This window comes from Shewanella japonica, assembly GCF_002075795.1.
In the GTDB taxonomy this organism is placed as follows: domain Bacteria; phylum Pseudomonadota; class Gammaproteobacteria; order Enterobacterales; family Shewanellaceae; genus Shewanella; species Shewanella japonica.
Window position 1 is genome coordinate 218,015 of record NZ_CP020472.1, and the last position, 57,671, is coordinate 275,685.

The 57,671-nt window shown below is 42.1% G+C and carries 54 protein-coding genes; 21 read left to right on the plus strand and 33 right to left on the minus strand.

The window, feature by feature from the left end:
• Positions 1–580: 580 nt before the first annotated feature.
• The 10 genes from SJ2017_RS00915 to SJ2017_RS00960 all read right to left on the minus strand — a co-directional run bounded on the left by SJ2017_RS00915 (position 581) and on the right by SJ2017_RS00960 (position 8,278).
• The gene (locus tag SJ2017_RS00915) at positions 581–979 is read right to left on the minus strand and encodes a hypothetical protein (RefSeq protein ID WP_167692872.1); all 399 of its coding nucleotides are present in this window, start codon (positions 977–979) and stop codon (positions 581–583) included.
• A gap of 25 nt (positions 980–1,004) precedes the next feature.
• The gene (locus tag SJ2017_RS00920) at positions 1,005–1,367 is read right to left on the minus strand and encodes a YgiW/YdeI family stress tolerance OB fold protein (protein WP_080914597.1); all 363 of its coding nucleotides are present in this window, start codon (positions 1,365–1,367) and stop codon (positions 1,005–1,007) included.
• A 248-nt stretch (positions 1,368–1,615) separates the two neighbouring features.
• Complete coding sequence (locus SJ2017_RS00925) at positions 1,616–2,857, minus strand: sensor histidine kinase (protein ID WP_080914598.1); 1,242 nt, start codon at positions 2,855–2,857, stop codon at positions 1,616–1,618.
• Positions 2,826–3,497, minus strand: coding sequence for a response regulator transcription factor (locus tag SJ2017_RS00930; RefSeq protein WP_080914599.1), 672 nt, complete (start codon positions 3,495–3,497; stop codon positions 2,826–2,828). Before SJ2017_RS00930 ends, SJ2017_RS00925 begins: the two co-directional genes overlap by 32 nt.
• Before the next feature lie 81 nt (positions 3,498–3,578).
• Complete coding sequence (locus tag SJ2017_RS00935; protein ID WP_028771546.1) at positions 3,579–3,941, minus strand: YgiW/YdeI family stress tolerance OB fold protein; 363 nt, start codon at positions 3,939–3,941, stop codon at positions 3,579–3,581.
• Positions 3,942–4,302: 361 nt separating this feature from the next.
• Positions 4,303–4,923, minus strand: a complete 621-nt coding sequence (locus tag SJ2017_RS00940) for an SCO family protein (RefSeq protein WP_080917335.1) — start codon at positions 4,921–4,923, stop codon at positions 4,303–4,305.
• Positions 4,924–5,019: 96 nt separating this feature from the next.
• On the minus strand, positions 5,020–5,940 hold the full coding sequence (cyoE, locus tag SJ2017_RS00945; RefSeq protein WP_080914600.1) for a heme o synthase: 921 nt from the start codon (positions 5,938–5,940) through the stop codon (positions 5,020–5,022).
• 14 nt (positions 5,941–5,954) lie between these two features.
• The gene (locus SJ2017_RS00950) at positions 5,955–6,935 is read right to left on the minus strand and encodes a COX15/CtaA family protein (RefSeq protein ID WP_080914601.1); all 981 of its coding nucleotides are present in this window, start codon (positions 6,933–6,935) and stop codon (positions 5,955–5,957) included.
• Positions 6,935–7,489, minus strand: coding sequence for a hypothetical protein (locus SJ2017_RS00955; protein WP_080914602.1), 555 nt, complete (start codon positions 7,487–7,489; stop codon positions 6,935–6,937). Before SJ2017_RS00955 ends, SJ2017_RS00950 begins: the two co-directional genes overlap by 1 nt.
• A gap of 21 nt (positions 7,490–7,510) precedes the next feature.
• Positions 7,511–8,278 carry an SURF1 family protein gene (locus tag SJ2017_RS00960; RefSeq protein WP_080914603.1) on the minus strand — a complete coding sequence of 256 codons (768 nt, stop codon included), beginning with the start codon at positions 8,276–8,278 and terminating at the stop codon, positions 7,511–7,513.
• On the opposite strand from SJ2017_RS00960, the gene SJ2017_RS00965 reads away from it, so the two are divergent.
• Positions 8,277–8,504 (plus strand): DUF2909 family protein, encoded by a 228-nt coding sequence (locus SJ2017_RS00965; protein WP_055025401.1) that lies wholly within the window; start codon positions 8,277–8,279, stop codon positions 8,502–8,504. The genes SJ2017_RS00960 and SJ2017_RS00965 overlap by 2 nt on opposite strands.
• Before the next feature lie 28 nt (positions 8,505–8,532).
• On the opposite strand, the gene SJ2017_RS00970 is transcribed toward SJ2017_RS00965, so the two are convergent.
• The 6 genes from SJ2017_RS00970 to lexA all read right to left on the minus strand — a co-directional run bounded on the left by SJ2017_RS00970 (position 8,533) and on the right by lexA (position 14,725).
• Positions 8,533–9,408, minus strand: coding sequence for a cytochrome c oxidase subunit 3 (locus SJ2017_RS00970; RefSeq protein WP_055025400.1), 876 nt, complete (start codon positions 9,406–9,408; stop codon positions 8,533–8,535).
• Positions 9,405–9,968: a cytochrome c oxidase assembly protein gene (locus tag SJ2017_RS00975; protein WP_065110194.1), complete on the minus strand. Its 564-nt coding sequence runs from the start codon at positions 9,966–9,968 to the stop codon at positions 9,405–9,407. Before SJ2017_RS00975 ends, SJ2017_RS00970 begins: the two co-directional genes overlap by 4 nt.
• 1 nt (position 9,969) lies before the next feature.
• A complete protein-coding gene (gene ctaD, locus SJ2017_RS00980; RefSeq protein ID WP_080914604.1) occupies positions 9,970–11,586 on the minus strand; it encodes a cytochrome c oxidase subunit I in 1,617 nt (538 codons plus the stop codon).
• 9 nt (positions 11,587–11,595) lie between these two features.
• A complete protein-coding gene (gene coxB / locus SJ2017_RS00985; protein WP_065110193.1) occupies positions 11,596–13,164 on the minus strand; it encodes a cytochrome c oxidase subunit II in 1,569 nt (522 codons plus the stop codon).
• Positions 13,165–13,604: 440 nt separating this feature from the next.
• On the minus strand, positions 13,605–14,111 hold the full coding sequence (locus SJ2017_RS00990) for a cell division inhibitor SulA (RefSeq protein ID WP_080914605.1): 507 nt from the start codon (positions 14,109–14,111) through the stop codon (positions 13,605–13,607).
• A complete protein-coding gene (gene lexA, locus SJ2017_RS00995) occupies positions 14,108–14,725 on the minus strand; it encodes a transcriptional repressor LexA (protein WP_055025395.1) in 618 nt (205 codons plus the stop codon). The genes SJ2017_RS00990 and lexA overlap by 4 nt, the downstream gene beginning before the upstream one ends.
• A gap of 409 nt (positions 14,726–15,134) precedes the next feature.
• Here lexA and plsB point away from each other — a divergent pair, with 409 nt between their 5' ends.
• A complete protein-coding gene (gene plsB, locus SJ2017_RS01000) occupies positions 15,135–17,555 on the plus strand; it encodes a glycerol-3-phosphate 1-O-acyltransferase PlsB (protein ID WP_065110192.1) in 2,421 nt (806 codons plus the stop codon).
• An 11-nt stretch (positions 17,556–17,566) separates the two neighbouring features.
• Positions 17,567–18,811, plus strand: coding sequence for a tryptophan permease (gene mtr, locus SJ2017_RS01005; RefSeq protein WP_055025393.1), 1,245 nt, complete (start codon positions 17,567–17,569; stop codon positions 18,809–18,811).
• A gap of 34 nt (positions 18,812–18,845) precedes the next feature.
• On the opposite strand, the gene SJ2017_RS01010 is transcribed toward mtr, so the two are convergent.
• Positions 18,846–19,889: a helix-turn-helix domain-containing protein gene (locus SJ2017_RS01010; protein ID WP_080914606.1), complete on the minus strand. Its 1,044-nt coding sequence runs from the start codon at positions 19,887–19,889 to the stop codon at positions 18,846–18,848.
• Between the two features lie 160 nt (positions 19,890–20,049).
• On the opposite strand from SJ2017_RS01010, the gene SJ2017_RS01015 reads away from it, so the two are divergent.
• The 4 genes from SJ2017_RS01015 (at position 20,050) to SJ2017_RS01030 (ending at position 23,012) form a co-directional block, all read left to right on the plus strand.
• A complete protein-coding gene (locus tag SJ2017_RS01015) occupies positions 20,050–20,394 on the plus strand; it encodes a hypothetical protein (protein ID WP_055025415.1) in 345 nt (114 codons plus the stop codon).
• Positions 20,391–21,614, plus strand: coding sequence for an HlyD family secretion protein (locus SJ2017_RS01020; protein ID WP_080914607.1), 1,224 nt, complete (start codon positions 20,391–20,393; stop codon positions 21,612–21,614). Before SJ2017_RS01015 ends, SJ2017_RS01020 begins: the two co-directional genes overlap by 4 nt.
• A 238-nt stretch (positions 21,615–21,852) precedes the next feature.
• Entirely contained in the window at positions 21,853–22,647 is a 795-nt protein-coding gene (locus SJ2017_RS01025; RefSeq protein WP_065110189.1) for a VOC family protein, read from the plus strand.
• Positions 22,648–22,745: 98 nt separating this feature from the next.
• Complete coding sequence (locus SJ2017_RS01030; RefSeq protein ID WP_080914608.1) at positions 22,746–23,012, plus strand: tetraspanin family protein; 267 nt, start codon at positions 22,746–22,748, stop codon at positions 23,010–23,012.
• 76 nt (positions 23,013–23,088) lie between these two features.
• Here the strand turns inward: SJ2017_RS01030 and SJ2017_RS01035 are convergent, their stop codons facing one another.
• The 3 genes from SJ2017_RS01035 to SJ2017_RS01045 all read right to left on the minus strand — a co-directional run bounded on the left by SJ2017_RS01035 (position 23,089) and on the right by SJ2017_RS01045 (position 28,541).
• Positions 23,089–26,232 carry an efflux RND transporter permease subunit gene (locus SJ2017_RS01035; RefSeq protein WP_080914609.1) on the minus strand — a complete coding sequence of 1,048 codons (3,144 nt, stop codon included), beginning with the start codon at positions 26,230–26,232 and terminating at the stop codon, positions 23,089–23,091.
• A 12-nt stretch (positions 26,233–26,244) separates the two neighbouring features.
• On the minus strand, positions 26,245–27,891 hold the full coding sequence (locus tag SJ2017_RS01040) for an efflux RND transporter periplasmic adaptor subunit (RefSeq protein ID WP_080914610.1): 1,647 nt from the start codon (positions 27,889–27,891) through the stop codon (positions 26,245–26,247).
• A 221-nt stretch (positions 27,892–28,112) separates the two neighbouring features.
• The gene (locus tag SJ2017_RS01045; RefSeq protein WP_156003102.1) at positions 28,113–28,541 is read right to left on the minus strand and encodes a hypothetical protein; all 429 of its coding nucleotides are present in this window, start codon (positions 28,539–28,541) and stop codon (positions 28,113–28,115) included.
• Positions 28,542–28,994: 453 nt separating this feature from the next.
• Between SJ2017_RS01045 and SJ2017_RS01050 the strand changes: the two genes are divergently transcribed.
• Entirely contained in the window at positions 28,995–29,558 is a 564-nt protein-coding gene (locus tag SJ2017_RS01050) for a NapC/NirT family cytochrome c (protein WP_055025386.1), read from the plus strand.
• A 368-nt stretch (positions 29,559–29,926) separates the two neighbouring features.
• On the opposite strand, the gene SJ2017_RS01055 is transcribed toward SJ2017_RS01050, so the two are convergent.
• Both SJ2017_RS01055 and rsmD read right to left on the minus strand, forming a co-directional pair.
• Positions 29,927–30,211, minus strand: coding sequence for a DUF1145 domain-containing protein (locus tag SJ2017_RS01055; RefSeq protein WP_055025385.1), 285 nt, complete (start codon positions 30,209–30,211; stop codon positions 29,927–29,929).
• Positions 30,212–30,220: 9 nt separating this feature from the next.
• Entirely contained in the window at positions 30,221–30,805 is a 585-nt protein-coding gene (gene rsmD / locus SJ2017_RS01060) for a 16S rRNA (guanine(966)-N(2))-methyltransferase RsmD (protein WP_055025384.1), read from the minus strand.
• Between the two features lie 178 nt (positions 30,806–30,983).
• Here rsmD and ftsY point away from each other — a divergent pair, with 178 nt between their 5' ends.
• The 4 genes from ftsY to rpoH all read left to right on the plus strand — a co-directional run bounded on the left by ftsY (position 30,984) and on the right by rpoH (position 35,433).
• Positions 30,984–32,678: a signal recognition particle-docking protein FtsY gene (ftsY, locus tag SJ2017_RS01065; protein WP_080914612.1), complete on the plus strand. Its 1,695-nt coding sequence runs from the start codon at positions 30,984–30,986 to the stop codon at positions 32,676–32,678.
• A 6-nt stretch (positions 32,679–32,684) separates the two neighbouring features.
• Positions 32,685–33,377, plus strand: a complete 693-nt coding sequence (gene ftsE, locus SJ2017_RS01070) for a cell division ATP-binding protein FtsE (RefSeq protein WP_055025382.1) — start codon at positions 32,685–32,687, stop codon at positions 33,375–33,377.
• The gene (gene ftsX / locus SJ2017_RS01075; RefSeq protein WP_080914613.1) at positions 33,377–34,342 is read left to right on the plus strand and encodes a permease-like cell division protein FtsX; all 966 of its coding nucleotides are present in this window, start codon (positions 33,377–33,379) and stop codon (positions 34,340–34,342) included. The genes ftsE and ftsX overlap by 1 nt, the downstream gene beginning before the upstream one ends.
• A 227-nt stretch (positions 34,343–34,569) precedes the next feature.
• Positions 34,570–35,433, plus strand: a complete 864-nt coding sequence (rpoH, locus tag SJ2017_RS01080; protein WP_055025380.1) for an RNA polymerase sigma factor RpoH — start codon at positions 34,570–34,572, stop codon at positions 35,431–35,433.
• Positions 35,434–35,512: 79 nt separating this feature from the next.
• Here rpoH and menE read toward each other — a convergent pair whose 3' ends face one another.
• From menE to SJ2017_RS01105, 5 genes are all read right to left on the minus strand, one after another.
• On the minus strand, positions 35,513–37,012 hold the full coding sequence (gene menE, locus SJ2017_RS01085) for an o-succinylbenzoate--CoA ligase (protein ID WP_244899750.1): 1,500 nt from the start codon (positions 37,010–37,012) through the stop codon (positions 35,513–35,515).
• A gap of 48 nt (positions 37,013–37,060) precedes the next feature.
• Positions 37,061–38,167, minus strand: a complete 1,107-nt coding sequence (menC, locus tag SJ2017_RS01090) for an o-succinylbenzoate synthase (protein ID WP_080914615.1) — start codon at positions 38,165–38,167, stop codon at positions 37,061–37,063.
• 72 nt (positions 38,168–38,239) lie between these two features.
• A complete protein-coding gene (menH, locus tag SJ2017_RS01095; RefSeq protein ID WP_167692873.1) occupies positions 38,240–39,010 on the minus strand; it encodes a 2-succinyl-6-hydroxy-2,4-cyclohexadiene-1-carboxylate synthase in 771 nt (256 codons plus the stop codon).
• Complete coding sequence (gene menD, locus SJ2017_RS01100; RefSeq protein ID WP_080914617.1) at positions 39,010–40,737, minus strand: 2-succinyl-5-enolpyruvyl-6-hydroxy-3-cyclohexene-1-carboxylic-acid synthase; 1,728 nt, start codon at positions 40,735–40,737, stop codon at positions 39,010–39,012. Before menD ends, menH begins: the two co-directional genes overlap by 1 nt.
• A gap of 159 nt (positions 40,738–40,896) precedes the next feature.
• A complete protein-coding gene (locus SJ2017_RS01105) occupies positions 40,897–41,325 on the minus strand; it encodes an Lrp/AsnC family transcriptional regulator (RefSeq protein WP_080914618.1) in 429 nt (142 codons plus the stop codon).
• 178 nt (positions 41,326–41,503) lie between these two features.
• Here SJ2017_RS01105 and yjeH point away from each other — a divergent pair, with 178 nt between their 5' ends.
• Entirely contained in the window at positions 41,504–42,772 is a 1,269-nt protein-coding gene (gene yjeH, locus SJ2017_RS01110) for an L-methionine/branched-chain amino acid transporter (RefSeq protein WP_080914619.1), read from the plus strand.
• 76 nt (positions 42,773–42,848) lie between these two features.
• Here the strand turns inward: yjeH and SJ2017_RS01115 are convergent, their stop codons facing one another.
• Both SJ2017_RS01115 and SJ2017_RS01120 read right to left on the minus strand, forming a co-directional pair.
• Positions 42,849–43,298 carry a tellurite resistance TerB family protein gene (locus tag SJ2017_RS01115; protein ID WP_055025375.1) on the minus strand — a complete coding sequence of 150 codons (450 nt, stop codon included), beginning with the start codon at positions 43,296–43,298 and terminating at the stop codon, positions 42,849–42,851.
• 128 nt (positions 43,299–43,426) lie between these two features.
• Complete coding sequence (locus SJ2017_RS01120; protein WP_055025374.1) at positions 43,427–43,954, minus strand: DUF2780 domain-containing protein; 528 nt, start codon at positions 43,952–43,954, stop codon at positions 43,427–43,429.
• A gap of 195 nt (positions 43,955–44,149) precedes the next feature.
• On the opposite strand from SJ2017_RS01120, the gene SJ2017_RS01125 reads away from it, so the two are divergent.
• Positions 44,150–44,881, plus strand: coding sequence for a hypothetical protein (locus SJ2017_RS01125; protein WP_055025373.1), 732 nt, complete (start codon positions 44,150–44,152; stop codon positions 44,879–44,881).
• 31 nt (positions 44,882–44,912) lie between these two features.
• Entirely contained in the window at positions 44,913–46,316 is a 1,404-nt protein-coding gene (locus SJ2017_RS01130) for a tetratricopeptide repeat protein (RefSeq protein ID WP_055025372.1), read from the plus strand.
• 168 nt (positions 46,317–46,484) lie between these two features.
• Here SJ2017_RS01130 and SJ2017_RS01135 read toward each other — a convergent pair whose 3' ends face one another.
• Both SJ2017_RS01135 and SJ2017_RS01140 read right to left on the minus strand, forming a co-directional pair.
• Positions 46,485–46,832, minus strand: coding sequence for an NfeD family protein (locus tag SJ2017_RS01135; RefSeq protein ID WP_055025371.1), 348 nt, complete (start codon positions 46,830–46,832; stop codon positions 46,485–46,487).
• A 229-nt stretch (positions 46,833–47,061) separates the two neighbouring features.
• The gene (locus SJ2017_RS01140) at positions 47,062–48,030 is read right to left on the minus strand and encodes a LysR family transcriptional regulator (protein WP_080914620.1); all 969 of its coding nucleotides are present in this window, start codon (positions 48,028–48,030) and stop codon (positions 47,062–47,064) included.
• A gap of 116 nt (positions 48,031–48,146) precedes the next feature.
• Between SJ2017_RS01140 and SJ2017_RS01145 the strand changes: the two genes are divergently transcribed.
• Positions 48,147–49,355 carry a multidrug effflux MFS transporter gene (locus SJ2017_RS01145; RefSeq protein WP_080914621.1) on the plus strand — a complete coding sequence of 403 codons (1,209 nt, stop codon included), beginning with the start codon at positions 48,147–48,149 and terminating at the stop codon, positions 49,353–49,355.
• Between the two features lie 65 nt (positions 49,356–49,420).
• On the opposite strand, the gene SJ2017_RS01150 is transcribed toward SJ2017_RS01145, so the two are convergent.
• Positions 49,421–50,443 carry a putative porin gene (locus tag SJ2017_RS01150; RefSeq protein ID WP_080914622.1) on the minus strand — a complete coding sequence of 341 codons (1,023 nt, stop codon included), beginning with the start codon at positions 50,441–50,443 and terminating at the stop codon, positions 49,421–49,423.
• Between the two features lie 106 nt (positions 50,444–50,549).
• Here SJ2017_RS01150 and SJ2017_RS01155 point away from each other — a divergent pair, with 106 nt between their 5' ends.
• Entirely contained in the window at positions 50,550–51,152 is a 603-nt protein-coding gene (locus SJ2017_RS01155) for a tRNA-uridine aminocarboxypropyltransferase (protein WP_080914623.1), read from the plus strand.
• 68 nt (positions 51,153–51,220) lie between these two features.
• Positions 51,221–51,541: a hypothetical protein gene (locus SJ2017_RS01160; RefSeq protein ID WP_174567616.1), complete on the plus strand. Its 321-nt coding sequence runs from the start codon at positions 51,221–51,223 to the stop codon at positions 51,539–51,541.
• A gap of 27 nt (positions 51,542–51,568) precedes the next feature.
• On the opposite strand, the gene SJ2017_RS01165 is transcribed toward SJ2017_RS01160, so the two are convergent.
• A complete protein-coding gene (locus SJ2017_RS01165) occupies positions 51,569–53,080 on the minus strand; it encodes an ATP-binding cassette domain-containing protein (protein ID WP_080914624.1) in 1,512 nt (503 codons plus the stop codon).
• Positions 53,081–53,271: 191 nt separating this feature from the next.
• Here SJ2017_RS01165 and SJ2017_RS01170 point away from each other — a divergent pair, with 191 nt between their 5' ends.
• The 3 genes from SJ2017_RS01170 to SJ2017_RS01180 all read left to right on the plus strand — a co-directional run bounded on the left by SJ2017_RS01170 (position 53,272) and on the right by SJ2017_RS01180 (position 57,430).
• Positions 53,272–54,570, plus strand: coding sequence for an amidohydrolase (locus SJ2017_RS01170; protein ID WP_174567599.1), 1,299 nt, complete (start codon positions 53,272–53,274; stop codon positions 54,568–54,570).
• A gap of 95 nt (positions 54,571–54,665) precedes the next feature.
• Complete coding sequence (locus SJ2017_RS01175; RefSeq protein WP_080914626.1) at positions 54,666–55,991, plus strand: M16 family metallopeptidase; 1,326 nt, start codon at positions 54,666–54,668, stop codon at positions 55,989–55,991.
• Entirely contained in the window at positions 55,988–57,430 is a 1,443-nt protein-coding gene (locus tag SJ2017_RS01180) for a M16 family metallopeptidase (RefSeq protein WP_080914627.1), read from the plus strand. The genes SJ2017_RS01175 and SJ2017_RS01180 overlap by 4 nt, the downstream gene beginning before the upstream one ends.
• The last annotated feature ends 241 nt before the right edge of the window (positions 57,431–57,671 follow it).

The window sequence follows — 57,671 nt, forward strand, 5'->3', positions numbered from 1 at the left end:
TTCCAATGGGGCGTCCCTTCCCCTCGAAAGCTAGCCAGACATCCATGTCTGGACTCACGTGATTTTCTTGCTTGCCTCAATTCAATTGAAGCGTTCAAGCCTTTTAAGACTTTTATTCGTGCTTAACTAGGGCAAACGAATCTGCGGATACAACAGTTCCCCATTGAAACTTCTGAAATGCGTTAGCTATTTTTGAATAAGCATGAAGCTTGCTCGCTTTTAAGAGCAATTTCGTAGAGGCGGCAAGGCTCTTATGAAAATCAGCGAAAAGGGAATGCTGTTGTTTCCCTTTCGTCTGGTGTGGGCGAAGCGCCACGACCTTGAACCTAATTCAATCGAAGTTTGGAAATGAATTTAGGAGTTGACGATCATAATCAAGAATACGTTTTACAAATTGAAGAGCTAGCTCATCTTTGCCCCAAAGTGAGTTAGGTACGTTTTGAAATTGTGACCCATTTTCTATTGACCGACACATTGAAATGTTGGACTTTCATTTCTCGTTGAGATGAAAGAGATAAAAATGGAAAATATTTAGCAAAGCATATTTTCCATTTTATGTAGAAGGATGCTTATTCTACTTTTACTCAGTACTCTCACCTTCTTCAGCATCAATTTCATTAATGCTTTTAATACTATCTTGAATTTGTAAATCTGTACTCTCAACCGCGGACTTAACATTACTTTTAAATTGCTCTGCGTGGCCTTGAATTGTCTCGTTAGTTTTACTCATTGCCGATACAACATCGCCTTGAATTTCAATGATGTTGCCTTGAATAGTTTTTTCCGTATTTTCTACAACTGATTCAATGTTGGTATGTACATTCTCGATTTGGGTCTGAATTTTTATTAAAGAGTCATCCTCTAATGCGTTATAAATATCACTACTATAAGTAACTAGTGCATATATAGTCAGACCGATAAGCCCAGCTAAACTTACAATTACGGATGCTAAAGTCTTAATTATCATCTTCTTATCCATAATTTTTTATTCGTTTAGCTAGCATTTATTGATTGATTAATAACGAGTCAGCATCAATCGAAATCTGTTTCCATTCTTTATCTACTTCACCAACGATGGTAATTATTGTTTCTGGGGTCACTGTTTGGCCCTGAAATAAATGATTGTCAATTTCAACTTGAATCTCACCTGTTTCATCTTTAAATAGGTAATTTTCATCTCCTTGCGTCGAAACAATATGGCCTGTAATTGAAACCAAGGTTTCGTCTTGTGCATCTTGAACTTGTAAAACTGTTAATTGGGGAGCAGAACTAGGGCCTTTAAATCCACCTTGTTGAATAGGTGTAATGGCTGCAAAGCTAATGCTAGAAAACATAACAAGTGGTAATACACATAATTTCTTAAACATAATTTTTCCTCACAAAATAAGTCGCTCAATAATGGCAGGTTGTTAACTTACTTATTACGACCAAGTAAATTAATATGTGGGCATTATGCAGGTAAAGGTGTGAAGAGAACGTGAAGGTATTTTTTATATTCAAATTAAGTTTAAAATAATTCAGCAGAGTAGATTTACTCAATTTAAGGAAGGTTAAATGTTTGAAGAACAGGATACTAACAATAAAATATTAGCTAATATTTTATTGTAGGAACAACTTAAAATTGTACAAAGGCTATAAACTCTTCTCCCGTATCTTTACTAGTAAATATCCATCCCATTCGTTCGCACACGCGCTCAACAATCACCAAACCACAACCATAGCCTGCTTGATAAGTTTCGTTTCCTTGATGACGATTCGTGATGGTCAATTGTCGCTGTTGTAGGCTGACTTGAATATCTGCAACACTGTAACTAAATGCATTTTTAATGAGGTTATTAATCACAATAGAAACAAAGGAAGGTGGACACTTTATTGTGGCTGGTTGATGTAGATGTAAGGAGTAATCTAATCCTTGTTTTAAAAATAAAACCTGCAATTCATCGAGCTGTTTTCTAACAGCATCTTCAAGCTGAACCTCTTTAAAGTGTGCTTCTTCAATTGATTCCTTACCTAATAATAAAAAGGCTTCAGATAATATCTCCATGTCTTCGCAGGCCTGTTGTACGCGTTTAATTGCTTTTTGTGCAACTGGTAGTTGGTTGGGGATTTTTGCTAATAATTCAGTAGAGCCTTTGATCACCATGATTGGTGTGCGTAACTCATGAGATGAAAAGCGACTAAACTCGGTTTCGCGTTGGAAAAAGCCTTCAATATCCTTTTTATTATTAATAAAGGTTTGTTCTATATGGCGTGTTTCACGATATTTTGTTTGTAGTTTAGACATTTGTTGGTTAGGTTTCATTAGCGTGATCTTTTGCTCTATGGCGAGTAATGGCGAAGATATTAAACGCATAAAATAGAAACTATAAATCACCACGCCCAATCCAATAAATAAACCGAGGAATATAATATAGGTATGCAGACTTTCTTCATATATATCTAAAAAATCATCGGCATCTTTTTTAAAGACAATATACATCAACCCCTTACCTGAAGGGTGGTTTGCGATAATAAAGTGTTTGTCCTCTGAGCCTAATAAGTGCTCATTAAAACCAATCTGCTGGAATGGAGCTAACCAATCAGGTACTTCACGTTCTGTCCAATAAGTATCAAATTCAGCGGTGTTGGGCAACTTTGTAGCTAAACCATAAATGGCATATTCTTTCTCGTAACGATCTAATTCAGTATCTAGCCAATGATGCAAACTAATCACTTCAAGTTTGCTTTCAGCAAGATAAACAGTTGAGCCGAAAAAACAAAAAATAACCAACAATGAGATGCTTAAATGGCGTCTTATGTGGCGATAAATGCTCGGATATTGTTTGTTATTCTGATTTAAGTCGGAAGCCTTGCCCATGAATAGTCTCTAGTCGGGATTCATTTTGCCCTTCAGCAAGTTTAGTGCGCAAGCTATATACATGACTTCGCAGTGCATCACTAGAAGGACTTTCATCTCCCCATATTGCTTGTATGACTTCTTGTCTACTCGCAATATTGGGAGCTTTTTTAAGTAACACTTTAAGAATGGTTAATTGAATTGGACTCACTTTAATCATTTTACCAGCGCAATTCACTTCTCCACTTTTAACATCAACACTGATATCCGCAAAGCTTAATTGGCCAATGTTTTGACGTACACCGCGATGGGAAAGAGCATGTAAACGTAAACTCAATTCTTCTAATGCAAAGGGCTTTACTAAATAGTCATCACCTCCAGCTTTGAAAGAAGCTATTTTATCTTCAAGCTGATCCTTAGCGGTTAAGAACAAAATAGGTGTATCACAAAATAACTCTTCTCTTAACTTTTTGACCGCAGTAATGCCATCCATTTTGGGCATCATAATGTCCATGATAATGGCGTCATAGTGATTATCTTGCACTAATTGTAAGGCTGCTTCCCCATGATAAGCAAAATCAATGGTCATGCCTTCAAGTTCAAGATAATCAGCAATTGTTTCTGCGACACTATGGGTATCATCCACAATTAATATATGCATTTTAGCACCTTCGTAATACAAACTTATAAAGTTGAATGATAAATAGTTACCTTACGAAAGATGCATGCTTGAATCAATCTATTATAAATTGATTGTTAATGCATCTACATCCACTGAACTATCGCTCCAATCATTATCGACTTCACCAACAATTGTCACTAACATTTCAGGTGTTACAGTCTGGTTTTTAAATACATGGTTATCAATTTCAACTAGGATACGGCCAGTTTTATCTTCAAACCAGTAATCTTCTCCACCATTTGAAAGTACAATATGACCAGTTAAAGAAACAGTCGTATCATCTTTTACTTCTAACGCTTGTTTAACTGACAATTCAACATCTGTATTTGGTCCTGAAAACCCACCTTGTTGTGTAGGTTCATAATTAGCAAAACTAAGGCTTGAAAATAAAACAAGAGGTAACACGATTAATTTTTTAAACATGGTTTTTCCTTAATAAATAAAGTGGGTAGTACAAAAATTTATATTAAGTAACAGAGTTTTTAAGTCTCGTGCTGCTCAATGTGTAGCTACTATATCGATTAAGGTGTGAAGAGAGTGTGAAGGAAAATCTGATATTTTTATGCTGATTTAAATAGCTTAAATTAAAGGAACATAATATGTGGGGTCGTGTAAACTTTAATTTATTACCGTACTTCCTATAATCTCATAACTCATTTTTAACCCTTTTGTACTAACTCACTTCTGTCCAAATATAAGTTAGCTCTCAGTATCAACCTTCTAAAAAAGCCTCAATATTTTCTTATTGAGGCTTTGTCATAATTCAATTTCTAATCAAAAAACACTATGCACTTTCAATAATCAATTTCAAATCAGCAACCAGTTCTTTATTCAAAATCTGTGGAATTTTCCCTGGTTGTTGTTTGGGTTTAAATACCGCAAACTTTTCCCCTTTAGGCGACACTAAAACATAGCTGGCACTGTGGTCTACTTGATAATCAGCGCCGTCACCCACCATGGCATAGGCGAAACCTAAATCACGGGTGAACGGGAACAGTTGAGTGTGGTCAGCTGTGACAGCTTTAAAGTCTCGATTAAAAAAATTGATGTAATCTAAGCGCTTTGTTTGCGTATCTCTGTCTGGATCAACTGATACAAACACCACCTGAATATCTTCTGATACTGATTGCAGTTCAGCATAAGCGGCATTGAGTTTATTCAACGTTGTTGGGCACACATCTGGGCAAGAGGTAAAACCGACAAACAGTAAACTCCACTTACCGAGTAATTGTTGATTGCCAAACTCATTGCCCAACTGATCATGCAGGGTAAACGGTGCCAGTGGTCTTGGGTTATCAAAAAGATAACTACTTTGAAGGGCTAAGTCTGGCACCTGAGTCATCAAGGCCGTATTTGCTGATTGGCGAGGGAATAGCGCTGCAACCGCAACGCCTAAGCCCAACATGATGACGGCTAATAAAAGGATTTTTTTCAATCGGTCACTCCCCGTTTATTCATTGCAGCATTGGTTATTGCTATGCGCATAACTTAAGCCCATAACTTAGACCCACAAGTAGTGATCAACTAATAGCACTAAGAATAAAATCATTAAGTGGTAAATAGAGAACTTGAATACATCCATTGCCAGACCTGGTTTGTCATGGAACTTTAATTGCCAAGCTTTATAGATAAACCCACAACTTAATAAAGTTGAACCGACTAAATAAACAGGTCCACACATGCCCACTAACACAGGTAATAAACAAGCGATAGCCAGTAATAAGGTGTAGAGCAATATGCAAGTTTTAGTGAACTCTACACCATGGGTGACGGGCAACATCGGCACGTCGACTTTGGCGTATTCTTTTTTACGGTGAATCGCTAACGCCCAGAAGTGTGGTGGTGTCCAAGTGAAGATGATGATCACTAAAAGTAGGGCATTACCATGTAACTCGTTGGTGACCGCTGTCCAGCCTAGTAATGGTGGCATGGCGCCAGCTAATCCGCCAATGACGATATTTTGCGGTGTGGCACGCTTTAAATATGCGGTGTAGACCACTGCGTAACCAATTAAACTGGCGAACGTTAGCCATGCGGTTAGCGGGTTAACCAACGCATACAGAATAATGAACCCACCTAAGCCGATTGAAGTGGCGAAGGTCATGGCTTTGATCGCTGATACTTTGCCTTTAGGTAAAGGGCGGTTGTAGGTACGCGCCATTAAGCCATCAATACGGCGATCGATAAGGTGGTTATAGGCCGCTGCAGCACCTGCCATCATGGCGATGCCAATCATGCCAAAAATAAGTGGTTGAAGTGGAACAGCGCCGGGGAGCGCAAGACACATACCGACCAGCACTGTTAGCAGCATCAGTGCGACCACCTTGGGTTTGGTCATTTCAAAATAAGCACGCCACTGTAGCGGGCTAGTGCTAGTGTTGGTTTTCGTTGCGCTTGCGGACAGTGAAAGTGATTTAGCCATAATAGAATCCTTGCTTAAGCTTTACGCCACAGCGCATAGTTAATGAAAATAACGGTTAGCAGTAATAATGCTGCGCCGCCATTATGTGAAACCGCAATACCAAGCGGCAGGTGCATAACAATATTGCTAATGCCTAATCCCACTTGGATTACGACGAGTGCGAACAACAACCAAGCACTTTTACGCATCACTGATGACTGTGCTTTTAGTAATTTAAAGGCCAGCCAACATAAACAAGCGGCAGTGATAATGCCCCAAATTCGATGGGTTACATGAATAGTCATGCGGGCTGGGTATTCTAATACGCCAAATTCAAAGCTAGGGTGATCGCCTTGAAATGGCGAAAATGCTTTGGCAAACGCTAAGTTATCCATCCAATTGCCTTCACATATCGGTAAGGTTGTGCAGGCTAATGCGGCGTAGTTTGATGAGGTCCAGCCGCCCAGTATGATTTGTAATATCAGAACTAGCATGCTGACCATAGCAAGCGGTGCAAGCTTTCTGGCGTAGGCATCACCATCTGGGATCCGCAAAGGTTTGGTTCTAAGATAGAGTAATAGCAGTAACGAAAATAAACTGAATCCACCAATTAAATGACCCATTACGATAATGGGCATTAGCTTCATGGTAACAGTCCACATCCCGAGTGCGGCTTGAAATAGTATTAAGGCTGAAATAAATATCGGCAGTTTTTTAGGTGCATCTGCACGCTTCAAGCACACAATTAAAATGGTTAATACTAAAAGTCCTAGGGCTCCTGCAATATAGCGGTGAATCATTTCGAGCCATGCTTTTTTAGGCTCGACAGTTTGGTTAGGGAAATTTTCTTCGACTTTGGCTAATGCGGCGGAGTCACTTGGTACGCCAATATGGCCATAACAGCCGGGCCAGTCAGGGCAACCTAAGCCGGCATCAGATAAACGGGTATAAGCGCCCATTAAGATCACGGCAAAGGTAAACACCAAAGTGAATTTGAGTAAGGTTTTGATGTTCATTAACCGACCCTCGACAATTTGAGCATTTTGCGCAAGTCGCTGATCATGGATTTACCTTGCGCAATATTCTCTTCTTCGCCAGCAATACCTGGATATTGCATGACTAAGCTACCGAGGGGATCAACAATAATAAGCTGTTGCTTTTCCATCATTGAAGTTAGCTGTGGGCTGGCTTGAGCGGTTGCAAAAGGCACATTTAAACTGGCTAAAATTTGGGTGTCACTGCCGTCTTGTAACAAAACAATAGGGCTGACACGATCTTGATGTTTACCCAATGCCACATGACTTTGATGTAAAACGTATAAACGTTGTTGGCATTGCTCAAGGCATTGTTTTGGCAGTAGATAAAGTAACTGCCACGACTGAGGCTGAGGGTTGTCCATTGATAAGCTCTGATAGCTTATTGAAGGCGAAATCAGTTGGCCTTTATTGGTCGCTGCACCATTATAAAGATCCATACTGAGCACGAGTTTGGCCATGGCTACGGGTAGAATAAATACCAACAGCAGTAAATAAAGCGTCTTGTTGCTCTTTGGTTTTGCTGGGGAGTTCATACTTGCTCCTCTTGTTACGACTTATTTTGTTATAGGGTGTGTTGATTTCTTCAACGTTTTAAAACCAATCCATAGCATGAGCCCTAAAAAAACCGCTGCCATGGTGAACCATTGCAATGCATACCCTTGGTGTTTCTGTGCTGATAAGGGAATGGGTGTCCAAGGTTTTGCTAATGTCATTGTTGGAGTCACATCTGGCTGCAATACTGCCGGTGCCAGTTCGTGGCCTACTTTCTCTGCTAAGGCCACAAGGTTTAAATTTTGAAACCGAATCACTTCATGGTTATTCATTGAAAATGTTTCGGCATATAGCGCTTCGCTTAATGGGTTTGTTTGTTTTTGATAGACCCGCCCTGTTAACTCATATGGCTGATTAGGCATGGGAGTCAGTGCTGGCAGAATACGTCTGTCTTTATTGGCGCCAACAAACCCTAGTTCAACCATTAACCAAGGTTGTGACTCAGACACCTTGACCAATTGATATGCGAGATAACCCACTTGACCGTTATGAACTTGATTATCAAGTAATAAAATTTGTTCGCTGACTGCGATGGTATCGACAGTTAATCGGTAACCTGTCACAGGGTCATTGTTAGCTAAATTAAGTAAACTTTGGTAATCCAATGCGCTGGCGGCTTGTCGTTCAGCTAGCGTGGTTTGCCATGCTTGTTTGTACTCCGCTCTATCGAGTTGCCATAAACCTAACTTGACCAAAATAGAAAACACACTCACAGTAACAAGCAGCAATAACCCAGTAGATAGTCGCCAGACTCGCAAAGGAGAGCCCATGGCAGCGTTAGATACCTTAGTTATTTTCAAGCTTGTATTAGTACTACTGCTTGTATTCATATTATTTAATTTAGCTAGAGCCTTGTTTATTATGGTTAAAGCTGAAAACAAACAGCCAATGAGTCAATATTTGGGGCGACGCGTTATCTTTTCAGCTGTGGTGATGTTGTTATTGTTGCTGGCCCTAGGATTAGGCTGGGTAACACCTAACCCTAGGCCGTATTAGCTCGCCTCTGTAGAGGTGAGCCATACTCTTAAATGACGTAGACAAAAATAAATAAGCATAACCAGACTACGTCGACAAAATGCCAGTACCAACTACCAGACTGGAAGGCAAAATGACTCTCAGGGGTAAAGTGGCCTTTGAGCACCCTAAAGAACAGAATAATCAAGAACACAGTCCCCAATGTGACGTGCATACCGTGAAAACCCGTCAGTAAGAAGAAAGTGTTGCCGTAGATCCCTGATGATAGTGTCAGTCCCATTTCTTGATAGGCATGAATATATTCTTCAACTTGTAAAAATAAGAAGCCAATACCCAATAAGATGGTTAGTCCTAACCAGACTTTTAATGCCCCACGCTTAGACTTTTCAAGAGACACATGGGCAAAGTGTAAAGTGACTGACGATGCAAGTAATATCAGGGTGTTGTATAGGGGTAACCCTGTCCAAGGCATCGCTTCAGTCGTGGTGCCATCAGGTGTTTTAGTGAGTGGCCACATGGCCTCAAAAGTCGGCCAAAGCACTTCATGGGTCATGGCATTGTTTGAAGCACCACCTAACCACGGAATAGCGACCATTCGTGCGTAAAATAGTGCGCCAAAGAAGGCGCCGAAGAACATAATTTCAGAGAAAATAAACCAGCTCATTCCTTGTCTAAAAGAACGATCCATCTGCGCTGAATATAAGCCAGACATTGATTCATCAATGACGTTTTTAAACCAACCAAACAGCATAAAAATGATGACTGCGATACCAGCCACGAGGATATAGCCGCCCGATGTTTCTTCGGTGGCGAGTTGTTGTACGTACGAACCTGCGCCAAAAGCAATCAGGAATAACCCAATAGCGCCAATGATGGGCCAGGCACTTTGCGCTGGCACGTAATAAGTTTCATGTTTTGTTGTCATCTTGCTGCTCCTTGCTCTATGGCCGCAGTTTGTTTGTCTGTGATGTCATAGAGGGTATAAGAGAGAGTCAAAGTTTTAATGGAATCGGGTAAGTCAGGATCCACATAAAAGATTAATGGCAGTTCAGCATCAGCCTTTGCAGCTAGGGGCTGTTGATTAAAACAGAAGCATTCCGTTTTATTGAAATATGCAGCGCCTTGGCCAGGCGATACCGAGGGTATCGCTTGGCCTACAAGAGGTTTAGCAGAAAGGTTTTTTGCTAAAAATGCAGTGCGAGTTAGCTCACCTGGATGAACCTGTATTCGGTTCACTTTGGGGCCAAACTCCCATGGCATACTGCCTTGCACTTGGGCGATAAATTCAATAGTAATGGTGCGTTCTTTATCAACGACCACCGCTTCATAACGACTTGCTGTACCTTGAGGCTTTCCGTTAATGCCTAAGGTTTCGCAAAGCACGTCATAAAGCGGTACCAGCGCAAAACCAAAGCCGAACATACCTATTGATCCTAATACCAGACCTATAAGTAAGTTACGGTTTGATTTTGTTGGCTGGCTCATATCACTTCACCTCTGGTGGTGTGGTGAATGAATGGTAAGGTGCTGGGCTGGCAATGGTCCACTCCAGTCCTTCAGCGCCTTCCCAAGGTTTATCAGCCGCTTTCTCGCCACCTTTGACACATTTAATCACTACGGCTAAGAAAATTAGCTGTGATAAGCCAAATGCGAACCCGCCGATTGAGACAATTTGATTAATATCAGCAAATTGAATGGCGTAATCTGGAATTCGGCGAGGCATGCCTGCTAATCCTAAAAAGTGCATCGGGAAAAACAGCACATTGACTGAAATCACGCTACACCAAAAATGCCAGCGCCCTAGGGTTTCGCTATACATATGGCCAGTCCATTTTGGTAACCAATAATAGGCAGCAGCCATAATAGAGAACACCGCTCCAGTCACCAGTACATAGTGGAAATGCGCCACCACGAAATAAGTATCATGGTATTGGAAATCAGCAGGTGTTATCGCCAGCATCAATCCTGAAAAACCACCAATGGTAAAGAGAATAATAAAGGCAATCGCAAATAACATAGGGGTTTCGAACGTGATTGAACCACGCCACATCGTTGCTACCCAGTTAAATACTTTTACTCCTGTCGGCACCGCAATTAACATGGTGCAGTACATGAAAAACAGTTCAGCAAATACTGGCATCCCTGTGGTAAACATGTGATGCGCCCAAACCAAGAAGGATAAAATCGCAATACTGGACGTGGCGTAAACCATCGAAGCGTAGCCAAACAACTTTTTACGACTAAAGGTTGGAATAATGGCCGAGATAATCCCGAACGAAGGCAAAATCATGATGTAGACTTCAGGGTGACCGAAGAACCAGAAAATATGCTGGAACATGACGGGATCACCGCCACCTGCGGCATCAAAGAAACTGGTACCAAAGTATTTATCGGTTAATACCATGGTAACCGCACCTGCAAGTACGGGCATCACCGCAATCAGCAAGAATGCAGTAATGAGCCATGTCCATACAAATAATGGCAACTTCATCCAAGTCATGCCTGGTGCACGCATATTAACAATGGTCACGACCACGTTAATTGCGCCCATAATCGAACTGATCCCCATGATATGCACCGAGAAAACAAATAGTGCAGTGCTATCAGGGCTATAGGTAGTTGATAGCGGTGCATAGAAAGTCCAGCCAAAGTTAGGGCCGCCGCCTTCCATAAACAGCGAACTCAACAGAATCGCGAAGGCAAATGGTAAGATCCAAAAGCTCCAGTTATTCATTCGAGGCAGTGCCATATCAGGTGCACCAATCATCATTGGGATCAGCCAGTTGGCTAACCCTGTGAAGGCAGGCATGACGGCACCAAATACCATAATAAGACCGTGTACTGTGGTCATTTGGTTAAAGAAGTTAGGGTCAACTAACTGTAAGCCTGGCTGAAATAGTTCTGCGCGAATGACCATTGCCATCGCACCACCAGTGAGGAACATAATAAAACTGAACCATAAATACATAGAACCAATGTCTTTATGGTTAGTGGTTAATATCCAGCGCATGATGCCTTTTGGCGCGCCATGATGGTGTTCATCATGGCCGTCATGAGAATGTTCATCATGAGCTGGGGTAGTATCTTGTGTAATTGTGCTCATCTGTATCCCTTACTTTCCATGACCAACAACATCGGTGGCTTGAACAGCATCACCAGTATTATTTCCCCAAGCATTTCGCTCATACGTCACAACAGCTGCGAGTTGCTGTGGTGAGAGTATGGAGCTAAATCCTTGCATTGCTGTACCAGGTTGGCCATTGATAACCACTTCAAGGTGTCCTTCAACAGGGCCCATGACTAACGGACTGCCCACTAACGCAGGGAATGCGCCAGGTAAACCTGTACCAGCGGCTTGGTGACATGCAGCACAGCTGCTGAGGTAAACTTGCTCACCCATTGCCATCAGTTCATCCATAGATAAGTCATCCATAACAACGTCAGGTGTTGCTTCTTCAACGACGTCAGCAACCACTTGTTCTACCTCAGGTTGTGTCGCTGGTAATTCAGCAGGCAAAGTGACAGGCGTTGGCTTATCACTTGCTGAGCTTGCATCGCTAGGTGCCCCACCTGAGTTCACATCTGCAGCTTGAACCACATCACCAGAATCATTACCCCAAGCGTTTCGCTCGTAGGTCACAACAGCTGCAATTTCTGTTGCAGTAAGCTGTTTCGCGAAGGCTTGCATAGCAGTACCAGGCTGGCCGTTGACGACAATATCAATGTGGCCAGCAACTGACCCTTTAATGATTGGACTGCCGATAAGAGACGGGAATACACCAGGTAGTCCTGCACCATTTGGTTGGTGACAAGCGGCGCATCGGCCCATGTAAACTTGTTCACCTTGAGCCATCAACTCATCAAAGGTCAAGGTTTGCGACAGTGACGCTTCGGCCGCGGCTTTTGCATCAGCAGTTAGTTGTTTTTGATCTTTTAGCCATTGCTCAAAGTCTGCTTCAGAAACGGCTTCAACTACCACCGGCATGAATCCGTGGTCTTTACCACACAACTCAGCACATTGACCTCGGTAGGTACCAACCTTATCAATCTTGGTCCAAGCTTCATTAATAAAACCTGGGTTAGCATCTTTTTTCACCGCAAATGCAGGAACCCACCAAGAGTGAATCACATCATCTGAAGTCATTAAAAAGCGTACTTTACGATTGATTGGCAGAACGAGGGGCTTATCGACTTCTAGTAGGTAAGTTTCAGTTTTCGTTTCTGTCCCAGTAATTTGATCGGCAGGGGTGGAAAGTAAACTGTAAAACTCGACGTCTTCATTAAAATAGCTGTAATGCCATTTCCATTGAGAGCCGGTTACTTTGATAGTTAACTCCGCATCACTTGGGTCTTCCATAGCAATGAGGGTTTTTGTGGCAGGAATTGCCATACCAATGAGGATAAGAAACGGCACGACAGTCCATGCTATTTCCACTTTGGTACTATCATGGAAATCAGCAGGTACTGCACCCTTTGATTTTCTATGATAAATCATGGAGTAAATCATGATTCCAAATACCACAACACCAATAGCACAACAGATATAAAGAATGATCATATGGAGGTCGTAAACCTTACCACTGATCTCTGTTACCCCTTGGGTCATGTTAAGCGGCATATCAGCCGCTGCAAGTGGCACTGCAAAAAACAGCACCATTAATCCATACAACAATCGCTTCACAAGACTACTCCTCTGCCAATTGCGATTTGCAATAACAACAAGGAAAAGTCACACAGTAATACTCTGCTCTATGCAAACTTTTCTATTCCCGAAAAAGTTTGATCACTTCAAAGTACACGGTGGCAGTGAGTATTAATACTCGATTATTCTATTGGGTTTTGGTGGCCACACTTGTACCTAATACTGAACTTTTCAATTCTTAAATTGACGCTTTTTATTCAAGGCTTTCTATACCGCATGGTACCAGCACAATCTTTACAGCGTTTTATCACTTATGTTCATTTTTACCACTAAGAGAGGTCAATAAATGTTACTCCCTTGTTAACTACATTACTTGGAGATTAAATATTGATCAAGATCACTTTATCATCTAATTTGCTGAAAAAAGGCGCAAAAAAAAGCCCGTCACCGAAATGAAGGGCTTTTTTAGCAAATAGACTTTAGTGAAATGCAGATAAATTCAATTGGGTTGCAGCCACAGGATTACTGGCGTTTAATTGGTCATCACGTAAGTGAGTATTTACATCTTCAATAATGACACCTTGCGCTAAGGCGCTTTTAGCGACTAATTGAATGCGACGATTATCACGAGCATCTAATGGGGTTGTCCATGTAATCACTGCGCTGGATGTACCACTTGTGAGTGCTTTTTCCATTGCCCAAAGTGTTTCGACTTCATCTTTAGTGTGAACCAGTAATACACGGTCCATTCTGACATTGGCGTTCGCTAGAATTTGTTTGTAACCAATGTGAGGCGGATTAATCAGTACAATCCATCGCCCTTGTTGACTTAATACGGCTAACTGGCCGCATAGCTGAGTTAATTCAGTTAACCCTTGGTTAGCTGTTTGTTTGGTTTCGATACCTTGCTTTACTGGCGCAGCTGCTGATGCCATGTCCATCCATAAACCTGGGTGACGTGGTGCATTACCTATTAATGTGTTCATAACCAACCTCCATTACGGATAACGCCAACAGCGAGCCCTTCAATCGTAAGGCTTTGGCATGTTAAATCGACTTTTATCGGCGAGTACTGCTCGTTTTCTGCATGCAGATAAACAACGTTGCCTTTCTTTTCAAAACGCTTCACGGTGACATCATCATCAACACGGGCAACAACGACTTGACCATTTTTAGCTTGCTGCATTTTGTGAACCGCTAATAAGTCGCCTTCAATAATGCCAATATCCTTCATACTGTCGCCACGAACACGTAGTAAGAAATTAGCATTGGGTTTAAACATTTCAGGATCAACTTGAAAGTATTGTTCAACATGTTCTAACGCCAAAATTGGTTCACCAGCCGCAACCTGACCAATCAGTGGTAAGCCTTCTTCGACTTCCTCTTCTTCTTGGACCATACGGATACCGCGAGAGGTACCTGGAATAATTTCAATGCAACCTTTTTTAGCGAGTGCTTTTAAATGTTCTTCTGCAGCATTAGCACTTTTAAAGCCTAATCTAGTGGCAATTTCTGCACGAGTTGGTGGCATACCTGTCTCGGCAATATTGCATTTAATTAATTCTAGAATTTCAGCTTGTCGTGGCGTTAAAGGTCTCATGTTGATTCCTGTTTTTTTATACAGTGACTGTCATTATATACAGTATCTTTGGTCGCGCAAGTATTAACCAACATTTTTTGATGATAAAGCAATAGATATGAATTTTTATCGAAGTTTTTAGTTATTTAAAGATAATTAAATCAGTGGTTTATTTTTTTTGTGGGGCGTCGGTAAATTAGTGTGTTTTATTATTGATGACTCAAGTGAATAAGCCAAAAAGTACTGGATACCGTCTATTTATACAGTACTGTACCTAAATGTTTTGCTACTTACTAAGTGATTGATACTTGATGTTAGAACCAACAAAACTTGCTACTTAAATGTTAACTAGATTTACCGAGGTTAGTGTAACTGAATGATATTCTGGTATCCTATGCGCAATAAATCGTTGTTGATAATGCGAAGACCCATGCTAAAACCAGATTCTATCATTGCTAAATCATTACGTTGGATTCAGAAATTAATGGTACACAGTGTTGTTGTGCCTGAAGATCCGTTCGCTGACCTTAACTTAGATCCTGACAAGCCAGTGGTCTATGTGATGAAAACGGAGTCGCTGAGTGATATTGCTGCCTTACATGAAATGACAGCTAAATATAACTTGCCAAGTCCGTATGAACGGTTAGATGTTGATGGTTTCAATACCCCTAGAATTGTGTGTGTGGAAGGGCGTAAACCCTTGTTTGGTAAGCGCCATAGTAGCGATAAATTTGTAGCAAACTTTACTAAGTTGCTCGAATTACACCAAAAGAACAAAGAACTCGACATCCAGCTTGTTCCTGTAAGCCTATATTGGGGTCGTATCCCTGGTAAAGAAGACGACACCATGACCGCTGCGGTTTTTGAGCGTGAAAACCCAACATGGTTACGTAAATGGTTAATGATTCTATTTTTAGGTCGCCATAACTTCATTCAATTTTCTAATGCCATGTCGCTGCGTTATATGGCTGATGAACACGGCACAGATGTCAGTATTGCGCACAAGCTTATCCGTGTGGCTCGTGTGCATTTTCGCCGTCAACGTAAAGTGATGACGGGGCCTCAGCTTCCTAATCGTCAAGCGATGTTCAATTCGCTGTTAAAGTCAGAATCCATCAAGCGTGCCATTCAAGAAGAAGCCGTTAACAAAAAAATTCCCGAAGAAAAGGCACGTGAAAAAGCCATTGAGTACCTTGATGAAATCGCAGCAGACTATTCGGATAACTTGATTCGTATTGCTGAGCGTTTCTTAACTTGGCTTTGGAACAAGTTATACAGTGGTATTAGCATCAAGAGTGCGGAGCAAGTTCGTAAACTGCATCATGATGGTCATGAAATCGTTTATGTGCCGTGTCATCGAAGCCATATGGATTACTTGTTACTGTCATATATTCTTTATTATCAAGGCATGGTTCCACCGCATATTGCGGCAGGGATTAATCTTAACTTTTGGCCGGCAGGTCCAATGTTCCGCCGTGGTGGTGCCTTCTTTATCCGTCGTAGTTTTAACGGTAATAAGCTTTATACCGCAGTATTCAGAGAGTATTTAGATCAACTATTTGCTAAAGGTTATTCAGTTGAGTATTTCACTGAGGGTGGTCGTTCACGTACTGGTCGTCTACTTGCTCCTAAAACAGGCATGCTAGCGATGACGGTAAACAGCGTATTGCGTGGTATCGAGCGTCCTGTGACCTTAGTGCCAGTGTATCTTGGCTACGATCATGTCATGGAAGTGTCGACTTATCATAAAGAATTAAGCGGTAAGAAAAAGCAAAAAGAATCTGTATGGCAAGTGTTTGGTGCATTGCGTAAGTTGGGTAACTTTGGACAAGGTTACGTTAACTTTGGTGAGCCAATTAACGTGCAGCAGTTCTTAAATCAGCAGTCGCCTGATTGGCGTGAAGAAGTGGCTAAAGATCCTGAACAAAAACCAACGTGGTTAACGCCTGCGGTTAATCAGTTAGCCAATAAAGTGATGACAAACATTAACAGTGCTGCAGCAGCGAGCTCTGTTACGTTAACCAGTATGGTGTTATTAGCCGCTGAACAAAATGCATTAGAGCGCACAGAGCTGGAACGTCAGCTAGATTTATATCTTAAATTGATGAAAGAAGTGCCTTACACTGATTACACCTCAGTAGCTCAAGGCAGTGCTAGTGAATTAGTTGATCAATGTCTATCACTGAAAAAGTTTACTTCGCACACTGATCAAATTGGTGAAATTATTGCGATTGAAGAGTCTTCAGCAATTGCGATGAGCTACTACCGTAATAACATCATCCATTTAATGGCAGTTCCTTCGTTAATAGCGAGTTGCTTGGTGCAATACGAAGAGTTTAATCGTCAAAAAATTCATGAAATCGTTAATGACTTCTACCCGCTACTCAAAGCTGAGTTGTTTATGGGGATTGAAGACTTACCCGCTTATATTGATAGCGTATTAAACTTATTTGTTGAGCAACAGCTTATTTCGGGTACAGACGAGTTTGAACTCAATCAAAGTAATATTACCCAGTTAATGTTATTGTCTGAAACTGTCAGTGAGACATTACAACGTTACGCGATTATCTTTAATTTATTGGCTTATAAACCGGATATTGAACGTTCAGATCTAGAAAGCGCGAGCCACTTATTAGCTCAGCGTTTAGGTGCTTTACACGGAATTACTGCGCCAGAGTTTTATGATAAAAAACTCTACAATAATTTGAGTGTAAAATTAAAAGAATTAGGGCACTTGTCGGGTAATGACAATCAGTTTGCTGTCATCCGAATTCGCGACCATGCCAATGGTATGTTGCGTTTATCTGTTCGTAAAACCATAGTAGATAGCGTCACTATGGAACATGGGTAACCACTAACTTTATGAGTTCAACACAATCACAACCGCACAATAAATCATTATTAGGCGGTGCTATGATTATTGCCGGTACCACAGTCGGTGCCGGTATGTTTTCCCTTCCTGTTGTCAGTGCTGGTATGTGGTTTGGCTATTCCATTGCCATGCTAATCGGTATTTGGTTTTGTATGTTGGTGTCAGGCTTAATGCTACTTGAAACCAACTTACATTTTAAACCTGGCGACAGTTTCGACACGTTAACCAAAGTGACATTAGGCCAATTCTGGCGGATAGTTAATGGGCTTTCCATTACCTTCGTATTATATATTCTGACTTACGCTTATATCAGTGGTGGTGGCTCTATTGTGAACCACACCTTGTCAGGTATGGGCATTCATTTACCACAAAGTATTGCAGGCTTAGTTTTTGCCCTTGTGCTTGCTGCGATTGTGATGATTAGCACTAAAGTGGTCGACCGTATTACGACAGTAATGCTTGGCGGGATGATCATTACTTTCTTTTTAGCCGTCGGTAATTTGCTGATTGATGTGGAAACCGTGAACTTGTTAGTCCCTGACGGACAGGCGAGTTTTGCTCCATATATTTTAGCTGCCATTCCTTTTGGTCTGACAAGCTTTGGCTATCACGGCAATGTGCCAAGCTTAGTCAAGTATTATGGCAAGCAGCCTAATGTGATTATCAAGGCGATTTGTATCGGTACCTTTATCGCGTTAGTGATATACACGTGCTGGTTAATTGCCACCATGGGCAATATTCCTCGTAGTCATTTTAGCGATATTATCGCTCAAGGTGGGAATATGGGCGTATTGGTTGCGGCATTGTCAGATGTGATGTCCAGTGCTTGGCTAAATACCATGTTAACTCTGTTTGCTAATTTGGCCGTTGCGTCATCTTTCTTAGGGGTGACCTTAGGTTTGTTTGATTATTTAGCAGACTTATTTGATTTTGATGAGTCGGCTAATGGCCGAATCAAGACCGCTGCAGTGACCTTTATACCGCCAACCATCTTAGGCTTGTTATTCCCAGATGGTTTTTTGATCGCTATTGGTTTTGCCGCTCTTGCCGCGACAATTTGGGCTGCTATTGTGCCAGCGATGATGGCGTATAAGTCACGTAAAATGTTCCCTGATGAGAATAGCTTTAGAGTTCCTGGTGGTACGCCGTTAGTGGTTGTAGTGATTCTTTTTGGTGTGCTAACAGCAGCTTGTCACTTATTGGCAATGGCTGATTTATTACCTGTTTATCGATAAGTTATACGCAATATCGATAATCTAAAAAAGCCCTCTATTGAGGGCTTTTTTGATGCAATTTTTCAACGTACTGAGTCGGTGATTGATGATGTAATCGCCTAAAACTTTTACTGAAGCTGCGAACACTGGCATAGCCAAGTAGCTGCGAAATCTCTTTAACCTCTTTGCCTTCAAGCATATATTTCACTGCTAAATTTCCTAAGATATAGCGCATTAACTCTGTAAAACTAAAGCCATTACGCTGCAATCGTCGCTGTAATTGTTGTTTCGAAAAACCACATAATTCCGAAAGGGAATCTAATGTGGGTAAACCATAAAAACGTATGTAATTCACCAGCTCATAAAGCACTTTAGGCGTGTCATGGGGTTGAGGCATATTTAAATATGAGTCGAGTTGATTAAGGCTAATACTACTTTTGTTATTGCGCTGAATATGTTGGGAGGTGGATAGCGATGCCAAAAAGTGTTGTTCAGAGCTAATCAAGGAGTCGACATCAAGCCATATCTCGGTTTGCGGCGCATTCCAGGTCACTTTGGCTCCAAATACTGCTTCGCTCTCCTGTTGATTTATGGCGGGGCCACTGAGCATCACTTTAATCGGGGTGAAGTCTTTGCCTAAAAAGTGCTTGCAGGTATTTAGCAGTGTTAAGGCTATGCGGAGCGAGTCATGGGATTTGGCTTTGCCGCTGACATAGTTATTGCGATAGCACCATTTAATAATCTTATTCGACTGAGCACCGTAGTAACTTGCACCTGAATGAAAACAAGCCATGGCATAGTTAATGCGCCGAAAGGTAATTGCCAAGTCTGGAGTCGCCAAGAACCAGTTGTTAGGCATATTAAATTGGTTGACGGTTAAGTAGTGTTGGAGCGTCAACATATAATCTTGAACATTCGATAATTGCTCAATCTTACTCAGCCACATTGATACTTCCGAGTAAGGGATTAATGTCATGGGCTCATTCAACAAGCTTTGAGGGATCGATAGATCCTTTGCTGTGATGCCATAGTGGGCTTCAACCCCTTTTAGCACGGGTAAAATACAGCAAACTCGAATAAATGAAACTTCAAATGCCATGTCAATTTCTCGTTAAGTGCTTGGGATCGGTAGATGATATTTAAGTAACTATATATATCAAAAAACATTGATAATTGATACGTATGGTTACTTTGTGTTGTGGTTTTGTCGTTTGGGTGCACACTACGCAGCATCTAAGTTAACAAGAGGTGCAATCACTATGAGTTTATTCAGTATGCCATTCGTCGATTCTGGAGTTGATGTTGCACTTCATGGTGTGGCTTTAGTTGTATTGGTCGGGGCTGTCGCTGCCGCAGGATTCGGTTTTTGGAAAGTTCACGAATTGCCGATTCATAAAGCTCACAAAGAAAAACATCAACAAATAGGACTGATTACTGCGCTCACATGGATAGGATTTATCTGGCATTGGGTTTGGGTGTTAGCAGTCATGGTCGCGTTTATTGATAGTGGTAAAGCATTAAGAAGGATCAGAGATATTTGGCGAGAGAATGAACGGGAAGAGCCTGTTACCGCCACTCCAGCAAAAGAGGAGATTAGCTCATGATTGAAGGTTTAGCAGTTTGGGCGTTGTTTATCTATATTTTACGCTTGGTAGGCATGCCTTGGAACAAAGGCACAAAAGCTTTTTCATACTTAGGCGGTGCTGGCTGGTTACTGTTTGTATGGGTAGGACTATTAAACTATGCGCCTATGGATATTACAGGTGGCTCTGTTGTGCAATCTCCGCATATTCAATTGCGTCCAGCTTCGACACAAATTAAAGGTAATGTAAAAGGTATCTATGTCGAACCTAACCAAAGAGTAACAGCAGGACAATTAATCTACGAGATAGATGATGAGCCTTATCAAATAGCGCTGAATAAGGCTAAAGTGCAGCAACAAACAGCTAAGGTTGCATTGTCACTTGCTAAAGAAGATATAGGTATCGCTGAAAAAGTGTTACACGCTGCGCAGTCTGATGTTGCGATTAATCAAAACCAACTGCATGCGAGTAAAAAAGACTTGGTGTGGAAGCAAACCACCATGAATCGTTATGTTGAACAAAACAGTAAAGTGGCTGACACCATTACTGAAAGTCAGCTGGATGAGCAACAAACGGCTGTCGATTTAGCGCAAGCGAAAGTGGATTCGTATGTGACACAAATTGCCAAATCGAATACCCAAGTACAAAAAGCAAAGTTAGATATTCAAAAAGCGCACTTAACAGTAGAAAGCCGTCAGTCTGATTTAGACAGTGAACTTGAAAATGTGGCTCAGGCGCAATGGAACTTGGACAATACCAAGGTTTTTGCACCTGCAGATGGTTATTTAACGAACTTCATCATGCGTGAAGGGCAGTATGTGGGGGTTGCACCTCGTATCCAAATGTATACCGATGAAAAGTACGTGCTTATGCGGGTGAATCATCAAGCGATTCGTAATGTGAAAGTTGGCCAAATGGCAGAGTTTGCTTCAGCAGTATATCCTAGCAAAATTTTCAATGCAGAAGTTGAAGGGATTATTGAAGCAACAGGTGAAGCTCAAGGTAGTTTGTTGGCTCGTGATGACAATGTTAGACAAACAACGGGGCAGAACATTAATAACAAGCATCACTTTGTGCGCTTAAAGTTACATGAGGCTGAAGGCTTTGATATTCCAGTAGGCTCTGTTGGCTTAGCATGGGTATCGGCGGCTAAACCTGTTGAGTTCCTCGCATTTTTAGATGTGATACGTGGAATTATTATCAGAATGAAGTCGCAAATATACTACATCTGGTCAATATAACCTCAGCTTATACAACCAAAGTTTGAATGGTATATCGCGTTAAAAACGCTCTCGCAAGAGGGCGTTTTTTTATGGTGCAAATTAAACTGATTATTCCCTCGACAGGCTAACTAAAACGGTCTTAACTATAGACATGATTTCCAAAATATTTGCAGTGTCAGTTTTAGTCTTGATAGTGAATATCAGATAACTTTGCCGTTAATCGCACTGAGCAAATATACATTTCAAGGATAGGTTTATGAATGTGACTCACTACATGCAAGGTCAGCCTTGCTGGGTGGAACTGGCCACTCATGATTGGTATTCCGCAAAAGGATTTTATCAAGCGTTATTTCAATGGCATCCTGATGATATGCCTATGCCAGAAGGGCATTACACTATGCTACAAATAGACGGAGATGATATTGCCGCTATGTATCAAATGCCCAAAGAAATGGCCAGCCTTCCCACGCATTGGGAGTTGTACTTTGCGGTTGATGATGTCGCTGAAACCGTTAAAGCTATTCAGCATGCTGGTGGAGAAATTATCGCAGGGCCACATGCTGTGGGTGATTCTGGAAAAATGGCCGTCTGTCGCGACCCTGAAGGTGCTCGTTTTTCAATTTGGCAGGCGATAGAACATATAGGTATCAAGCGCACTTTTGAGCCAAACACCTTATGTTGGGTCGAGTACATGTGCCGCAATGTTGGCGTGTCGAAGAATTTTTATTGTCAGGTTTTGGGTTTTGATACTGAGTCAGTGGATATGTCAGAAGTGGGTGTTGCTGAATATGTGCAGTGGCTTGTTGCTAAGCAAGCTGTTGGCGGCATGATGGAGATGACCGAAGAGTTTGGTGATATGCCATCGCATTGGATGTTGTATTTTAGTGTCGATGATTGTGACATGATGGCGCAAAAGGCAGAAGAATTGGGCGGTAAAGTTTGCGTCCCTCCTACTGATATTCCAGATGTTGGCCGCTTTGCAGTGATAGATGACCCTCAAGGTGGGACGTTTTCTATTATCAAATTAAGCTTACCTGTTGCTAACGGATAATCTGCTTTAACTTAGGCTTTTGGTTTGATAGTTTAATGATGCTTTGCTGATGGTTTAGCAAAGCCTTCACGGAAATCAACAGAGCTCAAGGAAGCAGCATGCAGCAAACGAAAGAACACAAACTCGCTGAAATTCAAAAGAAAATGATGCTGGTGGCAATAATTGATTTACCTGGGACATTGCTATTAGCGATAGGTCTATATGGGATAGTTGTTGGCTACAGGCTTGAGGCTTTGCCAATGTTAGATAACCCCAATGTGCTTTACGTTATGATGGCCGTCGGTGCGAGTATCATGTTATGGGGTTTAGTCAGTATGTTTCGGCTTGCTCGTATCAAACAGCAAATAGAACACGATGATTCTTAAATAATGTGATTATTTTTACAAAAAAAGGCGCTATTTGCGCCTTTTTTAATGTGTTATTACTAGGTGTTAACTAAGTTTAGTTGATTGTTTTTGGAAGCTTTCTTCCGTAAATCAACAAGTAAATAGCAGGTATAACAAACAAGGATAATAACGGCGCAGTGACCATGCCACCGACCATAGGGGCGGCAATTTTTTGCATCACCTCATTACCAGTACCACTGCCCCACATGATTGGTAGTAAGCCGAAGAAAATGGTCGCAACCGTCATCGCTTTCGGACGAATTCGCATCACCGCTCCATGAATTAATGCTTCGGTTAAGTCGCTGCGTTGTTGGTATTGGCCTTGGCTTTTTCTATCTTTAATACTGTTATTTAAATAGACTTGCATGACGACCCCAAATTCAGCAGCCACGCCAGCCAGCGCAATCATGCCGACAGAGACTGCAACCGAGAAATTGAAGTCCAGTAAATACAATAGCCAAGCACTTCCTACTAATGAAAATGGCAAACTCAGCATAATCACTGAAGCTTGAGTGAATGAACCAAACGTCATCATTAGCAGCATAAATATCACCGCAATCATTAAAGGAATGACTAACTCCATTTTGGCTTCGACTCGCTGCATATACTCATATTGCCCAGCGAAGGTATAGCTATATCTTGCTGGTAATTGGATCTGCTCATCTAATGCTGCTCGAGCTGTCTCGATATACTCACCGATAGATATATTGTCTAAATCGACAAATACCCAACTGATTAACCTGCCGTTTTCACTGGCCAACATGGGAGCCCCATCGCTAATCGTAATGCTGGCTAAATTGCCTAATGGCAAATATTTCCCTGTTTTTGTCAGGACAGGTAATGCGGTAAGTTTTTCTATGCTGTCACGCAACTCTCTTGGGTATCGAATATTAATGGGATAACGCTCTTGCCCTTGAATCGATTGTCCGACTTGCATACCGCCAATGGCCATTTGTACTACATCTTGTATGTCTTTTAATGTCATACCATATCGAGCTGCGTTTTTAAGATTTGGCTCAATATCAATATAACGTCCGCCGCTGGTTCGTTGGGCAAAAGCTGACTTAGTGCCAGGTAGTGAACTGACGACGGCTTCAATCTCAGTACCAATACGCTGTAACTCATCAATATTGGCGCCTGAAATCTTGATGCCAACGGGGGTACGCACCCCCGTGGAGAGCATATCAATACGGGTTTTAATGGGTTGCACCCATGCGTTGGTCATACCGGGGATTCTGACCGTTTGCTGTAACTCTGCAATGATCCCTTCAAGTGTCATACCTTCACGCCATGTATCACGAGGCGCTAACATGATTGTGGTTTCTAGCATGGTTAACGGTGCGGGATCTGTTGCTGTCATGGCGCGTCCGACTTTACCAAACACCCGCTTAACTTCAGGTACAGTCTTAATTAATCGGTCTGTTTGCTGCAAAATTTCAGCGGCTTTACCAGCGCTAACGCCAGGTAAGGTTGTTGGCATATAAAGCAAGTCGCCTTCTTCGAGTTCAGGCATGAACTCACTGCCCATTTTCGTCATAGGATAAACCGCACTACCTAGGGCGATTATCGCTAATAAAATGGTGAACTTGGGAAAGCGTAATACCAATCTGAGTAAGGGCTCATACATCGCAATGAGCAAGCGGCTGAGTGGGTTCTTTTTCTCGTCAGGGATCTTGCCTCGAACAAAATATCCCATTAATACAGGGATAAGGGTGATAGCCAGCAAAGCACTGGCTGCCATCGCAAATGTTTTAGTGAATGCTAACGGATGAAATAAACGTCCTTCTTGAGCTTCAAGAGCAAACACTGGAATAAAGCTTAAGGTGATAATCAACAGACTAAAGAAAAGCGCCGGACCGACTTCAATAGAGGCTTTGCGTACCAGCTCCCAATGCGCTTCTCCTGTGGGCGCTTGGCCTTGATGTTGCTGTCGGTAATGTTCAAGATGTTTGTGGGTATTTTCCACCATGACAATGGCTGCATCCACTACCGCTCCAATGGCAATGGCAATGCCGCCTAAACTCATGATATTGGCATTAACGCCAATCAAGTTCATCGCAATAAAGCTGATTAAAATTGAGATAGGCAGTGAAATAATCGCTACCAATGTTGAGCGGGCATGAAGTAAGAAAATCAGACAAATGATGCCAACAACCAACATCTCTTCTAAGACTTTGTTTTTAAGGTTATCCACTGAATTAAGGATGAGCTGTGAACGGTCATAAGTGATGACTAACTCCACCCCATCGGGTAAGCCGTTTTCGATTTCTGTCAGCTTTTGCTTAACATTGTTGATAGTGGATAAAGCGTTTTCGCCGTAGCGCATGACAACAATGCCACCGACCACTTCACCTTCACCGTCTAATTCTGCGATACCGCGTCTTGCGCTTGGGCCTGTGCGCAGTTGGGCGACATCTTTCATCAATACAGGAATTCCTGAATCAGAAACAATGCCTAATGGAATTTCGTTAAAATCAGCCAAGGTTTGGCGATAACCGGTTGAGGTAATCATGTATTCGGCTTCAGCCATTTCGATGACTGACCCGCCGGTAGAACTGTTGGAGTTATCGAGCGCATTTTTAACCGTCATCAAATCAATTTGATATAAGGCCAGCTTATGCGGATCGACAATGATTTGATAAGACTGCTCCATACCGCCAATCGTTGCGACTTCTGAAACGCCAGCCACACTTTGTAATTCAAGCTTTAAAAACCAGTCTTGCAGTGAACGAAGTTGGGCTAAATCATGCTGGCCTTTGCGGTCAACTAACGCGTACTGAAATACCCAACCAACCCCAGAGGCATCAGGCCCTAATGTTGGGGTGACATTATCAGGTAGCTGGGTTTGGGTTTGCGAAAGGTATTCCAATACCCTTGAACGAGCCCAATAAATATCGGTGCCATCTTCGAAGATGATGTAGACATACGAGTCGCCAAACATGGAAAAACCACGCACGGTTTTTGCGCCAGGTACAGCAAGCATGGCTGTTGATAACGGGTAGGTAATTTGATCTTCCACAAGCTGTGGTGCTTGCCCAGGATACGATGTTTTAACAATCACTTGTACGTCAGACAAGTCAGGCAAAGCATCCAGCGGTGTTGTTCGCATCGCTTGATAGCCAACTAATGCAACAACAAGGGTCAGTAGTAACACCATTGCTCGCTGCTTAATCGAAGTACTGATTATTTTTGCTAACATGACAGTCTCCGATTAATGATGCGCATGCGCATCTGATGTGTCAGTGGTGTTGTCTGCATTACTGCCACTTAGACGTTGTAAACTGCCTTGAATGCTGGCTTCGGAATCTAACAAGAATTGACCAGAAACAATGACTTTTTCACCTTCATCTAAACCATCAATAATCTCGGCTTTACCTTGAGTAATCATGCCAACTTTTACGGGAACTGAGGCAAAGCTGTTATTGTCACGCTGCACAACAACGCGATTTTCTCGTCCAGTAAGAATGAGCGCTTCAGTTGGAATGGAAAGCACATTACGTTTTGGCCCACCAAACAATTTTACATCGACCAGAGTGCCGGGTTTTAATTGCTTACCTGGGTTATCCAGCTTGATACGCACACGCATTGCTTTTGAGACGGGATCGAGCTCTGGGTATATGTAGTCAATGGTCGATTCTAAATCGAAAATCCCTTGAGCCGCAGAAGACACTTCAACGGGGCGTCCAATCTCAAGCCAGCTTTGCTCGTTTTCAAATACATCAGCAATCACCCAAACACTTTTTAAATCAACGATTTCAAATAATGTTGTGCCAGGTTCAACAAACATGCCGTGCCTTACCGACAGTTTGCTGACAAACCCATCTTGGTCAGCGTAGTAAGGTACGCGGTAAATGGTTTCACCTGTGCGTTCAAGTTGTTTGATGGTGCTATCACTCACTCCTAATAGCTCTAGACGCATACGCGCTTTGCGCAGTAAGCTTGCGCCGCGTGCTTTATCTTGTTTAAGGTAATCAATGGCTTGCATGTAATCATCTTGTGCTGTAATCAACTCTGGCGAATAGAGTTCATAAAGCAGTTGACCTTTTTTCACTTTCTGGCCGACATTGTGGACCATTAACGTTTCCAGCCAGCCATCAACACGGGTATGGGCGTGACCAATTCGGTTTTCATTGTATTCAACGGTTCCGATTGTACGTACTAATTTCCATAAGGTTCCGCTTGTAACTTGTTCACTGCGCATACCTAAAGCTTGTTGCATACCGCCTGATACGCCGACAAGTATCTCACTAGAACTTGTATCGCCCATGGTGACTTTTTCTAAATCCATACCACAAATAGGACAGCTGCCAGGTTCATCTGAAACCACGTGAGGGTGCATAGGGCAAACGTATTTAATATGACTCGTCTGTGCTTGCTTGTTAGCAGGTGTTAGCGTGGGTTTAGGTTGGCTTAGGATATTGTCTGCTTGCGTTTGGGTAGAAGTATCGACGACAGTGGACGCCATTGCATGGGCATGTCCGGCATGTTCATCTGCGGAAAATTCCTCCTCTTCTTCTTTCACTAAAAACATATTGCACTGAGGGCAGCGGCCTTTTTCGTGGCTGGTTTCTTCTGGATGCATTGGGCAAACATAAGTAGAGGTATTTTTAGTCTCTTCTTGAGCGATATCTTTGGCAGCATGGGAGCCGGACACTTGTTCTGTCGACTGGTGAACTAAAAACATGTTGCACTGAGGGCAACGGCCTTTTTCATGGCTGGTTTCTTCTGGGTGCATTGGGCAAACATAACTCTGCTCAGTCGCTTGATGTATTTGACTATGCTGTTGTGCCTGAGATGGCATCGAAACAAGCGAGAACCCAACAGAAATCGCAATCAATATACAGTTTATGTGTTTCATAAAAACCTCAAATGGCGCTTATATGCGTCGCTGTGACGCACAAATTCGCCTAAATATCTTGTCAGTAAAGCATTGAAATTGGCTGTGGCTATAACAGCTGACTTTCAGTATGAACAAGCGGTATTACTCTGTGATGTATCTCAGTGTATACCTACCGTTGTGCTCATGCCTTCTGTACCTATGCTTTGGCACAAGTAAAGCGGCTGATATAGCAAAGGTTGTTATACGATGGGAGGTTTGAATGCGGGTAAAGTTTGATGGAAAAAGAAATGCGGCAGAGCTGTGGCTTCTGCTTTGATATTAATGGGTGTCGCTAAGGTGATATCCAGGCTTTGCAAGTGACCGGTCATTGAGATTGTTAAGCAATGTCCACAGTCGATGCTGCATCCAGACACTGAATCACAACAGGCACTTGATGCCATTTGCACCATTTCAGGCATGGTGTCACAACATGAATGATCTTCTTCATCTGCTGAAGATGCCATTGCACTGCCCATGTGGTGCTTAACATTTGTATTAGAGGCGAGTTCGTAAGCGTCATGTGTCATGCTCGGCATAACCATCGCATAGCCATTAGTCACCAAACCTTGTCCGAGTAAAGCGAACAAAGCGAGGAAAGTCATGATGTGATGCGATAATGAAAGCTTCATGGTTCTCCAATCGGTGCCAACAAACAAATAAGTGATGAACATTTGAGGCAAGCAATGATACAAGTGCCAAATATAGCTTGTTAACAACTTGCCAGCAATCAAAGTGTCATAAAAAGCCTAACTTTTCATCTAGACCCATTAAAACCAAGATAGTTCAATGCGTTAATATGGCATGCTTGATATGAGGAGTATTGTATCAAGTTAAAGAATCTTTGCGAATATGCTCAGCTTGTATTAGGTTTAAGTAAGTTGTATTGAGTCACTATTTATGTGGTTATTTAGATCTGGCTCTCATTTTGAGCATAATTTGGCAACTTATTAATTAAAACATGTCCTTAAATCATTTTTTTAAGGTTAAAACAACCTAGAATATAATTATTATTTTTAGAATTTAAAAATTATATTTTAGAGTTCAAAAATTATAAATTAAATATTCTATATTGGAGATGAGTGATGAACTGGCGTGCACTTTTTAAACCTAGCGCAAAATATTCAATTATTGCACTGATTATTGTCGGTGTGGTTATGGGTGTAGTGGGCTACTTCGCTACTCAACAAACTTTACATGCAACCAGTACAGATGAATTCTGTATGACTTGTCATAGTAACCATTCACTGAAAGATGAAGTCCTTGCTTCAGCTCACGGCGGCGGTAGTGCTGGTGTGACAGTTCAGTGTCAAGATTGTCACCTTCCACACGGTCCAGTTGATTACTTGATCAAGAAAATCATTGTATCGAAAGATCTATATGGTTTTGTGACTATCAAAGACTTCAACACGCAAGCTTGGTTAGATGAAAACCGTAAAGAACAAGCTGACTTAGCACTTGAGTACTTCCGCGCAACGGACTCAGCTAACTGTCAACATTGTCATACTCGCATCTACGAAGACCAGCCTGAAACAATGAAGAAAATGGCTAAAAGAATGCATGAACGCAACGCCAAGCAAGAAGGCGATAAGAGAAAGACTTGTGTAGATTGTCATAAAGGTGTTGCTCACCCTTACCCTAAAAAGTAAGTAGACCTATACAAGGGTAGTTCATTAGGAGTGATGACCTGAGAGACTACCGATTAAAAAAACCTCGCAATAGCGAGGTTTTTTTATGGCTTAAATTTGGAATCACCTCTTAAGAATAGAAGAAACGAATAAACAGAAAAGGAAATCAATAAGCCGGCCGTTATTACGAATTTAACAATATGACCAGTTAAAAAACGATACCAATTACCATATCGCCGACACTCAGAGTTTGTATCCTCATATTAAATGAGCTGGGTAGCAGAGTTTGTTGCGAGCGATACTGTAGTTAATGACATGGTAGGTAATGACAAGGTAGGCAATTAAAAAAGCCCCACATTTGTGAGGCTTATGTCAAAGCAGAAATATGATTATTTTTCTGCTGGTGGTAGGTCTAATACCTTTTGGCGGTAGACTAATAACCCAAAGACACCAAAAAAATATACCTTAATATAATCAATGAGTTTAAGTTTAAGTAAGCTGCTAAACATCGTATGAAATATCAGTAGCTGGAAGAAATGCATCATCACTGTAATCAGCAACAAGATATTTAAAATAATACTGACTTGCCCTTCAAAAGGAATAAACAGGTTATAAAACATCACTAACCAAGTGAGTAGGGTAAAGCTTTTACCTGCAGTAATAAAAAACTTCATTATTGGCCTTTAATCGATTTGATATTGGAATAAACGGTAGATCACTTGACCTGCCTTTTTCTGTTTTAGCTCCACCCAAGTATTGGGTAGCTCAAGGACATCAAGTTCAGATTCCGTCTCGACATAAATCTGTGCATTCTCGTTGAGCCATTGCTTTTCATCCAGTAAAGCAATGGTCTTGTTCGCTAAGTTTTTTCGAAACGGTGGGTCGACAAACACGATATCAAAGCCTTGTTTATCCATTGGTCCTTTTTCAAGTATAGCCAAGCTGTCGCCATTAATGACGTCAGCATTGTCGCACTGTAAGGTTTGCAAATTTTGAGTTAGCTGTTTGGCTGCGCTGGTTTGTAATTCAAAAATGCGTGCATAACTGGCGTAACGAGAAAGCGATTCAAGACTTAATGCTCCGCTGCCTGCAAAGCAATCTAATACTCGTGCACCACGAACATCACTTGAAAGCCAGTTAAACAGGGTTTCTCGTACTCTGTCAGTGGTTGGACGTAAACCTTCAAGGTTATGAATAGGGAGCTTACGTGAACGCCATTGCCCTGAAATGATTCTGACTTGGCCGCTTGCCGAGTTATTTTTGGACATTTTGCCCTCGTGATTTTGCCTGAACAAAGAAAGTGGTAGACTATGCAACCAATTAGAATACTCGATATTTTATACCAAACTGAAGTGTAAGGGTGAGCAATCCTTTGTACATTATGATGAATGGGCTATCGAGACTATTTTTCCGAATTTTTTAGCTCAATAAGCACTGGTAGTAGACATGGCAAAGAAAGGTTTTTTTTCGTGGTTTCGTAAAGACAAAACCAAAGAACAAGAGAAAGTAACAACCGAGAGCGCACAAGAGCAAATTGATACCAGTCATGCTGATCAGCAAGCGCAAGAACAGGAAGCAGCACGCCTTGCTGAAGAACAGCGTCTGCAACAAGAACATGAGCAAGCAGAGCTTGAGCAAGCCAAGCAGGAACAAGCGCGTCTAGAAGCCGAACGCGTTGAGCAAGAACGTCTTGAACAAGAACGTTTAGCTGCGGAACAACTTGCAGCAGAACAAGAAGCTGCTCGTATTGCTGAAGAACAGAGTCAGCAACAAGAACGTGAACAAGCCGCCCTTGAGCAAGCCAAGCAGGAACAAGCGCGCCTAGAAGCCGAACGCGTTGAGCAAGAACGCCTTCAACAAGAGCGCCTTGAGCAAGAACGTCTTGAACAAGAACGTTTAGCTGCGGAACAACTTGCTGAGGAACAAGAAGCTGCTCGTGTTGCTGAAGAACAGCGTCAGCAACAAGAACGTGAACAAGCCGCCCTTAAGCAAGCCAAGCAGGAACAAGCACGTCTAGAAGCCGAACGCGTTGAGCAAGAACGCCTTCAACAAGAGCGCCTTGAGCAAGAACGTTTAGCTGAGGAGCAACTTGCAGCAGAGCAAGTTGCAGCCGAACAAGAGGCGGCACGTATTGCTGAAGAAGAACGTTTAGCCGAAGAAGCGCAGCAAACTGATGCTGAACTCATTGATGAGCCGCAAGCAAAACCTGCTAAAGAAGGCTTATTTGCACGACTAAAGCGTGGCCTATTACGCACCAGTGAAAACATTGGTAGCGGATTTATGGGTATTTTCCGCGGGAAAAAAATTGATGACGAGTTATTTGAAGAACTCGAAGAGCAACTACTGATTGCAGATGTGGGCGTTGAAACCACGACTCGCCTAATCGATAGTTTGACAGAGAGTGCATCACGTAAACAGTTAAAAGATGCTGAAGCTTTATATGAGCTGATGCGTGATGAAATGCAAAAAATTCTCGATCCTGTTGCTATCCCTCTTGTACCTGAAAACAGTGACGGCCCTTATGTTATTTTAATGGTTGGTGTGAATGGTGTTGGTAAGACAACCACCATAGGTAAATTGGCAAAACAGTATCAAAAACAAGGCAAATCTGTCATGTTAGCTGCGGGCGATACATTCCGTGCAGCAGCTGTTGAGCAATTACAAGTATGGGGGCAGCGTAATGATATTCCGGTTGTTGCGCAACATACTGGTGCAGACAGCGCATCCGTGTTATTTGATGCATTGCAAGCGGCTAAAGCACGAAACGTTGATGTATTAATTGCAGATACCGCAGGACGTTTACAAAACAAAGGTCACTTGATGGAAGAACTGAAAAAAGTTGTTCGTGTCATGAAAAAATTAGACCCTAATGCACCGCATGAAGTGATGTTAACCTTAGATGCAAGTACAGGACAAAATGCCATTAGCCAAGCGCAATTATTCCAAGAAGCGGTTGGTGTAACGGGTATTACCATCAGTAAGTTAGACGGTACAGCAAAAGGCGGGGTTATTTTTGCCATTGCTGATAAGTTTACTATCCCAATCCGCCATATCGGTGTGGGTGAGCAAATTGATGATTTACGTACCTTTAATTCAAACGATTTTATCGAAGCATTATTTAGTCAAGACAAGGCAGAATAGTCATATATGATCCATTTTGAGCAAGTCAGTAAAATTTATCCAGGTGGCCAAAAAGCCTTGTCAGAAGTCAATTTTCGCCTGCATCAAGGTGAAATGGCGTTTTTAACCGGACATTCTGGCGCTGGTAAAAGTACCTTGCTCAAATTGATCACTGTGATTGAACGTGCGAGTGCAGGTAAAGTCTCAATTAATGGCCATGATATTGCTAAGTTAGGCAAAAAACATGTGCCATATCTTCGCCGTAATATCGGTATGATATTTCAAAACCATCACCTATTAATGGATAAAAGCGTATTTGATAACGTGGCTTTGCCTCTTGTTATTGAAGGCTTTTCTCATGGTGAAATTCGTAAGCGAGTTGCTGGTGCTTTAGATATGGTTGGTTTATACGGTAAAGAGCGCCATCTACCGGTCATGTTATCAGGCGGTGAGCAACAACGTGTCGGCATTGCCCGGGCGATTGTTAATAAACCGCCTTTATTACTTGCCGATGAACCAACGGGTAACTTAGATCCTAAGTTATCGATGGATATTTTGCGGTTATTTGAGACCTTTCATGATGCGGGAACAAGTGTGCTTATCGCAACCCATGACTTGGGCTTAATTGCTCGGATGAAATATCGCACCTTAACCCTACGCCAAGGCAAGATGCTAGGTGGTGATGAGATTTACACGACAGATACTCAGGGACAGGCGTAATGACAAATAAGGTGAGCATTACCGCAAGCAAACTACCGTTTACTGGTCGATTAGTGATGTTTTTCGTTCGTCATATTCAACAAGCGATGGCGAGTATTGGTGAGTTGTGGCGAAACCCTATTTCGTCAGTGATGACCATGGCAGTATTAGGGGTCAGTTTGAGCTTACCTGCGGCGCTGCAAGTCTTAGTAAAAAATGCAGAGAATATTACCCAATCGTGGAATAACGCTGCAGAAATTTCATTATTTATTAATGAAGGCCGAAGTGAGCAGTCCGTTCAAAGCCTAATTTCCCGTATAAAAGTGTACGCCGAAGTGGATGTGGTTGATTATATTAACCGAGACCAAGCACTAGAAGAGTTTCAACGTTTATCTGGTTTTGGCGAAGCATTATCTTATTTAGATTCAAACCCGTTACCTGCCGTGGTGGTGGTCACACCTTTAGCGCGCCATTCTAGCCCAGAAGGGGCAAGGCAGTTGCTGGCTAAGCTTGAGCAAGAGCCTGAAGTGAGCTTTGGCCGCTTAGATATTGAATGGCTAGAGCGTTTGCAAGCCATGGTTAGATTAATAGAGCGTACTGTTTTAGCCATAGCGGCCTTATTGGTTTTGGCAGTGGTATTGGTTATTGGTAATACGATTCGCCTGGCTATTATGAATCGCCGCACTGAAATTGAAGTGATGAAACTTGTCGGTGCGACAGAAGCGTTTATCCAGCGTCCCTTCCTTTATACAGGTATTTGGTATGGTGTAATCGGTGGCGTTTTGGCGTGGATTATTATCAATTTACTGGTTTGGTACCTTGACTCTGCACTTGCTGAACTACTGGGTTTGTATGGTAGTCAGTTGCAGATCCAATCTTTGAGTGTGGCTGAGTTAGTTAAGCTAGTACTGCTAGCTTCGTTCTTGGGGTGGTTGGGTTCATATTTGTCTGTTAGGCAACATCTTCGTGCAATTGAACCGTCTTAATAATTCTGTCGTATAGGCATGCTAGATTAAGACTATCGAAAAAATGAACATTTGTTCACTTGCATTTTCTTATGTTTCAGACGACTATCATTTAGCGCATATTTTATGTGCATTTCGGTGTTGAACCACTGTTGACATATCTTGTCTTATAATAGATAGTTCACCACTTACTTAAAATCTTTTAAGTAAAAAAAGTGTTAAAAACGCAGTAACTAGTAGGAGCTTTAATGGCCTTTCAATCGCAATCTATGTCACTCACTGTCCCTAGAGGAAGTAGCAGCTTAGAAGCATACATGCAATCAGTCACAGGCATCGAGATGCTTGGGGCAGAGGAAGAGCATGAGTTAGCTAAACGTTTGCAAGAAACTGGTGATCTACAAGCTGCGAAGAAATTAATTATGTCTCACTTGCGCTTTGTTGTGCATGTGGCGAAAGGTTATTCTGGTTATGGTTTGCCGCAAGCGGACCTTATCCAAGAAGGCAACATTGGTTTGATGAAAGCAGTAAAACGCTTTGATCCTGATGTTGGTGTGCGTTTGGTGTCTTTTGCTGTGCATTGGATTAAAGCGGAAATTCATGAGTACGTGCTTAAAAACTGGCGTATCGTGAAAGTTGCAACCACTAAAGCGCAACGTAAATTGTTCTTCAATATTCGTAAAACTAAAAAGCGCTTAGGCTGGTTTAGTGATGAAGAAGTTGGCATGGTTGCAGAGAATCTTGGTGTGTCTAAAAAAGACGTTACCGAAATGGAGTCGCGAATGGCGGCGCAAGATCCTGCATTTGACTTAACCAACGACAATGACGACGACAGCAGCGCTGATTTTGCTCCTGTTCATTACCTAGAAGATCACTCTTCTGATGTGGCATTAGAAGTTGAAAATGAAAACTGGGAATCAGATTCACAAGCTCGTTTATTCTCAGCGATTAAAACCCTTGATGAGCGAAGCCAGCATATTCTTCGTTCTCGCTGGTTAGATGACGATAAAACCACATTGCAAGAACTTGCAGCCACTTATCAAGTATCGGCTGAACGTATCAGACAGCTTGAAAAGAATGCAATGAACAAATTGAAATCTTGTATGGAAATCTAAGTTTATTAGTGATGCGACCAAGATGATTAAAACCTGCTCCGGCAGGTTTTTTTATGCCTTGAAAAGACTGAGTATGTCTTTAGTTGTTTATTTCATTCAAGTTGGCTTTAACCGCAGCAATGATCGCTTTTCGAGGAACTTTAAGGCTCGTAGTGATGACATTTTCAGGCCATGAATAATACTGGCGAGGACGTTTAAAACGTGCCACTTTCGCCAGGACATGTTGCTGTAACGATTCGATAATCTTTGCTGTAAGGGGCGAGTGTTTATCTGTTAACTGGATAATGGCAGCGGGTAATAAGCTAAACTGCGGGTCAGCTTGAGCAAATACCACTGCATCATTAACTAGAGGGTGCGACTTTAGCGCAGCTTCAATCTCCTCAGGGTGAATATTTTCGCCGCCACAGATAAACATATTATCAGTGCGTCCAAGCAAGTATAAATTGCCTTTTTCGTCCTGCTTTGCTCGGTCTTGAGTATTGAACCAACCTTGTGAATCCAGTGGCAATGTTAGTGATGCTTGGGTGATTGCTGCGTGTGAAGACTCATTTTTATCTGAGTCAGCCAAATAACCCAAGAATAGGCAGTCGCCTTTAACCCAAATGGTGTTATCGACGATGTTAAGTTGGCGATGCAATAATACTTGGCCGAGATGCCCCTGTGGATTGATAGCTGCCGTGGTGATTTGCGAACTCATCTCAGACATACCGTAACTGCAATAAGCATTAACTTGTTTGTCAGCAAGCGCTGAGACTAAATGAGGTTCTATAGCGCCACCACCTAATAATAAGGCTTTGACACTATCTAATGCGTGGGGATGTTGTGCAAGTAGCTTACTTAATTGCGCCGCAACCAGCGAAACGTGAGTCACTTTGCTTTCAATGATCTGTTGCCACAAAGCTTGGCTATCATTTAACACCACTGCTGCACCAGCAAGAGCGCATCGATTAATGATGGCTAAGCCACCAATATGAAATAGCGGCAAGGATAATAACCAGCTATCACCCTGTGCTAACGCGATGTTGTTAGCAGAACCTACTGCACTAGCAATGTGGTTTTCCAAGCAATGTACAACGGCTTTTGGCGCACCGCTAGAGCCAGAGGTCAAAATGATATTTAACGGTTTCTGGGGATTTATTTTAGGTATCGCGCCACCTAAAGCAGTGTTAGATAGCGAGATGGTAAGTTGTTGCTTGTTTACGACGCGATTATTGTCCGCTTTGTTATTGTGCTTAATGCTTGATTCATCCATAAATGAAGGTTCAAGCCATATCGCATCAATGTTAAAGCGTTGACATAATTGGTTAATTTGCTGTGCAGGAAAGCGTGGGGAAATGGGTAACAACACGGCACCCAAGTCAACACAAGCCCAATATAAGCAAACCACTTCGAGATTATTTTTGCTGACACAAGCGAGTCGGCTATGTTGTTTAATACCCTGAGTTTGCAACGTCTTAACTAGGTGGCAAACCATGGCACTGAGTTGCTGATAGGTTAACGAACCCACTGAACTTGATGCTTGCTTGATGGCGATAGCATTCGGTTGATTAAGGGCTGTTTGATGCAATGGAGAAATCATCTTCATACCTATTTTATGCTGCCTACTTTTGCTCAATAGCGACCAGAATTAACCTTGGTAGTGTTGAAGCAGTTGACATACTTCAAGGTTAAGTTGATTGTCTGAGTTCATTAATGGCTGAGTAAAACTGGCAAGTGTGTCAAGCCCAGGAATTTCGTCTGGTGTTAACACTGCAGCAAGTTTCGCAAGATCCCCAATCCCAAGATTGGCCTCTAAACTTGAACTTAAAATACACCGCACGCCATGGCTAGTAGCAAGGTTAATCAGCTGAACTAATTTATCAATATTACCGAGTACCATAGGTTTGATTATCAAGGCTGCTAGTCCTTCAAGCATTTCAAACTGGTAATGACCATCATTTAAGGTTTCATCAAGTGCAAAGGGGATATGTAGGCTTTGGTATACAAGTTGGCTTTGCTCGGGCGTTTTACAAGGCTCTTCGATGTACTCTATAGCTTGTTTCGGTAGGCAAGCTAAGAACTCAATAGCTTGCTCAACGCTAAAACCTTGATTGGCATCAAGGCGTAATTTCAGTTTTGGATTAATAGCTAAAATTTGATGAATAAATGCAATTTCTTGCTCGATACTTGCCTGAGCGACTTTAACTTTAATGGAATAAGTCCCTATGGGTAACGCATTAACTTGCTGCGTTAAGGTCTCAATACTGGTGTCGTCTTTATAATAAAATAGGCCAACTTTACGTTCATCAACATGGGCATATTGAAATTGTGATGACGATTTAAACTCGAGCAAACTTAACCCTAAACCTATAGATGCAAAGGGCGCTTGATTGGCAAGTTCATTCAGTGCCTTGATAGGTTGTCCTATCAGAGAAGGTAATTGTTGTTCAAGGTATGCAATGACCTGTGATAATGATTCAGGACTAAACCCAGTTAGCGGTTCACCTTGAATATCAATACCTGACAAAGGGGCTATTTCAACAAACTCTGGGGCGCAGTTATCAAATGTGGCACTAATGATTAGCCCTAAACGTTGATTAATTCGCTGACTGGCGACGGGCAGAGCCGGTTCAAGGTCAATTTTATATTGATGTATGCTCAGCTCTCGGATGCTTGCTTGCGCCACATTGTCAGTCGTTTCGCCAATTTGAGTAGAGCATGAATGGCTTAAAGGTTGTGGGGCATCAAAGTGCATAAAGCAAATATCCTATAAAGCGATGGCCACCTCGGTTAAGGTGGCTAAATTTCATTTACCGTTAAAGGTTAGCTAAGGATATAAAAGTTGTACTATCCTTGCGGCAAACATCTGTGGTTGGGCTTTATGGGTATTGTGGCCAGAATTCGGAATACTGATCACCGACATATCGATTTTTTCTTGCCACTTAAGCGCCAGTTTAGAAAACTTGCTATCTTGCTCACCCACCAACATGTATCTTGGGCAGTGTAATTGTTTCAACACTTTTTGGCCATTATCTTGTAAACCCAATGAAGTGCTTCTAAAGCAATGGAGTAGCGCTTGCGGATCATTTTTACTGCGTATACTAATCAGCTGCTCACGCGCGCTGTCTTGTAGATCTGCAAATACAGGCTGCTGATACCATTGGGCTAAAAAGTCAGTTATCGTCATATTATCGAGTTTATCTGCCCACTTTTGGTCATGTTTCAAACGAGCTTGTTTATCTCGAGTGGAACATAAGCCTAAATGGGCGGATTCTAGCATTAAACTTAGCAATGCTTGTGGGTGGAACTTCGCAATGTGCAAAGCAACACGCCCACCAAGAGAGTAACCCAGTAAATGAAACTGCGGGTAACCTAGCTTGATCACTTTATCGACAATGGTTTGAGCTAATACTTCAAAACCAGGAGAAGGTAATATTTGATCGTTTTCACCATGGCCTGGTAAATCGATACAGATACAATGAAAGTACTGGCTTAAAATGGGCAAGCTGGCTTGCCAATCTTCTTTTGAACCTAAAAAACCATGTAATAAAACCAGTGCAGGTAATGCTGTGTCACCGTAACGTTTAATGGTTGGCATTAGTGTTGTTTCACCCATTGTGCAATGAGCTTTATTTGATCGCTTGCCTGATTGGGGCCAACATTGACTTCAATTACAGAAGTCCCTGCATAAGCCATTGCATCAGTATAAACCTCATTAAAGCTAGATAAACAATCTACTTGGTTATAAGGCAAGCCAAACATGGCAGCGGCATAACCAAACTCCAGCCCGTGACTTAAACGGTAGAATTCATCTCTGACCGCTTCATTTGGCACAGGTAATAAATTAAAAATATTGCCGCCATCATTGTTGAGCACCACGATCACAAAAGGGTTTGTGATTTGTTTGCAGATAGCCAGCGAATTAAGGTCATGTAAACTGGATATATCACCAATTAACAAAGTACTAGGTTGTTGCGTGGCAAGGGCCATACCGCAGGATGTTGCAATTAATCCATCAATACCAGATGCACCACGATTGGTATAAATATGCGGTGTTTCACAGGTTATAGGAGAAAACATGTCGTATAAGCGCACCGGTAAACTATTTCCAATAAACCACTGGTGGTTTGAGGTCTGCGCTTTAGCAAGTTGACGTACAACTTGCGGCTCACCAAAACGACTTTGATCTATGTGCTGTGTGAACAGCGCCTCTAGTTGCTGGTTCATTTCAATTAAAGGTAAAGCCCAATTTGCTGAAGATGAACGGGGCCAAGGCGCGTTACATATGGCTGAAACACTGGCTTGCCAAATACGTTTAGATTGGTGGTTAGGATCGAGTCGTTGCTGATTGGGAAGTACTTGCCAATAACTGTGCCATTGATGTTGTGCAATAAAGCTAATAAGCCTTTTTGAGATAAATCGGCCGCCAAATACCAATAATCTATCTGCTTGCTCTACAAATTTGGTTGCTTTGGGGTGTAGCATCAATTGATCAATATGGCCGATAACACTTGGGTGTTGTCGTAATTGTGACTGCGCATCTGTGACGACTGGCCAGCCTAACTTTTGTGATAATTCAATGATGAGTGATGGATTATCATGAGGCGAAAGCGTACCCACTACAATGATGCCTTTGCCATGGACAAAACGCATCATGGTGTCTTCTGAGGGCAGGTTATTACAGGAAACCTGGCCATAGTCGGTATAAGGGTGGCAGTGATTTGCCCATTCTGAGATCGGTTGAGTATAAGATGCTGATGATGCTATCAGTGCTGGTAAACTCTCCAACTCGCTTGGGTAAAGTGGCTCACGATACATGCAATTAAAATGCACAGGTTGTTGAAGGTTAGCCACGGCTTCGTCAATTGTTGTTAAGAGTGTGTTTGGACTGATAGCGAGATCTGGCGTTGGCAAATTCACTTGCTTGGCATAATCAGCAAAAATAGCAGGTTGGATAATGGCTTGATTGGCACCGCAGCCAATAAGCTCAGGTGGCCTGTCTCCACTTAATACAATTAATGGAACTTGAGTTAACCATGCTTCAACGATGGCAGGGTATAAATTAGCAACAGCTGTGCCTGATGTTGTCACTATTGCAACTGGACTATTGCTGGATTTGGCAAGGCCTAGCGCCATAAAACCAAGTCCTCGCTCATCAAAATGCATGTGGCGTTCAAGTTTATGTTGCGCCGCCGCAGCTAGGGTTAAAGGCGTTGAGCGTGAGCCTGGTGCCATGCAAACGTGTTTTACGCCAAGCCGAGCTAGCTCTTCTAGGATTAACGCACCCCATAGTAAGTTAATGTCAGACGTAGGTTGTGTTTGCATAGTAATAAATACCCAATTAAAAGTGCCTGAAACCTAAGGTTTCAACATGGTTGTTTACGCTAAGTGTTAACCACAAACCTTACAGAATGTGAGTCACTGGCTTAATAAATGTTGGCTATTTTTATCAGTATAACCAATAAATTAATTATAAAATGTGCGTTACGCTTGATTGTTAATCCATTCGCTCATTACAACATGAGTTTTAATTTTGACAATATCGGCTTGCGCATCAATATACTCTCGAATTTCATGTAATCGCTTCATGGATGCCGCATTGACATACACCAATAAGTCCATTTCTCCGGTGATTCCTTGGCAAGTGATTACCTCTGGAATGACGTGGAAGACATGGACAACATCGGCGCAATTTGCCCGTTCATGCTGAATTTCAAAATAAGCGGAAACGCCTTCTTTTTGTGACTCGCTTAATAACACTTGATAGCCACGAATGATCCCTGATTGCTCGAGCTTTTTAATCCGCTCGGTTACAGCACTACGTGATAAGCTGACTGTCTCAGCGATATGAGAAATACTTTGGCGGGCATTGGCACGTAGTGCATTAATGATGAGTTGGTCGAATTTGTCCATGTGAAGTCTTACTCGCTTTAAAAGGCTGAACCGTTATAAGTGGGCCGCCATAATGTCGGTTTTTTGCATTAATTCCGACAATATGGTGGTTTAATCCATTATCTTGTGGGGTATTTACGGCAGTTTGTTTATCATTTTAATTTTATAATTCTTTCAAACTTCACCATAGAATAAGCCAATGAATCAAATTACAGGAACGATAGGGCGCTGGCAAGGTGCCGGGTTGATGGCCACCACTTTGCTAGGTACAGGGGTATTTATTTTGCCGCAAATGACCATTGCGGTGGCAAATAGTGGTGCATTATTGGCGTGGGCTATATTAACCATCGCCATTTTGCCTGTTGCGGTGGTGTTTGGGTTATTGGCTAGTCGCTTCCCACATGCCGCAGGGCCTGCCTATTTTATTGAGAAAGCTTATGGCACCACAGCAGGGCGCACAATAGGATTAATTTTCTTGTTTGTGATACCTATTGGGGCGCCAGCAGCGATTTTAATGACTTTCCAGTTTATGGATGCACTTGTGTCTATTACTGGCTGGGGGCAATTAGCGGCCGAACTCACCATTGTGGCGGTATTGTTACTGCTTAATTATCGCGGGATTCAAGTTTCGGCCAAGTTGCAATTTGCGTTAACGCTAGCCATTGTCGCTGTTGTTGCTGTGCTATTTGGTGCGAGTGGCACCAATGTCAGCCAAGTGGAATCTTTTGCAAGTATGGCTTCACCAGAAGCTTCTACAGTGATGTTAGCTATGGGGATCGGCTTTTGGAGCTTTTTGGGCATCGAAGCCATGACACATTTAGCCAATGATTTTAACGATCCTAAAAAGGATATGTTACCGGCTATGATGATAGGCACTGTCCTCGTTGGCGTGATTTACCTTATCTGTACTTTATTGCTGTTGATGGTGCCAAGTGATAAAGAAGGCTTAGCCATGATCCACGCATTCAATGTGTTATTAGGTGATATCACTTGGCAAGGCATGGGTGCACAAGTGATTGGAGTATTAGGTATTGCCAGTGGTTTGGCGACGGTCAATGTGTATTGTGCAAGTGCAGCGAGATTATTGTGGAGTTTCAGTAAAGAAGGGGTGCTGCCAAGTTATTTTAGCCAGCTTAATGGCTATGGCGTGCCATTACGTGCGTTGAACACTATTTTGACCATCATGGCATTGGTCATCACCTTAACCTTTGTGACAGAGCAAAAGCTTGAAGATCTTATTGCATGGAGTAATGGTGTGTTTGTGATTATTTATCTGCTGACCATGCTATCGGCAGTAAAATTGCTCAGCAAACGTTATTTGCCATTGATTATTGGTGGTAGTGTATTTTGTATTGGCGTGGGCATCGCCTTAGCTGAAAATATGCTGTATTCATTTATTCTACTGGTGGTGATAGCGCCGTTTATGTATTGGCAGAAACAGCATCAAGCTCGCAAACAGTTGGCGTAGTATTCCCTAGGTTACCAAAACAAAAAACAGCGCTTAATGCGCTGTTTTTCTATGACTAAATTATGCAAAAACCGAGTTAGCGTTGCTCCATGGCAATATTACGCATTTGAATGACTTCACTATGCTTTAAATACAGCAAATCTGCAGTTCGGCGAATGATTTGATCTTCGTTTCGGCACAATTTGCCATCAGAGTATGCCAGCTTCCACATACACAGTAGCAGCTTTTGCTTTTGCTCAATTGAGCATTGAGCATTAATTTCGGCGGTGAACTCAAATAACGACGTTGCGTTACCTTGAACTAATTTGGCCTCGTCAATTAATGCATTTGCTTCAGCTGAACTGATATTTAAGCTGTGACTAATCATGCTTGGGAGCATGGCGACTTCTTGCTCATCGAGCGTCTCATCTGCATACATGACTTCAAGCAGTAAACTCACTGCGGCTAATTTTAGCTGTTGCGCTTGCTCTTCAGGGGTCACTGCTTGAGCATGGGATTGTAAAAACTGTTTCAGTTTCGCGATCATTTTGCCTCCTACACGCCAGCTAATGAGCGCATTTAATGGGAAATCTATATTGATTAAGCTTAACAGAGACAATAATGCCGAGCGAATTGCTCGGCATTAAATTATGTTAATCCTAAATGCTGTTTGGCTTATAGCAATGAATTAACACCTTTCATCAGCAAATCGACTGTACCTTCGCTGCCGTTAGTCTCTAAATATGATTTAGCGATATCGACCATAGGCGCTACGTATTCTTTTTTGATACCAAGTTGTTCAAATGCATCATAAACCATAGCTGCGCCTTCAAATGACTGACCTAAGTCACCCGCCTGGGATAATAACCCTGACATACCAGAATCTGAAGATAGCTCAGGTACTGCTGCGAGTAATGCATCGGCTCCAGGAATACTGTTTGATAGCTGGCTGAAATCAGAACCGCCTAGGTTTGATTGCGCTAGGCTTAAAAGCGTGCCTAACCCGCCTTCAGCTTGTTCTTGGCTTAACCCGAGTTGTGACATGACATTACCAACTAAGTCAGTAGATTGAGTAGCCGCAGTGTCTACTTGTTCTACTTTCTTTTCATCGCTTCCAAATACACTGTCTAACCAACTTGCCTGTGCTGGTGAAGTTACGGCAAACATCGCTATTAGAAGACTTACTGCAGGGCTTAATTTCATCATGGCCATCCTGTGGTTTTGTTGAATGATTAAAGGTGAGGTATCGATATTCTGTCACCATTTTAACGTTATTCACAAAAATGTGACAATTGATTTGATTAACTTCTATTAAGCTTCAATATCAATTGTGCAAAAACACTGTTTTTTCGGTATCCTTAGCAGCATATTTGTCTTATTTAGATTATTGGAAATCCCATGTCATTGTCTGCAATTTTGACTGAAGCATATAATTTCTTTCGTAACCATATTGCACAGCTTGCTTCGCTTACTGTGCCACTACTGTTAATTCAAGTAATGATCCAAGTGTGGTTAGGAACAGAACTCGCAGCGCAAGCTGAAGTAGAAATCCCACAGTTTGGCGCTATTCATGGTGCAGCCATGATGGCGTTACTGTTAATTTTTTCATTATTGATTGCCGCGCTAACCTTGTATTTAGAGGTTCGTTCACGAGGTCATGATGTGACCCCTGGTTTAGTGCTTAAAAACAGCTTTACCTTTGTGCCACCATTACTACTCGCAGGGGTATTCTCTGGTTTAGCCATTTTGGCACCTGTTATGTTATTTGCCGTGTTTGGGCCATTTTGGATTATTGGATTAAGTATTAGTTTCTACTTGTTTGCTCGCCTTGCATACGTCAACTTTATGGTTATCGTAGAACGTGTATCACCGCTTGAAGCCATTAAAAGTAGCTTTAAGTTTTCATCACCAATCGTATTGAAAACTATGCTTATTTTAATGTTATATCTGCCACTTTCTATGGTAGGTGGTATCGTGTTGCAGTTAACAGAATTCGGTGGTTTCCCACTACGCATTATTATTGATACCTTGTTCGCATTTTTAGGACTTTTCGTTAACGTTGCCTTATTTAGATTGTATATGGTTAACCGTACGACAGATGATAGTGAATCAGATACCACAGAAATCTAAATGCGAGTAATCATGCTAAGGAGCCACGCCAGTGTTAAATGATATTGAATTTATTGGCGGCTTCTCAGCTGACATCGTAGACGATTACACCAAAGCCAAAAGCTACGTTAGAGATATTCCAACACAGGCTTTGGTGTTCGTTCGTAGTTTTACCCATCAAGTCACCTCGCTATTAGCCGATAAACATTCCGTTAAATTTAATAGCCCAAACTTATATGACCGCATCGAGCAATTGAATCGAATGCGTTTTATTGATGTACCAACCACACGTGCACTGCACCGATTACGCAGCGACGGTAACCGTGGTGCTCATCCAGAAAAATATCATTTAACGCAAGAGCAGCTTGTCTCACTGGCTGAGAAAACCATCAAGAATATCTTGTCGTTAATTACCTTGCTGTATCCAAAAGTACACCGTAAAAAAGCGCCTGAGTATCAGTTTGAAGCCTTTGATTCATATGTGGGGCGTGAGCTGTGCTATCAAGCTGTGATGCACAACGATCCGCAGGCTCAGTACCTGGTGGGTATGTCGCTTAAATCAAAAGCGTTAATGCAACAAGAGCAAGAGCAATCACTTGAGCAAGATGCCGAAAATCAAGTTGAGTCAGTTGGCACATTTAAGCAAGCGGCTAATTGGTTTGAGCTGGCTTCAGACAAGCATCAACAAGCCTTATTTGAGCATGGCGTTGCTTTACTGCATGGCTACAGTGGTGAAAAAAATGCCTTAGCTGGCGAGATAGCTATTGAACGTGCTGCAGAAGCTGGCGTCATAGAAGCGAAAGCTCTATTAGGCTTCTTTTTCTTGGTTGGTAGTGAAAACTTTGCAGTGGATTTAGCGGTAGCGGCGAATTGGTTAGAGCAAGCTGCATTAGCTGAAAACACTGAAGCGATGTCAAACCTAGGCGTTTTGTATTATCAGCAACAACAGCTTGATAAGGCTTTTGAATGGATTAATAAAGCGGCTCAAGCGGGTTATCCTCATGCTCAATATCATCTTGCCTTGATGTTATTTAATGGTGAAGGCTGTGAAGCAAATCCAAATGCCAGTGAACATTGGCTGGCAGAGGCGGCCGAGCAAGGTCAATTAGACGCCATGTTTACCCGAGCCCAGCATATGCTTAATGATGATTCAGGTTTAGGGGCAGATGTGTGTTTAGCAGAGCGATATTTGCGAGATGTGATTAACTATGGCCGCAGTGTTCCTGCAATGATAGAGCTAAGTGTCGCGCTTGCTGATGGTGTATTTAAACGCATTGATGTGGTTGAATCGGCGTCATTGCTTAAACTAGCCAAACAATATGCTAATGATGAACAAGCTGAGATTATCGAACCGATTTGGCAATCGCTTCAAATTCAAATTGATAATGTGATCGCGCTTAAACCTAGTGAAGAAGAGCTGAAATCTTTGATTCATGCACAAGGGATCTTGGCTTAGTTATGTTTTATTAGCCATATTCTATTTGTCATCAGGTAAAGTGAATTTTCAAAATCTGAGATTTTTTACACGCAACTATCAACTTCTTGAATGAAGAAACAAAAACACCGCCAAATGGCGGTGTTTTTGGTTGAGTCATGACTCATGTGTGACAAGCTAACAAACGTATTAATCAGGTTGATGGTCGAAGGTGCGACCGCTGCGTTGCCTGTGGTTGCCTGTTTGCTTAAACATATCTGATTGGTAAACCGAACGTTCACGTTGGATGTTCGGATCGCCTCGATAAACCTCATCTGGTGCTTGTTGACCGAAAATTGGCTGCATCTTTGGGGCTAGGTACTTGCGCCCAAGTAGGTTTAACCCGATAAAGCTAACAACGGCAAACACAATTAAAAATGGCAATAAAACAATCGACATCAAGCCAATAGCGATAATCGATAGTAGTGCAAAAATAGGATTCATGGTGCCAACTTTTTGTTTCAGTTGGGCTTGATTTATAAACTGGTTAAAATTCATTAATATTCCTCAATATACTGGCTAGACACGAATCAAAAGGCGATGGAAACGTCTCTAGAATGGCTGGTTAAACTCGAAGCCGTAGAATTTGTATATTAATAATGCAATGGAACAGCTATTAACGTCACGTTAAACCTGGTTAATGTTTGTTAGCTAAGGTTACGGGTTTGGGGCTGCAAGCATTAAGTCATTGGTTTTAATCAGTATCGTTTATTTGAATCTAGGAAAATTAAACATCGCTTTGATTCACGGCTTTCGCCACACTTTCACAAATAATATTCCGTAGCCATAAATGTCCAGGTGCTTGACTGTTACGTTCATGCCATAACAACACATAAGCCATTGGCATAAATTCAAATGGCAAGGGGACTTGTACCAAAGGGTAGAGTTTAACCGCGTGGCGGGCAAAGCTCGATGGTAAGGTAAAGATTAAATCGCTGTACGCGCAAATACTGGCAGCGCCATAAAAATCGGGCACTGTGGTGCTGATACGACGATGTAAGTTTTGTTCTGCTAGGTGATAATCTAGCGCCCACCAATCATTGCCTTCGCAGCGCACTTGCACATGTGACATTGTGAGGTAGTTTGCCAAATTCCATTGCGGGCTTTGTATTATTGCTAGCATGGGGTGATCTTGGCGAACCAAGCATACTTGCTTATCTTTAAATAGGGTTTGATGCTCGATACCGTCTGGTAGTTGCTCAATTTTTAAATCGGCTTGAGGGTGAGTGTCACGACCTGCAATACCAAAATCAATTTGTCCTAACTGTAAATCTTGCATCGACTTTTCGGTCCAAACATACGAGTCGAGTTTGACGTTAGGGGCATCATGTAACAATGTGCCGATAAAATACGGTAGCAAAGTTTCGTAAGCACTTTCGACCATGGAAAATGAAAAATGTTGATTACTGCTTGCAGGCTCAAAAGTTGGTGGTTGGGTGAGCTGATGCAATGTCTGTAATATTTGTGGCAATTGCTCGCCTAATTGAATGGCATGCGCGGTAGGTTTAAGTCCGTGTGCGGTTCGCTGAAATAATGGATCATCTAAGGTTGAACGTAAGCGATTGAGACTTTTACTCAATGCTGACTGGCTTAAGTGCAAGCGGCTGGCGGCGCGCGTGACGCTTTGTTCTTCAAGTAAGACTTGAAGAATGACCAATAGGTTGAGATCAATTTTAGCCAGATTATCAATATTCATATGATATTCCTCTAGGGAAATTTACTTAGGAAATCATACCATTTCTATTCATACCATGAGTAGTCTAAAATGCGCGCCTAAATCAATACTCGAAATTAAGAAAGAGACTAGAACAAATGAGACGTAACCTGCTACCCACCTTGATGTTTATGGTGCTATTAAGCCCATTGGCCATCGATATCTACTTGCCTTCTATGCCAACGATGGCGATAGAGTATGGTGTGAGTGGTAGCCAAGTTCAGTCGACATTAGTGCTGTTTTTGTTTGCGATGGGCTTAGGTCAAATCCTGATTGGTCCTTTAGCAGATCGTTTTGGGCGCCGTCCTATCGCATTATTTGGTATCGTCCTTTATGGCGTTAGCAGTCTTATTGGCGCAATGGCACAAGAGTTTGAAGTGCTACAATTAGCTCGAGTTTTACAAGGGTTAGCAGCTTGTTCAACCTCAATTGTAGTATTCAGTGCGGTACGTGATTGCTATAGCAGCAAAGAAAGCGTCAAAATGTACAGTTATTTGAAAGGCGCTATTTGTGTTATTCCTGCTTTGGCACCAACACTAGGTGGCTTACTCGCGCTGCAATTTGGTTGGCGATCTACATTTATTTTTATGGCACTGTACGCCATTATCGTGCTCGCAATTGTCCTCATTAAATTCCCAGAAACTCGTCCAGAAAACACCGATACCAGTGGCCCTTTATATCGTTGGGCACGTTATAAGCCAGTGCTAAGCGATCCGCATTTTATGTTTTATGCGAGTACTTGTATGGTGGCTATGGCTTCTATTGTCACGTACGTATCGTATTCACCTATGTGGCTGATTGGCGAGTTAGGGGTAAGTGAACTTGAGTTTAGTGGCTTATTTGGCTTAAATGCTGCGGTAAATATTGCTGCGTGTTTTGCCGCGCCAGTGTTGGTTAAGCATATTGGCAATCGCCCAGCAGTTATTGCTGCACTCGCAATGATGTTGTTAGCTGCTGTTATTGAAGTCGTCATGCAGTTAGCTGGACCTGAAACAGGTCTTGCAGCAGGGTTTGCCTTCATGTTGCCAATGATGTTGTTATGCATTGGTTTTGCAGTATTACTTGGCCCTGCAACGTCAATGGCTTTATCTGCTTTCGGTGAAAGAGCGGGTACTGCAGCAGCCATGTTAGGCTGTATTCAAATGAGTGGTGCATCTGTGTTAGCGGGCTTAATTCAGATGACTGACATCAGCGCTCCTTATGCCGTAGCCTTCTTAATGGGTGGTTTATCGTTAGTATTGCTATTAATCATGTCGATAAAAAGTTTAAGCCATTTGCATATGGAGCAAGTACAGCCAGAGCATTAATGGTTAAAGTCTGAATTAAATACCAATGCCGCTGGAGGTTATTCAGCGGCATTGTTGTTTTGGTTCTAGAAACGAGCGTTAATCGCGATACCGAAACTGGTATCTGAATCGCTATCAATAAAAAGCTGCTCTATTGAAGCTCTAGCGGAAATGTATTTAGAGAACTTCCAGAAATAGCTGGTATTAACTGTATAAACATTAAAGCTATCATCACTAATATAGCCACTCGTGTCGCTGATAAAGCCTTCTGGACTTTGGCTTGAATATGAGAAAGTGCTTTTACTATCATAGTTTAGATATTTATAGCTAGCACCAACAGACCAAGCATTTGTAATGTACCAGTCTGCATCGATAATTAACGTCGTCTCCTCATGTTTCCCTTTATTACTTGACTCAATCATTTGTGGAATTAAATCATCAGTTCCGTTAACAGTATACGTAGTGTATGCACTGTGAGACTTCGACTTAATTTCGGCATAGGTCACTAGTGCAGTTAGCATTAAACCAGACGTTTTTTCAAAAGGTAAGTAATGCTCGTATTTGGCGGCTATGGCATCGTAATCTTCTGAACTTTGAGAATTGTATGAATCATACCAAGCGTGATTGGAGTTTGAATAAGTGTTGGAGTGTGAGTAAGTTAAGTATGACAACGTAACTTTAGCGTATGGATTGAAATAGTAGCCAGCATTGATTTCATAGGTATCTTCATCACTAGAATCAAACCATTCACGCTCTTGTGTTACTAGGGAGTAAGCACCGCCAATAAAAAAGCGAGAATCGAAAATATATTCACCACTAAGTGCATAAAGGTCTTGGTGATCTGTTGTAGCGTAACGAGCTGAAACAACAGATGACTGGCTTAAATACGGTGCAAGTTCAAGAGGGACATCGGTTTGGTCTACGCCTTGAAAAAAATAACTATATGTAGCGCTTGCTAAACCGTCTGAGCTTTCACTGGTGTCAAGAAACCCAATTTCGGCTTGGTGATGAAAGCTACTTTCTGAACTTGATGGAGAGGTATCTGCTGCAAAAGAGGCGCAGCTTGCAAGGTAAAGTATCACCGAAAGTGATATTTTATTGATAGTCATAATTCTTCCCTGAGTTAAAATATATCCTAAACATAGGCTTAATTAGCAAATGTTATTTAAGTAACATTACATATAATTTCTTTTATTACAACAGGCTATAATTTTAATGAGCAGAGCTTTTTGCCAAAAATGTGCTTATCCACAGTCGGCGTGCGTGTGTAGCAGCGTGAAAACAGTGAAGGTCAAAACCGAAGTGATTGTGCTGCAGCACCCTTCAGAGGTTGAGCATGCTAAAAATACGGTTAAGTTATTGTGCTTAACCTTACCAGAGACTCAAGTTGTGGTAGGGGAAACAGCAGAAGACTTTGCTGAGCTGCAAGTGTATCTGCAACAAGCCAGCAAGCCTGTATATTTAGTCTATCCAAGCGAAACAAGCCAACGTGCTTCAGAGTCAAATTCACCTGAAGATTGTATTATTTTATTGATTGATGGCACTTGGCGAAAAGCCTTCAAAATGCTGCAGCTTAATCCTTGGTTACTTGATTTGCCGGCATTGCATATTGAGTTTGAAGGTGTGTCACAATATCGCATTCGTAAAGCGAAACGAAGTGATAGCTTGTCGACGCTTGAAGCGACAGCATATATGCTGCAAGCCATTAATCCGACATTGGATATAGCGCCAATGTTTGCAGCCTTTGATGCGATGGTGCAACATAAGCTAGATGCCATGCCGCCAGCTGTGCGTGCTCGTTATGATCAAGAACAATAACAAGGAAGATATACCGCATGTTGAATCAAACGCGATTGGGTAACACATATTTCATTGCTGTCACGGTAATGGCAATCTTGAGTGCGATCAGTTCATGGCACGTGAGCGCAAGTGAAAAGCCTAGGCTGACATTATCTCAAAAAGCGGATCAAGGGCGAATTGACTCCAAAAAGACTGAGCAAGAACAGTTAGAAAAAGCTCGTAAAGCAGCAAGTGATACCCAAAATCGTGAGCAAGAAGTCTTAGCTCGTCAAGAGTCTGGTGAGTGGGAAAAAGAGCAGATAAAAAAGTCTCAAGCACAATTTAATGAGCGTGAATCTCGTGCCGACAAATACCTGCGAGAAGCAAAAGAAGCTGCCGCGAAAGAACGAAAAATTGAAGAGAAATAGCCTCCAGCAGTTAGCGCTGTTAGCAGATTACTCACTAATCACTGCTCGGTAACCTTCACCATTTTCTTTGGCCACAAATGTTAAATAGTGGTCAATGCTATCGATACTGTCTTCATGATAATGGGATACAAACAATAACTGGCTCAGGTTCTCTTTGGCGATCAGCTCAAGGGTCTTTTTAACTAAACGTATTCCCAAGTAATCTAAGCCTTGATAAGGCTCATCTAAAATCAGTAGCGTAGGCTGCTTAACGAGTGCTCGAGCAATCAGTAATAATCGTTGTTGGCTATAGTCTAATTGCTTTATCGGTGTATTGGCGTACTCAATCATGTGCAGCATGATGAGCCAGTCTTTTGCGACAGCTTTCTGGTCAGCACTGGCTTGCTGATATAAGCCTATCGAGTCATAAAAACCTGATAAAATCACATCTGTCGCGCTGCAATTTATCCGATATTGTAAGTGGAGTGCTGAAGACACCATGCCAATATGCTGTTTAATTTCCCATATGGTTTCGCCGGTGCCTCTTTTTTTGCCAAAAATATGAATATCATTGCTATAGCATTGAGGGTGGTCGCCAAATATTAACCCTAACAAGGTGCTCTTACCGCAACCATTTGGGCCTTTAATTTGCCAGTGTTGGCCGTTATCAATTCGCCAATTCACATCGGTAAAAATCGTTTTATCGCTATAGGCAACTTTGCCATTTTTAAGTTCAAAAACCGGATTGTTAAAATGACTCTGGTGGCGATGTCGTTGCATTGTCGCCAACATTAATTCGCTTTGTACCTGAGTTTGTGAGGTTATTTGGGCGATGACAGGGTGCTGCTCCCAATCGTGTTTGTTCATCTTTCTGTCTAACTTTCCGTGGCTGAAAATAGCAATGTTATCTATCCACTTGGGTTGATCTTCTTCTCTTGAAAACACCAGTAACATCGGGATTGGTAATTGGCTTAAATAGTAAGATAATGCATCTCGATGTTGAATATCTAACCCTGAAAATGGATTATCAAGCACTAAAAAGTCTGGCTGACTGGCGATGGCAATTGCCAGCATGACTCGTCGTGTTTCCCCTGTCGATAATTCTCGAAACCCTTGCTCTTGTAGTGAGTGTAGATCTAGCTTTGTCAGTAGTGCATCAATTGGCTCGGGGTTATTGGTTTGTCTGCTACCCGCTGCGGGCAGTGCTTGTTTTATCAGTTCGATGACTTTAGTGCCTGTGTCGACAATATCTTGAAAATCTGTGTCGTCACTTTCAAGCTCTAAGGCTAATAACCTTTGCTGCTCGGTTAATGAAACTTGGGCAATGCGATGCGCCGATATACTCATGTCACCTGACAACACCTCAATATCTTTGGGTTGGTTAGTCAGTTTGTTATCAAATAATGCAGCGGATTGCTGGCAAAGCAGATCGCCTAGTATGGATCCAATATCACCATGAGCACTAAACACTCCCCACGACTGGTTGTGAATATGCCAATCGGCAATATCCAGTGTCAGAGAGTGACTCAATGCAGTGAATTGATTAAATTTGATATCCATTAGCAAATGTCCTTGTGTTGCAACCACTGGCGAAAGGGTAACGATTCGCACAGGTCAATCGTACAGAAGTTCACTAAGTAAACAAATCGAAACAATTTCTTAGGTTCTCCTTTAACAAAATATTTAACAACTCGAGTCAGACCTTGTAGATTGGAATGCTACAAAAAATGATAATAACCATGGATGATAATATGCGCCTCTCTACTTTAGCCTTATGTGTTGCGACACTGTCAGGCACGTTTGCTCCTGCCGTTTTTGCCAATACCCCTGATGCAGCTAAATTGACTGCGAATGTTGAACAAAAAGTCATTGAGTGGCGCCGGGATTTACATCAGCATCCTGAGCTATCTAATCGAGAATTTAGAACCAGTAAAGTGATTGCTCAACATCTAGAATCATTAGGTTTAGAAGTACAAACTGGTGTGGCTCACACAGGCGTTGTAGCGATTTTAAAAGGGGCAAAACCTGGGCCATTAATTGGTATTCGTGCTGATATGGACGCATTGCCTGTCACTGAAGTGGTGGACTTACCTTTTGCCTCAAAAGCCACAGATACTTATCGCGGTCAAACTGTAGGCGTGATGCATGCATGTGGTCATGATACCCATGTGGCGATGTTAATGGGCGTGGCCGAAAACCTTGTTAATGCTAAAGATAGCCTTGCTGGTGACGTGATGTTTATCTTTCAACCGGCAGAAGAGGGAGCGCCTGCAGGCGAAGAAGGCGGCGCTGAACTCATGCTCAAAGAAGGCTTATTTGCCAAGCGTAAACCTGAGCAAGTGTTTGGCATGCATGTGACTTCAAGTTTACCTACGGGGGTTATTGGCCTTCGTTCAGGCCCCGCGATGGCATCAGAAGATTCATTCACTATTACCGTTAAAGGTCGTCAAACCCATGGATCTCGTCCTTGGGGCGGAGTGGATCCTATTGTGGCATCTGCGCAAATTATTAATAGCGTGCAAACCATTATTAGCCGTCAAGTTGATGTTACCAAAGCGCCAGCGGTCGTTAGCTTTGGTGCCATTAATGGTGGTATTCGCTCAAACATTATTCCTGATGAGGTAGAGCTTATCGGAACGATACGTACTTTCGATCAAGATATGCGAGCAGATATTAAAGTTAAGCTTGCCGAAATTGCAGAATTATCAGCTAAAACCCTTGGGGCAACTGCCACAACAGAAATTGATGCTGGTTATCCTGTGACAGTAAACAATCCTGAATTAGTCGCTAAAATGCGCCCTGTCATTCGCAGTGTTGTAGGCGAGGATAACTTAATTGAGCCAGGGCTGATTACTGGCGCTGAAGACTTTTCTTATTACGCATTAGAAACCCCAGGTTTGTTTTATTTTCTGGGGGTCACCCCAGCAGGCAAAGATCCTGCAACAGTGGCCAGCAACCATTCACCGGCGTTTTATGTGGATGAGTCTGCATTAAAAGTTGGTGTGCAAACCATGACACAATTGGCGTTAACGGCCTTAAGCGCTAAGTAATAAAACGAATTACCTGACAAGTAACAATCTTGTGTCAGTTAACAAAGACCATGAAAGATATCGTCGCTGTGACGGATGATTAAAAGGAAACCAACATGAAACGCAGAATGACCGCGTTATTGGTATTACTCAGCGCTTGGGTTAGCGTAGCGCAAGCTACCACTCAAGAAGATGTAAATACTTTTACGTTAGATAATGGCATGAAAATTATGGTGCTAGAAGACAGCAGCATACCCAATGCCAATATGTATCTATTTTGGAAAGTCGGTTCACGTAATGAAGTGCCAGGGATTACCGGTATTTCACACTTCTTTGAGCATATGATGTTTAACGGTTCAAAAAAGTATGGTCCGAAAATGTTTGACCGAACGATGGAAGCTGCTGGTGGTGCTAACAATGCCTACACCACTGAAGACATAACCGTGTATACCGATTGGTTTCCTGCCAATGCATTAGAGACCATTTTCGACTTAGAAGCCGATCGTATCGCCAACTTAGATATAGACCCTGAAATGGTCGAAAGTGAACGTGGCGTAGTGCAATCTGAGCGAACCACTGGCCTAGAGAACTCTAACTGGCGCACCATTCAAGAGGAAGTTAAAGGTGTGGCATTTAGAGCGCATCCTTATAGCTGGTCAGTGATTGGTCATGAGTCAGATATCGCAGCTTGGAGTTTAGAAGATTTACAGCAATACCATAAAACTTATTATGCACCCAATAATGCCGTCGTGGTGATTGCTGGGGATGTGAATGTTGCTGAAGTCAAAAAGCTGGCCAAACAATACTTTGGCGTCATTCCTGCGCAAACGCCACCTCAAGCTGTGCGCACTGTAGAGCCACTTCAAAAAGGCGAGCGTCGCGTGTTTGTGGAAAAAGCGTCAGTGAGTACGCCAAACGTGATGTTGGCGTACCACGTACCCTCGACAAAACATGAAGATTATTATGCACTTGATTTGCTAAATACCATTTTTAGTGAAGGTAATAGCTCTCGTTTATATCAAGGGCTAGTTGACAAACAAGTTGCATCAAACGTGGTGTCTTATCTGCCATTATCATTTGATCCTAACCTGTTTTATTTTCTTGGTGTGGCAAATGCGGGAGTCGATGCGGAGCAACTTGAAGTCAACATGATTGCGGAAATTAACCGTATTAGCACTGAAGGGGTGACTCAACAAGAGCTTGAAAAAGTTAAAAATATCAAACTGATGAATTTCTATCGTACGATGCAAACCATTAATGGTCGTGCCAATACCTTAGGCCGTTACGAGCTGTATTTTGGCAGTTATGACAAACTATTCAGTGCCCCAGAGGCATATAACAAAGTCACAATAGAAGACATTCAACGTGTGGCGCAAACCTATTTACGTAAGGCCAATCGCACCGTGGGCGTGTTAGCTGCAACAGAAGGAGCTGACCTATGATGTCATTAGCAGGATTTACCTCAAAACGTACGCTTACAGCCATGGCGCTGGCATGCTCACTAGCCTTAACAGGGTGTGCAAGTACTACAGGCACCAGTAAAACGGTTGATACTGGCAGCTTTAGCATGCCGCAATACGAATCAATGACCTTAGATAATGGCCTAAAAGTGAACTTTATGGTGCAGTCTGAAGTGCCGATTATTAACATCAATGCGGTTGTCAGAGCTGGTGCTGTTAATGACACTACCTCGGGCGTGTCATATATGACTGCTAAGAGTTTATTATTAGGTGCTGGTGGCAAATCGAAGGCGGAAATTGAGCAAACCATTGATTTTCTTGGTGCAAGTTTAAAGACAGCTTCAGGGCGTGAAAGCTCGCAAATTGATGCTGACTTTATGAGTAAGGATCTCGATACCGTACTTGCGATAATGCAAGATGTGTTGATGTCACCAGACTTTGATAGCGCTGAATTTGAAAAATTAAGACAGCGTGAAATAGTGGGATTATCGCAAGCAAAAGAAAGCCCCCGCGCGGTTATTGGCCGTTACTACACTAAAATGGTATTTGGACAGCACCCTTACGCTAACCCAACAACGGGTAACAGCGTTTCGTTAGCTGAGATTAATATTGCACAATTACGTGCTTTCCATAAAAGCTATTATCAGCCAAGTAACATGGCCATTAATGTTGTCGGTGACTTTGACCCAGCCCAAATGAAGGCAAAGCTAACTCAAGCTTTTGGTCGCTGGCAGGGAACTGAAAAAGCCGTCCAACCTGATTTATCACAGGGATTACCGTCACTCAATGCTAGCCGAGTATTGTTAGTTGATAAACCTGATGCGATTGAAACAACATTTGTTTTTGGTGGTTTAGGTATTCGCCGTGATAACCCTGATTATGTAGGGCTAACGGTAGTCAACACCATTTTAGGTGGCCGTTTTACTTCATGGTTAAACGATGAGTTAAGGGTCAACGCTGGATTAACTTATGGCGCTCGTTCTGGCTTTAATCCTTTTTCTGATTCTGGGGTTTTCCAAGTCAGCACCTTTACCAAAACCAGTACGACTAAAGAGGCCATGGACTTAGCGTTAAAAACCTATGCGCGTTTATGGGAACAAGGGATAGATCAGCAAACCTTAGATTCAGCTAAAGCCTACGTAAAAGGCCAATACCCGCCTAAATTTGAAACAGGTGGTCAGCTAGCTGAGCTAATGGCAGATATGTATATCTATAAATTTGATGATTCTTTCATCAATGAGTTTCAAGCCAAAGTCGACGGCTTAACCCTTGAAGATACTCAGCGTTTAATAAGCACCTATTTCCCTCAAGACAATTTGCAGTTTGTGTTGATTGGTAATGCTGCTAAGGTTGCTGATATTGCTAAAGAATATGGTGAAGTCACGCAGATTAATATGACGGACGTGGGCTTCGGTCAATAACATTCATCTCGTCTACTTTTGATTGTAAATGCCTTTCTTATTTGAGAAAGGCATTTTTTATTGGTCAAATTTGTCGGTTCAATAACTGACGTTATTTGCAAAAATAGTTTAGTTATTTGAAAATCGTGATGGAATAAAATAATGTGCTAGCTAATCACTGATTAAGCTTACTTCAAGGCCTTTTTGTCCATGTCTTATAATATTGGAATCTCAAAAATAAGCTGTAGCTTAGCCCTCTTGT

Coding starts and splice junctions, on each gene's coding strand:
- SJ2017_RS00915 (WP_167692872.1), bottom strand. CDS start 979: ATGGATAAGAAGATGATAATTAAGACTTTAGCATCCGTAATTGTAAGT.
- SJ2017_RS00920 (WP_080914597.1), bottom strand. CDS start 1,367: ATGTTTAAGAAATTATGTGTATTACCACTTGTTATGTTTTCTAGCATT.
- SJ2017_RS00925 (WP_080914598.1), bottom strand. CDS start 2,857: ATGGGCAAGGCTTCCGACTTAAATCAGAATAACAAACAATATCCGAGC.
- SJ2017_RS00930 (WP_080914599.1), bottom strand. CDS start 3,497: ATGCATATATTAATTGTGGATGATACCCATAGTGTCGCAGAAACAATT.
- SJ2017_RS00935 (WP_028771546.1), bottom strand. CDS start 3,941: ATGTTTAAAAAATTAATCGTGTTACCTCTTGTTTTATTTTCAAGCCTT.
- SJ2017_RS00940 (WP_080917335.1), bottom strand. CDS start 4,923: ATGTTGGGCTTAGGCGTTGCGGTTGCAGCGCTATTCCCTCGCCAATCA.
- cyoE (WP_080914600.1), bottom strand. CDS start 5,940: ATGGCTAAATCACTTTCACTGTCCGCAAGCGCAACGAAAACCAACACT.
- SJ2017_RS00950 (WP_080914601.1), bottom strand. CDS start 6,935: ATGAACATCAAAACCTTACTCAAATTCACTTTGGTGTTTACCTTTGCC.
- SJ2017_RS00955 (WP_080914602.1), bottom strand. CDS start 7,489: ATGAACTCCCCAGCAAAACCAAAGAGCAACAAGACGCTTTATTTACTG.
- SJ2017_RS00965 (WP_055025401.1), top strand. CDS start 8,277: ATGGCAGCGTTAGATACCTTAGTTATTTTCAAGCTTGTATTAGTACTA.
- SJ2017_RS00960 (WP_080914603.1), bottom strand. CDS start 8,278: ATGGGCTCTCCTTTGCGAGTCTGGCGACTATCTACTGGGTTATTGCTG.
- SJ2017_RS00970 (WP_055025400.1), bottom strand. CDS start 9,408: ATGACAACAAAACATGAAACTTATTACGTGCCAGCGCAAAGTGCCTGG.
- SJ2017_RS00975 (WP_065110194.1), bottom strand. CDS start 9,968: ATGAGCCAGCCAACAAAATCAAACCGTAACTTACTTATAGGTCTGGTA.
- ctaD (WP_080914604.1), bottom strand. CDS start 11,586: ATGAGCACAATTACACAAGATACTACCCCAGCTCATGATGAACATTCT.
- SJ2017_RS00990 (WP_080914605.1), bottom strand. CDS start 14,111: ATGAACACATTAATAGGTAATGCACCACGTCACCCAGGTTTATGGATG.
- lexA (WP_055025395.1), bottom strand. CDS start 14,725: ATGAGACCTTTAACGCCACGACAAGCTGAAATTCTAGAATTAATTAAA.
- plsB (WP_065110192.1), top strand. CDS start 15,135: ATGCTAAAACCAGATTCTATCATTGCTAAATCATTACGTTGGATTCAG.
- mtr (WP_055025393.1), top strand. CDS start 17,567: ATGAGTTCAACACAATCACAACCGCACAATAAATCATTATTAGGCGGT.
- SJ2017_RS01010 (WP_080914606.1), bottom strand. CDS start 19,889: ATGGCATTTGAAGTTTCATTTATTCGAGTTTGCTGTATTTTACCCGTG.
- SJ2017_RS01015 (WP_055025415.1), top strand. CDS start 20,050: ATGAGTTTATTCAGTATGCCATTCGTCGATTCTGGAGTTGATGTTGCA.
- SJ2017_RS01020 (WP_080914607.1), top strand. CDS start 20,391: ATGATTGAAGGTTTAGCAGTTTGGGCGTTGTTTATCTATATTTTACGC.
- SJ2017_RS01025 (WP_065110189.1), top strand. CDS start 21,853: ATGAATGTGACTCACTACATGCAAGGTCAGCCTTGCTGGGTGGAACTG.
- SJ2017_RS01030 (WP_080914608.1), top strand. CDS start 22,746: ATGCAGCAAACGAAAGAACACAAACTCGCTGAAATTCAAAAGAAAATG.
- SJ2017_RS01035 (WP_080914609.1), bottom strand. CDS start 26,232: ATGTTAGCAAAAATAATCAGTACTTCGATTAAGCAGCGAGCAATGGTG.
- SJ2017_RS01040 (WP_080914610.1), bottom strand. CDS start 27,891: ATGAAACACATAAACTGTATATTGATTGCGATTTCTGTTGGGTTCTCG.
- SJ2017_RS01045 (WP_156003102.1), bottom strand. CDS start 28,541: ATGAAGCTTTCATTATCGCATCACATCATGACTTTCCTCGCTTTGTTC.
- SJ2017_RS01050 (WP_055025386.1), top strand. CDS start 28,995: ATGAACTGGCGTGCACTTTTTAAACCTAGCGCAAAATATTCAATTATT.
- SJ2017_RS01055 (WP_055025385.1), bottom strand. CDS start 30,211: ATGAAGTTTTTTATTACTGCAGGTAAAAGCTTTACCCTACTCACTTGG.
- rsmD (WP_055025384.1), bottom strand. CDS start 30,805: ATGTCCAAAAATAACTCGGCAAGCGGCCAAGTCAGAATCATTTCAGGG.
- ftsY (WP_080914612.1), top strand. CDS start 30,984: ATGGCAAAGAAAGGTTTTTTTTCGTGGTTTCGTAAAGACAAAACCAAA.
- ftsE (WP_055025382.1), top strand. CDS start 32,685: ATGATCCATTTTGAGCAAGTCAGTAAAATTTATCCAGGTGGCCAAAAA.
- ftsX (WP_080914613.1), top strand. CDS start 33,377: ATGACAAATAAGGTGAGCATTACCGCAAGCAAACTACCGTTTACTGGT.
- rpoH (WP_055025380.1), top strand. CDS start 34,570: ATGGCCTTTCAATCGCAATCTATGTCACTCACTGTCCCTAGAGGAAGT.
- menE (WP_244899750.1), bottom strand. CDS start 37,012: ATGATTTCTCCATTGCATCAAACAGCCCTTAATCAACCGAATGCTATC.
- menC (WP_080914615.1), bottom strand. CDS start 38,167: ATGCACTTTGATGCCCCACAACCTTTAAGCCATTCATGCTCTACTCAA.
- menH (WP_167692873.1), bottom strand. CDS start 39,010: ATGCCAACCATTAAACGTTACGGTGACACAGCATTACCTGCACTGGTT.
- menD (WP_080914617.1), bottom strand. CDS start 40,737: ATGCAAACACAACCTACGTCTGACATTAACTTACTATGGGGTGCGTTA.
- SJ2017_RS01105 (WP_080914618.1), bottom strand. CDS start 41,325: ATGGACAAATTCGACCAACTCATCATTAATGCACTACGTGCCAATGCC.
- yjeH (WP_080914619.1), top strand. CDS start 41,504: ATGAATCAAATTACAGGAACGATAGGGCGCTGGCAAGGTGCCGGGTTG.
- SJ2017_RS01115 (WP_055025375.1), bottom strand. CDS start 43,298: ATGATCGCGAAACTGAAACAGTTTTTACAATCCCATGCTCAAGCAGTG.
- SJ2017_RS01120 (WP_055025374.1), bottom strand. CDS start 43,954: ATGAAATTAAGCCCTGCAGTAAGTCTTCTAATAGCGATGTTTGCCGTA.
- SJ2017_RS01125 (WP_055025373.1), top strand. CDS start 44,150: ATGTCATTGTCTGCAATTTTGACTGAAGCATATAATTTCTTTCGTAAC.
- SJ2017_RS01135 (WP_055025371.1), bottom strand. CDS start 46,832: ATGAATTTTAACCAGTTTATAAATCAAGCCCAACTGAAACAAAAAGTT.
- SJ2017_RS01140 (WP_080914620.1), bottom strand. CDS start 48,030: ATGAATATTGATAATCTGGCTAAAATTGATCTCAACCTATTGGTCATT.
- SJ2017_RS01145 (WP_080914621.1), top strand. CDS start 48,147: ATGAGACGTAACCTGCTACCCACCTTGATGTTTATGGTGCTATTAAGC.
- SJ2017_RS01150 (WP_080914622.1), bottom strand. CDS start 50,443: ATGACTATCAATAAAATATCACTTTCGGTGATACTTTACCTTGCAAGC.
- SJ2017_RS01155 (WP_080914623.1), top strand. CDS start 50,550: ATGAGCAGAGCTTTTTGCCAAAAATGTGCTTATCCACAGTCGGCGTGC.
- SJ2017_RS01160 (WP_174567616.1), top strand. CDS start 51,221: ATGGCAATCTTGAGTGCGATCAGTTCATGGCACGTGAGCGCAAGTGAA.
- SJ2017_RS01165 (WP_080914624.1), bottom strand. CDS start 53,080: ATGGATATCAAATTTAATCAATTCACTGCATTGAGTCACTCTCTGACA.
- SJ2017_RS01170 (WP_174567599.1), top strand. CDS start 53,272: ATGCGCCTCTCTACTTTAGCCTTATGTGTTGCGACACTGTCAGGCACG.
- SJ2017_RS01175 (WP_080914626.1), top strand. CDS start 54,666: ATGAAACGCAGAATGACCGCGTTATTGGTATTACTCAGCGCTTGGGTT.
- SJ2017_RS01180 (WP_080914627.1), top strand. CDS start 55,988: ATGATGTCATTAGCAGGATTTACCTCAAAACGTACGCTTACAGCCATG.